At 64.7% G+C, this 56,475-nt stretch carries 53 protein-coding genes and 1 pseudogene (2 of these 54 running past the window's edge); 26 read left to right on the top strand and 28 right to left on the bottom strand.

The window, feature by feature from the left end:
• Positions 1-842, bottom strand: partial view of an aminotransferase family protein gene (locus tag FYC77_RS10460; RefSeq protein WP_149081448.1) — the 5' portion only. The gene continues 499 nt to the left of window position 1, outside the view; the window shows 842 of its 1,341 coding nt (coding positions 1-842); the start codon lies at positions 840-842; the stop codon falls past the left edge of the window.
• Between the two features lie 171 nt (positions 843-1,013).
• On the opposite strand from FYC77_RS10460, the gene FYC77_RS10455 reads away from it, so the two are divergent.
• Positions 1,014-2,492 carry a CoA-acylating methylmalonate-semialdehyde dehydrogenase gene (locus FYC77_RS10455; protein WP_149081447.1) on the top strand — a complete coding sequence of 493 codons (1,479 nt, stop codon included), beginning with the start codon at positions 1,014-1,016 and terminating at the stop codon, positions 2,490-2,492.
• Positions 2,493-2,582: 90 nt separating this feature from the next.
• Here FYC77_RS10455 and FYC77_RS10450 read toward each other — a convergent pair whose 3' ends face one another.
• Both FYC77_RS10450 and FYC77_RS10445 read right to left on the bottom strand, forming a co-directional pair.
• A complete protein-coding gene (locus FYC77_RS10450) occupies positions 2,583-3,104 on the bottom strand; it encodes a hypothetical protein (protein WP_162354508.1) in 522 nt (173 codons plus the stop codon).
• Between the two features lie 287 nt (positions 3,105-3,391).
• Positions 3,392-4,075, bottom strand: coding sequence for a zinc ribbon domain-containing protein (locus FYC77_RS10445; protein ID WP_149081445.1), 684 nt, complete (start codon positions 4,073-4,075; stop codon positions 3,392-3,394).
• 177 nt (positions 4,076-4,252) lie between these two features.
• Between FYC77_RS10445 and FYC77_RS10440 the strand changes: the two genes are divergently transcribed.
• On the top strand, positions 4,253-5,164 hold the full coding sequence (locus FYC77_RS10440; RefSeq protein ID WP_149081466.1) for an HFX_2341 family transcriptional regulator: 912 nt from the start codon (positions 4,253-4,255) through the stop codon (positions 5,162-5,164).
• A 39-nt stretch (positions 5,165-5,203) separates the two neighbouring features.
• On the opposite strand, the gene FYC77_RS10435 is transcribed toward FYC77_RS10440, so the two are convergent.
• From FYC77_RS10435 to FYC77_RS10425, 3 genes are all read right to left on the bottom strand, one after another.
• Complete coding sequence (locus tag FYC77_RS10435) at positions 5,204-5,980, bottom strand: sensor domain-containing protein (protein ID WP_238386892.1); 777 nt, start codon at positions 5,978-5,980, stop codon at positions 5,204-5,206.
• A 143-nt stretch (positions 5,981-6,123) separates the two neighbouring features.
• On the bottom strand, positions 6,124-6,957 hold the full coding sequence (locus FYC77_RS10430) for a DUF4097 family beta strand repeat-containing protein (protein WP_149081444.1): 834 nt from the start codon (positions 6,955-6,957) through the stop codon (positions 6,124-6,126).
• Positions 6,958-7,050: 93 nt separating this feature from the next.
• Positions 7,051-10,299 (bottom strand): MMPL family transporter, encoded by a 3,249-nt coding sequence (locus FYC77_RS10425; protein ID WP_149081443.1) that lies wholly within the window; start codon positions 10,297-10,299, stop codon positions 7,051-7,053.
• Positions 10,300-10,594: 295 nt separating this feature from the next.
• Between FYC77_RS10425 and FYC77_RS10420 the strand changes: the two genes are divergently transcribed.
• Entirely contained in the window at positions 10,595-13,375 is a 2,781-nt protein-coding gene (locus tag FYC77_RS10420; protein ID WP_149081442.1) for a valine--tRNA ligase, read from the top strand.
• A gap of 26 nt (positions 13,376-13,401) precedes the next feature.
• Here the strand turns inward: FYC77_RS10420 and FYC77_RS10415 are convergent, their stop codons facing one another.
• Positions 13,402-13,908, bottom strand: coding sequence for a hypothetical protein (locus FYC77_RS10415; RefSeq protein WP_238386891.1), 507 nt, complete (start codon positions 13,906-13,908; stop codon positions 13,402-13,404).
• A gap of 185 nt (positions 13,909-14,093) precedes the next feature.
• A complete protein-coding gene (locus tag FYC77_RS10410; RefSeq protein WP_149081440.1) occupies positions 14,094-14,798 on the bottom strand; it encodes a DUF1405 domain-containing protein in 705 nt (234 codons plus the stop codon).
• 116 nt (positions 14,799-14,914) lie between these two features.
• On the opposite strand from FYC77_RS10410, the gene pdxS reads away from it, so the two are divergent.
• From pdxS to FYC77_RS10385, 6 genes are all read left to right on the top strand, one after another.
• Complete coding sequence (pdxS, locus tag FYC77_RS10405; protein WP_149081439.1) at positions 14,915-15,823, top strand: pyridoxal 5'-phosphate synthase lyase subunit PdxS; 909 nt, start codon at positions 14,915-14,917, stop codon at positions 15,821-15,823.
• Positions 15,824-16,196: 373 nt separating this feature from the next.
• Positions 16,197-17,117: an ABC transporter ATP-binding protein gene (locus FYC77_RS10400; protein ID WP_149081438.1), complete on the top strand. Its 921-nt coding sequence runs from the start codon at positions 16,197-16,199 to the stop codon at positions 17,115-17,117.
• The gene (locus tag FYC77_RS10395; RefSeq protein WP_149081437.1) at positions 17,114-17,896 is read left to right on the top strand and encodes an ABC transporter permease subunit; all 783 of its coding nucleotides are present in this window, start codon (positions 17,114-17,116) and stop codon (positions 17,894-17,896) included. The genes FYC77_RS10400 and FYC77_RS10395 overlap by 4 nt, the downstream gene beginning before the upstream one ends.
• Entirely contained in the window at positions 17,896-18,036 is a 141-nt protein-coding gene (locus tag FYC77_RS20145; protein ID WP_162354507.1) for a hypothetical protein, read from the top strand. Before FYC77_RS10395 ends, FYC77_RS20145 begins: the two co-directional genes overlap by 1 nt.
• Positions 18,033-18,815: an ABC transporter permease gene (locus FYC77_RS10390; RefSeq protein ID WP_149081436.1), complete on the top strand. Its 783-nt coding sequence runs from the start codon at positions 18,033-18,035 to the stop codon at positions 18,813-18,815. The genes FYC77_RS20145 and FYC77_RS10390 overlap by 4 nt, the downstream gene beginning before the upstream one ends.
• A gap of 99 nt (positions 18,816-18,914) precedes the next feature.
• A complete protein-coding gene (locus FYC77_RS10385; protein ID WP_149081435.1) occupies positions 18,915-19,979 on the top strand; it encodes a hypothetical protein in 1,065 nt (354 codons plus the stop codon).
• A gap of 120 nt (positions 19,980-20,099) precedes the next feature.
• Here the strand turns inward: FYC77_RS10385 and FYC77_RS10380 are convergent, their stop codons facing one another.
• From FYC77_RS10380 to FYC77_RS10360, 5 genes are all read right to left on the bottom strand, one after another.
• Positions 20,100-20,426, bottom strand: coding sequence for a hypothetical protein (locus tag FYC77_RS10380; protein ID WP_149081434.1), 327 nt, complete (start codon positions 20,424-20,426; stop codon positions 20,100-20,102).
• A gap of 6 nt (positions 20,427-20,432) precedes the next feature.
• Positions 20,433-21,314 carry a homoserine kinase gene (locus FYC77_RS10375; protein WP_149081433.1) on the bottom strand — a complete coding sequence of 294 codons (882 nt, stop codon included), beginning with the start codon at positions 21,312-21,314 and terminating at the stop codon, positions 20,433-20,435.
• A 100-nt stretch (positions 21,315-21,414) separates the two neighbouring features.
• Positions 21,415-24,954, bottom strand: a complete 3,540-nt coding sequence (locus tag FYC77_RS10370; RefSeq protein ID WP_149081432.1) for a methyl-accepting chemotaxis protein — start codon at positions 24,952-24,954, stop codon at positions 21,415-21,417.
• A gap of 201 nt (positions 24,955-25,155) precedes the next feature.
• Entirely contained in the window at positions 25,156-26,421 is a 1,266-nt protein-coding gene (locus FYC77_RS10365; RefSeq protein ID WP_149081431.1) for an MFS transporter, read from the bottom strand.
• 150 nt (positions 26,422-26,571) lie between these two features.
• Complete coding sequence (locus tag FYC77_RS10360) at positions 26,572-27,171, bottom strand: DUF6149 family protein (protein WP_149081430.1); 600 nt, start codon at positions 27,169-27,171, stop codon at positions 26,572-26,574.
• A gap of 255 nt (positions 27,172-27,426) precedes the next feature.
• On the opposite strand from FYC77_RS10360, the gene FYC77_RS10355 reads away from it, so the two are divergent.
• Positions 27,427-28,671: an NAD(P)/FAD-dependent oxidoreductase gene (locus FYC77_RS10355; protein ID WP_149081429.1), complete on the top strand. Its 1,245-nt coding sequence runs from the start codon at positions 27,427-27,429 to the stop codon at positions 28,669-28,671.
• Positions 28,672-28,883: 212 nt separating this feature from the next.
• A complete protein-coding gene (gene nrfD, locus FYC77_RS10350; protein WP_149081428.1) occupies positions 28,884-30,209 on the top strand; it encodes an NrfD/PsrC family molybdoenzyme membrane anchor subunit in 1,326 nt (441 codons plus the stop codon).
• A 31-nt stretch (positions 30,210-30,240) separates the two neighbouring features.
• Here nrfD and FYC77_RS20955 read toward each other — a convergent pair whose 3' ends face one another.
• Positions 30,241-30,588, bottom strand: a complete 348-nt coding sequence (locus FYC77_RS20955; protein WP_338016493.1) for a HisA/HisF-related TIM barrel protein — start codon at positions 30,586-30,588, stop codon at positions 30,241-30,243.
• A gap of 62 nt (positions 30,589-30,650) precedes the next feature.
• Between FYC77_RS20955 and FYC77_RS20950 the strand changes: the two genes are divergently transcribed.
• The gene (locus FYC77_RS20950; protein ID WP_338016492.1) at positions 30,651-30,911 is read left to right on the top strand and encodes a hypothetical protein; all 261 of its coding nucleotides are present in this window, start codon (positions 30,651-30,653) and stop codon (positions 30,909-30,911) included.
• An 18-nt stretch (positions 30,912-30,929) separates the two neighbouring features.
• Here the strand turns inward: FYC77_RS20950 and FYC77_RS20425 are convergent, their stop codons facing one another.
• Entirely contained in the window at positions 30,930-31,079 is a 150-nt protein-coding gene (locus tag FYC77_RS20425; RefSeq protein ID WP_202911807.1) for a DUF7557 family protein, read from the bottom strand.
• A 461-nt stretch (positions 31,080-31,540) separates the two neighbouring features.
• On the opposite strand from FYC77_RS20425, the gene FYC77_RS10340 reads away from it, so the two are divergent.
• Complete coding sequence (locus tag FYC77_RS10340) at positions 31,541-31,852, top strand: HalOD1 output domain-containing protein (RefSeq protein ID WP_238386890.1); 312 nt, start codon at positions 31,541-31,543, stop codon at positions 31,850-31,852.
• Here the strand turns inward: FYC77_RS10340 and FYC77_RS10335 are convergent.
• A complete protein-coding gene (locus tag FYC77_RS10335; RefSeq protein WP_149081427.1) occupies positions 31,849-35,574 on the bottom strand; it encodes an Eco57I restriction-modification methylase domain-containing protein in 3,726 nt (1,241 codons plus the stop codon). The genes FYC77_RS10340 and FYC77_RS10335 overlap by 4 nt on opposite strands.
• 247 nt (positions 35,575-35,821) lie before the next feature.
• On the opposite strand from FYC77_RS10335, the gene FYC77_RS10330 reads away from it, so the two are divergent.
• On the top strand, positions 35,822-36,280 hold the full coding sequence (locus FYC77_RS10330; RefSeq protein WP_149081426.1) for a hypothetical protein: 459 nt from the start codon (positions 35,822-35,824) through the stop codon (positions 36,278-36,280).
• Positions 36,281-36,290: 10 nt separating this feature from the next.
• On the opposite strand, the gene FYC77_RS10325 is transcribed toward FYC77_RS10330, so the two are convergent.
• Together FYC77_RS10325 and FYC77_RS20420 are read right to left on the bottom strand one after the other, a co-directional pair.
• Positions 36,291-37,535 (bottom strand): hypothetical protein, encoded by a 1,245-nt coding sequence (locus FYC77_RS10325; protein ID WP_149081425.1) that lies wholly within the window; start codon positions 37,533-37,535, stop codon positions 36,291-36,293.
• Between the two features lie 168 nt (positions 37,536-37,703).
• Positions 37,704-37,874 (bottom strand): HVO_0758 family zinc finger protein, encoded by a 171-nt coding sequence (locus tag FYC77_RS20420; protein ID WP_160048031.1) that lies wholly within the window; start codon positions 37,872-37,874, stop codon positions 37,704-37,706.
• Positions 37,875-38,031: 157 nt separating this feature from the next.
• On the opposite strand from FYC77_RS20420, the gene FYC77_RS10320 reads away from it, so the two are divergent.
• A complete protein-coding gene (locus FYC77_RS10320) occupies positions 38,032-38,418 on the top strand; it encodes a DCC1-like thiol-disulfide oxidoreductase family protein (protein WP_149081424.1) in 387 nt (128 codons plus the stop codon).
• Positions 38,419-38,442: 24 nt separating this feature from the next.
• Here the strand turns inward: FYC77_RS10320 and FYC77_RS10315 are convergent, their stop codons facing one another.
• From FYC77_RS10315 to FYC77_RS10305, 3 genes are all read right to left on the bottom strand, one after another.
• Positions 38,443-39,141 (bottom strand): hypothetical protein, encoded by a 699-nt coding sequence (locus FYC77_RS10315; protein ID WP_149081423.1) that lies wholly within the window; start codon positions 39,139-39,141, stop codon positions 38,443-38,445.
• Between the two features lie 167 nt (positions 39,142-39,308).
• Positions 39,309-39,617 (bottom strand): Hsp20/alpha crystallin family protein, encoded by a 309-nt coding sequence (locus tag FYC77_RS10310; protein ID WP_149081422.1) that lies wholly within the window; start codon positions 39,615-39,617, stop codon positions 39,309-39,311.
• Between the two features lie 127 nt (positions 39,618-39,744).
• Positions 39,745-41,280, bottom strand: coding sequence for a sulfatase (locus FYC77_RS10305; RefSeq protein ID WP_149081421.1), 1,536 nt, complete (start codon positions 41,278-41,280; stop codon positions 39,745-39,747).
• Between the two features lie 229 nt (positions 41,281-41,509).
• Here FYC77_RS10305 and truA point away from each other — a divergent pair, with 229 nt between their 5' ends.
• The 7 genes from truA to FYC77_RS10270 all read left to right on the top strand — a co-directional run bounded on the left by truA (position 41,510) and on the right by FYC77_RS10270 (position 48,850).
• The gene (gene truA / locus FYC77_RS10300; protein WP_149081420.1) at positions 41,510-42,373 is read left to right on the top strand and encodes a tRNA pseudouridine(38-40) synthase TruA; all 864 of its coding nucleotides are present in this window, start codon (positions 41,510-41,512) and stop codon (positions 42,371-42,373) included.
• Positions 42,374-42,475: 102 nt separating this feature from the next.
• Positions 42,476-42,721 (top strand): hypothetical protein, encoded by a 246-nt coding sequence (locus FYC77_RS10295; RefSeq protein WP_149081419.1) that lies wholly within the window; start codon positions 42,476-42,478, stop codon positions 42,719-42,721.
• Positions 42,722-42,833: 112 nt separating this feature from the next.
• Positions 42,834-43,961 carry an NADH dehydrogenase subunit gene (locus FYC77_RS10290; protein ID WP_149081418.1) on the top strand — a complete coding sequence of 376 codons (1,128 nt, stop codon included), beginning with the start codon at positions 42,834-42,836 and terminating at the stop codon, positions 43,959-43,961.
• A 238-nt stretch (positions 43,962-44,199) separates the two neighbouring features.
• A complete protein-coding gene (gene pepF / locus FYC77_RS10285) occupies positions 44,200-45,993 on the top strand; it encodes an oligoendopeptidase F (RefSeq protein WP_149081417.1) in 1,794 nt (597 codons plus the stop codon).
• A gap of 104 nt (positions 45,994-46,097) precedes the next feature.
• On the top strand, positions 46,098-47,327 hold the full coding sequence (gene pan2 / locus FYC77_RS10280) for a proteasome-activating nucleotidase Pan2 (protein WP_149081416.1): 1,230 nt from the start codon (positions 46,098-46,100) through the stop codon (positions 47,325-47,327).
• 509 nt (positions 47,328-47,836) lie between these two features.
• On the top strand, positions 47,837-48,340 hold the full coding sequence (locus FYC77_RS10275) for a pyruvoyl-dependent arginine decarboxylase (RefSeq protein WP_149081463.1): 504 nt from the start codon (positions 47,837-47,839) through the stop codon (positions 48,338-48,340).
• Positions 48,341-48,457: 117 nt separating this feature from the next.
• The gene (locus FYC77_RS10270; protein ID WP_149081415.1) at positions 48,458-48,850 is read left to right on the top strand and encodes a DUF5811 family protein; all 393 of its coding nucleotides are present in this window, start codon (positions 48,458-48,460) and stop codon (positions 48,848-48,850) included.
• 308 nt (positions 48,851-49,158) lie between these two features.
• On the opposite strand, the gene FYC77_RS10265 is transcribed toward FYC77_RS10270, so the two are convergent.
• From FYC77_RS10265 to FYC77_RS10255, 3 genes are all read right to left on the bottom strand, one after another.
• On the bottom strand, positions 49,159-49,563 hold the full coding sequence (locus FYC77_RS10265; RefSeq protein WP_149081414.1) for a DUF6276 family protein: 405 nt from the start codon (positions 49,561-49,563) through the stop codon (positions 49,159-49,161).
• Positions 49,564-49,612: 49 nt separating this feature from the next.
• The gene (locus FYC77_RS10260; RefSeq protein ID WP_149081413.1) at positions 49,613-50,329 is read right to left on the bottom strand and encodes a V-type ATP synthase subunit D; all 717 of its coding nucleotides are present in this window, start codon (positions 50,327-50,329) and stop codon (positions 49,613-49,615) included.
• A gap of 149 nt (positions 50,330-50,478) precedes the next feature.
• Positions 50,479-50,691 (bottom strand): zinc ribbon domain-containing protein, encoded by a 213-nt coding sequence (locus FYC77_RS10255; RefSeq protein WP_149081412.1) that lies wholly within the window; start codon positions 50,689-50,691, stop codon positions 50,479-50,481.
• A gap of 28 nt (positions 50,692-50,719) precedes the next feature.
• On the opposite strand from FYC77_RS10255, the gene FYC77_RS10250 reads away from it, so the two are divergent.
• Positions 50,720-51,043, top strand: coding sequence for a hypothetical protein (locus FYC77_RS10250; RefSeq protein WP_149081411.1), 324 nt, complete (start codon positions 50,720-50,722; stop codon positions 51,041-51,043).
• 120 nt (positions 51,044-51,163) lie between these two features.
• On the opposite strand, the gene FYC77_RS10245 is transcribed toward FYC77_RS10250, so the two are convergent.
• From FYC77_RS10245 to FYC77_RS10235, 3 genes and pseudogenes are all read right to left on the bottom strand, one after another.
• Entirely contained in the window at positions 51,164-52,846 is a 1,683-nt protein-coding gene (locus FYC77_RS10245) for a long-chain-fatty-acid--CoA ligase (protein WP_149081410.1), read from the bottom strand.
• 198 nt (positions 52,847-53,044) lie between these two features.
• Positions 53,045-53,758 (bottom strand): annotated as a pseudogene (locus FYC77_RS10240) (citrate/2-methylcitrate synthase); the annotation flags it as partial.
• 207 nt (positions 53,759-53,965) lie between these two features.
• A complete protein-coding gene (locus tag FYC77_RS10235) occupies positions 53,966-54,337 on the bottom strand; it encodes a DUF5518 domain-containing protein (RefSeq protein ID WP_149081408.1) in 372 nt (123 codons plus the stop codon).
• A gap of 60 nt (positions 54,338-54,397) precedes the next feature.
• Here FYC77_RS10235 and FYC77_RS20140 point away from each other — a divergent pair, with 60 nt between their 5' ends.
• The 3 genes from FYC77_RS20140 to FYC77_RS10225 all read left to right on the top strand — a co-directional run bounded on the left by FYC77_RS20140 (position 54,398) and on the right by FYC77_RS10225 (position 56,014).
• Positions 54,398-54,568, top strand: a complete 171-nt coding sequence (locus tag FYC77_RS20140; protein WP_162354506.1) for a hypothetical protein — start codon at positions 54,398-54,400, stop codon at positions 54,566-54,568.
• A gap of 130 nt (positions 54,569-54,698) precedes the next feature.
• Positions 54,699-55,694 (top strand): NOG1 family protein, encoded by a 996-nt coding sequence (locus FYC77_RS10230; RefSeq protein ID WP_149081407.1) that lies wholly within the window; start codon positions 54,699-54,701, stop codon positions 55,692-55,694.
• Positions 55,695-55,696: 2 nt separating this feature from the next.
• Positions 55,697-56,014 (top strand): hypothetical protein, encoded by a 318-nt coding sequence (locus FYC77_RS10225; protein ID WP_149081406.1) that lies wholly within the window; start codon positions 55,697-55,699, stop codon positions 56,012-56,014.
• 31 nt (positions 56,015-56,045) lie between these two features.
• Here FYC77_RS10225 and FYC77_RS10220 read toward each other — a convergent pair whose 3' ends face one another.
• Positions 56,046-56,475, bottom strand: partial view of a TIGR00341 family protein gene (locus tag FYC77_RS10220; protein WP_149081405.1) — the 3' portion only. The gene runs 872 nt beyond the window's last position; only the last 430 of its 1,302 coding nucleotides appear in the window; its start codon lies off the right edge, out of view; its stop codon occupies positions 56,046-56,048.

Here is a 56,475-nt window from a genome sequence, read left to right as displayed (position 1 = left end):
TGGTACGCCCCGGTCAGTCCCTTCGCCATCGTCATGATGTCGGGTTCGACGTCGAAGACGTCACAGCCGAACCACTCGCCGGTTCGGCCGAATCCCGCCATCACCTCGTCACAGATGAGCAACGCGCCGTGGTCGTGTGCGACCTCCTTCAGCCGCGGGAGGTACTCTTCGGGCGGGACGAGGATCCCGTTCGAGCCGACGATCGGTTCGACCAGGATCGCCGCGACCGTATCCCCCTCGAGTTCGAGCATCTCGTCGATGTACTCGACGCTCTCCATCGGATCGAGCGTCGAGCCGTAGGCGTACGGATCCGGTGCCTTGATCGTCCCCGGAATCCCCGGCTCGGACTCGAGACGACGGGGGTCGCCGGTCACGCTGATCGAGCCGTAGGTCGCGCCGTGATAGGAGCGGTAGCGGGAGATGATCTTCTGTTTGCCCGTGTAGAATCGTGCGATCTTGATCGCTGCTTCGACCGCTTCCGTCCCGCTGGTCGAGAGGAACGTCTTCGAGAGCTCTCCGGGCGTAATCTCGGCGAGTTTCTCGCCCAGCTTCGCGCGGTTTTCCGTGGTGTACCCCGGTGAGACGTACGCGGCGTCTCGCATCTGCTCGTCGACCGCGTCGGCGATCCGATCGGCGCTGTGGCCGAGGTTCGAGCACATGAGCTGGCTCGAGAAGTCGATGTACTCGTCGCCGTCCGCGGTGGTAAACCGGACGCCGTCAGCGTCGACGACCTGCGTGGGACTGACCTCCTTCTGGTACGACCAGGTCCCGAATACGTGCTCTTTGTCGGTTCGTTCGATATCGTTCAATCCGTCACCCTCCGCGGATTCCCGTTCTGACATCCTTGCGTAACACCTCTCGCCCCTCATTGATTAATCTTTGGCCCTGTCTAAGTATAGTAGTACAAAATATCTCTACTTTGGGTGTCTTTGGGACGATATTCTGTATATGCATGATTGAGAGGAAAGTATTGAAAGGTTTTATTGCCAACGGGAGTAACGTTCGACTGTTCGATGACACTCGAGACAGCGCCTCCGTGGGACGACGTACAGAACTACATCGACGGCGACTGGCACGCTCCGTCGGGAACCGATGGACAGGACATCGTCGATCCGGCGACTGGAGAGACGATCTCGTACGTCGGATTCAGCTCGACAGACGACGTCGACGCCGCCGTGAGCGCGGGACAGGCCGCGTTCGAGGAGTGGAGTGAGACGCCGGTCGAGGAACGCATCCAGCCGCTGTTCGAACTCAAACAGCTCCTCGAGGACCACCAGGAGGAGCTCGCGGAGGTTCTCGTCCGGGAACACGGGAAGACACTCGCCGAGGCGAACGGCGAGCTCCGACGCGGTATCGAGAACGTCGAGGTCGCCTGTGGCATTCCCTCGATGATGCAAGCTGGCCACCTCCCGAACGCGGCACCCGATATCGACGAGACGGCGATTCGCAAGCCGCTGGGCGTCTTTACGGCGATCACGCCGTTTAACTTCCCGGGCATGATTCCGCTCTGGTTTCTCCCCTACGCGGTCGCGACCGGGAACGCGTTCATCCTCAAGCCGAGCGAACAGGATCCGGTCGTCGCACAGCGACTGTTCGAGCTGATCGACGAGGCGGGATTCCCCGACGGCGTCGTCCAGCTCGTCAACGGCGGCGTCGACACCGTGAACGGACTCCTCGACCACGAGGGGATCCAGGGGGCATCGTTCGTCGGCTCGACGCCCGTCGCGGAGACGGTGTACGAACGCGCCGCGGCGAACGGAAAGCGCGTCCAGGCCCAGGGCGGGGCGAAAAATCACATCATCGTCACCGAGAGCGCGAATCTCGAGTTCGCCGCGGCGAAGACGGTGTCGTCGGCCTGTGCCTGTGGGGGCGAGCGGTGTCTCGCCAACGACGTCATCGTCGTCGAGGAGGGCGTCTACGACGAGTTCACCGACCTCGTCCTCGAGGAGGCGGCGGCCCAGACCGTCGGCTACGGTCTCGACGACGCCACCGATATCGGCGCGCTGATCACGCCGGAACACGAATCCCGCGTCCGCGATCTGATCGCGAGCGGCGTCGAGGAGGGTGCGGAGTTGCTCCTCGACGGCCGCGACGTGGAGGTCGACGGCTACGAGGACGGGAACTTCCTCGCACCGACCGTCTTCGGCGACGTCGAGCCCGAAATGACGATCGTGCGCGAGGAGATTTTCGGCCCCGTGCTCGGACTGATGGCGGTCGATGACGTCGACGAGGCGATCGACGTCATGAACCGAAGCGAGTTCGGAAACGCCGCGAGTCTGTTCACCGGAGACGGTGCAGACGCCCGGAAAGTGCGCCACGAGGCGGACGTCGGAAACCTCGGCGTCAACGCGGGTACTGCAGCACCGATGGCGTTTTTCCACTTCGGCGGTCGAAAGGACTCGTTCTTCGGGGACCTCCACGCACAAGGCGAGGACATGATCCACTTCTATACGGACAAAACGATCTACATCGAGCGCTGGCCGGATAGCTGATCGCTGACCCACCGCTCGCTTTCCGATCGAACGACCAGTCGACTCGAGACAGACTGCCGTCAGTCGTCAGCAGTCGGTCGTTCGCCCTCGTTATGAGTCCGTATTATCGGGTATCAACGGCTCGACCTCCTCGAGAACGTCGTCGTATTCTTCGGTTACCGATTCGACGGTCTCTTCCTCCTCGGCGTCGAGTTCTTCCGGCTCTCCACTTGCTTCGACAACAGCCGTGGCTGCTGTTCGTCCCTCTCGTGCAGTCGCGAAGAGTTCTTCGAGTATAGCAACGACTTCTTTCCCGTTATACTGGTCCAGTTCGTCCTCTGGGACGATGGTTTCGTCCTCGATGTCGTCGTAGTGGTGGCGAACATCAGACTCACAGTTTTCGAGTGTCTCCAACGTTTCGTCGGCCGCTCGATCGAATCGAGATGAATCAAACGTCTCGGGGGACTCAAGCCAGTCTTCCAGCGCAGTGCCGACCGACTCGACGCGAATTGCGGTCTCTTCGGTGCAGTTCCTCACAGTCTCCCAGTCACCACTGTTGTCAAAATACATACACCCTGAGAGTACGATACCGGCAGAACAACTCATACCGCCGAGGAACGAACGCCGATCCATCACCCATATTTGATATACAAAAGGCAAAAACGTTGCTACGTGTGAAAGAGAGGCTGAACTCATCCGTTGGACGTTCCACGGTGTGTTCGCAAGTCGACGTCTGATAGGGAGTATCGTAGGAGTTCATAGTTTCCCGCTGAAGAACAGAGAACAGCGCCGAAGGCCCGGTTTCGAGACCTCCAGTAGCTACGATACTCCCTCTGAAACGGATTGCTGTCCCGGTCTCCCGGCAGACCTGCCCACGGCCGCAGGTGTACCGGCACCGACTGACAGTACACTGGTCCGTCTCAGACCGTGATCTCGCCCTGATTGACCTTCTTCGCGGTCTGGTGGGCGTCGTAGATCGTGTAGATTCCCACCAGCGGGAACGTGATCAGACCGATGAGCAGGATGATGAGCATCGCGTTGAAAAACTGAACCAGACAGAAGGCGATCCCCTTGCCCATCTGCCCGTTGTACATCTGCCCTGCGCCGGCAGCGATCGGGAAGATTAGCCCGATACCCGAAAGTAGTGCGGCGATCGTCGGATCCTTCTCCTGACTGCTCGCCGACCCGCCGTGGTCGACGCCGCAATGAGGGCAGATCCGTGCTTCCTTCTTGATAATCTCTCCACAACTCGGACAGTACTGTTCGTCCGGCCGGGGCCGCGACTCGTCGTCTGCCCCAACTGCGGCGTTCGCTCGAGGTTCGGATTCCACGCCTCTCGCGGAGTCTGTGCCGGCGGGTTCGGATTCGTCGCGGTCGTTCTCGTCGGACTGGGGCGGCCACCCCACGTCCGCGTTTTCGCTCGAGTTCGCGTCGTCGTCCGAATCGAAGTCGTCGCCCGAGTCGACATCAGCTCTCGAATCGGTGCTGTCGCTCGAGTCCGTGTGGTCGAATCCAGACGGTTCGCTACCGCCTTCCGCCGCCGATACGTCCTCGAGGTCGTCGTTTCCTACCGTACTCCACTGGTCGTCTTCGTCGTCTGGCATTCTTGGTCGAGACTACCCGGCGACACGATCATGAAGGTTCGCCACAACTGATATATGCCGTCGATTCGCCCGGTCCACACCGGTACCTGGGCAGGAGCCGACGACGGAACCGCGGTCGACGAGCTGGCGGAGAGACGACTCGAGGGAATATATTACCCCGCCGACGAACTAGCACGTATGCAAACCCACATCGTCCCGGTCGGCTTCGACTACGACCGGCTGATCGCCCCGCTCGTCCGCGATCAGATCGACGTCGACAGCGTCATTCTCTTGGAAGGGGCGGTCGGGAGCGAGGCCAACGTCGAGTACTCCAGACACCTCTCGAAAAAACTCGAGACGGACTTTCGAAACCTGCTTGGCGCGGAGACCGATCGATTCGTCCTGGAGGACGTCTACGACTACGACGAGGCGTTCGAACAGGCCTACGAACTCATCACGGCCGAACTCGATCGCGAGAACGAGGTGTGGGTCAACGTGGCGGCGATGCCCCGAACGGTGAGTTTCGCCTTCGCGAACGCCGCCCACTCGCTGATGGTCGAACGCGAGGAAGACCGCGAACACATACACACCTACTACACCGCCCCGGAGAAGTACTTAGAGACCGAACTCGCCGAGGAGCTTCGCGATCAGATCGCGCTCCTCGAGGACCTCGACCACGAGGATGACACAGCAGCGATCACGGCGGATCGGATCGCGAACCGTCTGGAGAGCGCTCGAGACTTGCTCTCGGAGTTCGACGAGCGCGGGACGACGATCGGAGCGAAGGAGATCGACGGCCGCCACATCGTCGAGTTACCGGTCGCTTCCTTCTCGAACGTCAAACCGTTCGAGGAGCTCATCCTCTACAAACTCGGCGAGGACGGCGAGTTCGCCTCGGTCTCGGAACTGGCGGAGTCGCTCGCGCGCGAACTCAACGAGGAGTACACCGACAGCTTCCGCTCGAAGGTCATCTACAACGTCGATCGGCTGGGGCCGGGCGGCAAGGGGTACATCGAACGCGAAGAACACGGGAAGTCGTACCGAACGCGGCTCTCGCGGATCGGCGAACTCTGGGTACGAGCCCACTCGGACAGCGGACTCGGGGAGTAGCTACGGGCGATCGACTTCACGTCGTTCTGTCCAACAGTATCAGGTGCCACGTCGTGTGAGTGCGGCGAGCGGGTCGAACGCACCCTCGAGAGTGAGACGGGCGAACCACCCCCAGACGCGGGTGAGCGCGTCGAGCACGTAGAACGTGCCCAATACGACGACGACTCCGAGCGCCGCGGCGAGGAGTGCCTCCGGCAGCGTCGAAATCTCCCAGTAGCCGACCGTAAACACCGCCTCGACGCCGACGAGCAGGTAGTTCCAGCCGAGATACAGCGTCTGGCTGATCTCTGGGGCGCGATCGGAGACGACGCCGACGTACAGCCCCGGTCGGTCGTAGTAAAGCGGAAGCATCAGCATGCTCGCGCCGGTCGAGAATCCGGTGAGCGCGACCGAAAACGAGACGGTCCCGAGGACGAACTTCGCGGGGACGTAGAGCAGCGCCGACCAGTTCTTCGGGTTGGTACACAGCGAGACGAGTCGGTCGCGAGTACGCTCGTTGGCTTCCCGGCTTCGAGGCTCGATCTCCAGGTCGAGCATCGTCACGGTCAGCCAGCGTTCGAAGCCAGCGACGGCGAGCGTGAACGCGAGCGTCGCGACGAGAATCGGTATCCCCACGAGGAGGATCGAGAGTCCGAGGCCGACCGAGACGCCGACCGTGACGAACACGACGTACGCAAGCCCGAGCGGAAACGCGAGCAACAGGTACGCGAGGTTCAGGTACGTCTGTCGTTCGAGCGGAACCGCGACGAACCGCCTGAGACCGGAACCGACTCGCTCGAGGGGTCCGTCCGTTCCCGTGGCCGCAGTCTCCGACATCTCGATGGTGACTGCCCGGCGTGGGCCGATAAACGTTCGCCTCGAGCGCCGCGGGGAGTCCGTCCCCGTGTCCCGCTCGTTCGAACGATTCGTTCGACTGGTCTCCGAGTCACGCGAACCGAGACGTCGCCATGGCGTCGCCCTCATTCGAGCGCCGTGAGGGTGATCCGTCCGGTGCTCGTCTCGAACCGAAGCAGCGGACCGCCGTCGCCGAGCGTTCCAGTGACGTAGTCGTCTCCCTCGACCGCGTCGGTCAACGCGAGCTCGTCGACGTCGATCCGTCCCGTACTCGTGTTGACCCGTAGTTCGGCGTCGACGGACGGATCGATCGCGGCCTCGATCCGCCCGGTGCTGGTCGAGACCGTCGTATCGCCGTCGATCGCCGGCACGTCGGTTTCGACGCGACCGGTGCTCGTCGAGATACCGTCGATTCCATCGACGTCGCGGACCTCGACGCGGCCGGTACTGGTCTGTACACCGACGAAGCCGTCGACGTTCTCTACGTCGACGCGGCCCGTGCTCGTGTCGACCGTCAGGTCCCCCGCCACGTCCTGGACGTCGACCCGACCGACGCTCGTGTCGATCGTCTCGAGGACGACGGCGCGGGGAATCTCGGCCTCGAGGTTCATCGACGGCTGACTCTGGAACCACCCTTCGCTTCCGTCCCACTCGGAACGGATCTCGAGTCGGTCGTCGGCGCGTTCGGTCCGGAGGGTCAGATCCTCGAGGTCGGTGGTGATCGAGCTAGACTGTTTCTCCGCCTCGAGGTGGACGTCGTCGCGGTCGGTGCCGACGACCGAGACCGTTCCGACGTCGCCGTGGATGGCGAGGCGATCCGCGTCTGCGACGGTGATCGTCTCCTCGTCCTCGACGCGCTGTCCAACGAGTGGCGTCATACTGGCACAGCCGGCGAGCGCCGCGAGACCGGTCGTCGCGATGCCGCCGAGGAGGGCTCGTCTGGTTTGTTCTGCGGTCATATGCGACACGACGGCTCCACGAACCGTTAATACGGGTGGGCGACTGTCGACCGGCCATCCGACCACCAGGATTTATATAGGACGATCTCACCGTCAGGCTGACCGCCACCCGAGGAATCGTTCGCGAAGCACCAGCAGACACGGTAAGACGGTGAGACAGGCGACGAACGCGAAGACGATACTCACGCCGGTCACGAGCCCGAACCGCTGGAGCGGCGGAGCGAGTGCCAGTGCGAGGACGCCAAAGCCCGTCGCGGTCGTAGCTGCACTTCCAAGCAGGGCACCACCCGTCCCGGTAACCGTCGCCTCGAGGGCGTCTTCGACGGCTTCGCGTCGCTCACGGCTCCGTTCGTCTCCCGGTTTCCGCTCCGAGGAGTCGGCTCCGTCGACCGCTCGCCGTTCCCGTTCGACGACGAACCGTTCGCCGAGGTGGATGCTGTAGTCGACGCCGAGGCCGATCGCCAGACTCGTGATGACGGCCGTCTCGCTGTTGAACGGCACGTCGAGCAGGGCCATCGTTCCCAGCAGCCACGCCAGTGCGATGACGACGGGCGCGAGCGTCACGAGTCCGAGCGAGAGCGCGCGATGGCGCACCCAGTAGAGGATCGTGAGAAACGCGCCGATGACGACGAGCGTCACCGCGAGCGCCTGCACCAGCGTCTCGAGCAAGGCGTCCTGGACGACGGCGGTGGTCACGGGACCGCCCGTCGCGACGGCCGTTATCGGCGCGTCACTGCCGGCGACCGTCGTGTCGTCGCTCCCGGACGCAGTATCGTCCCCGTCGCTCGCTCCTGTCTCGGCTTCGATTCCGTCCGCGAGTGCCCCGACGTCGTCGGCGACCGCCTGTGCCGACTCGTCGCCGCGGACGCTGATGATCAGTCGGGCCGACTCGTACTCTCCGTCGTCGGTCCGCTCGAGTACTGTCGCCGCTTCCTCAGAGTCGGCCTCGTAGAGCAGGTCGTACAGTCCTGCGAGATCGTCGTCGGGAACCCCACCGTCGGTCGTGTCCCGTTCGTCGAGTCCGTCTGCGACCGTCTGGTTCTCCTCGGCGACGGCCTCGAGGACGGTGAGCGGACCCTCGACTGCCGCCGTCCCGTCGCTTCGGGCGTCGATGGTGGCGTCGTCTCCCGTCTCGACGTCCTCGCGTGCGTCCTCGATCGCAGCGAGCGTCGACGGGTCGGTCACGTCGCCACGTATCAGTATCTCCGCCTGTGAGTCGGGATCCTGGAAGTTGTCGGCGAGGTACTCGGCGTCGTCCGCGATCGTGTAGGTGTCCGGCGCGAGCGGGCCGGGCAGCGACTTCGCCCAGTCGGGTGCGTCCTGGGGGAGGAAATCGGCCTCGTTGAACTCGGTGTCGATCCCGGTCGCGCCGTACGCGCCGCCGACGGCGAGCAGGAGGGCGACGACGACGACCGCAAGCGGTGCCCGACGGGCGAAGACGACGCCGCTCGAGAGCGCTCGATTGATCGGTCCCGGCGTCACCCCGAAGGCCGGCTTCGCGCGGTTGCGGTCGAATCGATGCTCGAGCAGGCGGTCGACTTCCACTTTGAGCGCCGGGACGAAGACGCCGAACGCGACGAACGTCGCGAAGATGCCCCCCGCCGCGAGGATCGCGAAGTCACGAATCGCCGGCAACGGACTGACCACGTTCGAGAGGAAGCCGACGCCCGTCGAGAACGTGGCCACCGCGAGCGCGAGGACGACCCCGCCGAGCCCGAGTACCATACCGGTACGGACACCGCGAGCAACCCCCTCAGTTCCCGCCGGCGACCGGCCGTCACCCGCCGTGGCGAACCTGGACTCCCGGCCACCGATCTCGAGCGTCCCCGCCCTCGCCTCGCGGTAGCGCATTATGACGTGGAGAGCGTAGTCGACCGAGAGCCCGATCAGCAGGAACGGGACGGCGATCAGCAACTGGCTGGTCGGAATCTGGAGCCATCCCAACAATCCGGCGAGCCAGGCCATCACGACACCGATGCCGGTCAGGCCGACCAGTACATCGACGACGTCCCGATACGTGATCGCGAGGATGGCCAGGACGGCCACGAGCGCGACCGGCGTGATGATCGCGAAGCTGTCGCCGACGGCGTTCGACGTCGCCGCGTCGGTGATCGCCTGGCCGAAGACGAAGCCGTCGTCGAACCGCTCGTCGAACAGCGACTGAACCTCGAGTTGGGCCTCGACGGCGGTTTCGGAGAGGCCGTCGTCAGCGGTTTCGGACGGGTCGTCGTCCCCAGCCTCGGCGTCGCCGGTGGTCGTTTCGTCCCCGGACGCCTCGCTCTCCTGGAAGAAGAACGTAATCCGGGCCTCCGCGTCAGTTTCGCCCGGTTCGTACCCTTGTGGAACGAAGACGGTCGGATCCTGGCCGCCGGCGGCGTCCGAATCGGGGTCGAGTACGTCCGCGAGGAGTTCCTCGACTGCCTCGTCCGATCGGCCCTCGAGAGCGGCGATCTGCTCGTCGAGTGTCGGACCGTCGTCCGCTTCGAACTCGTCGCGTTCCGCCTCGAGCGCTTCGCGTTCGTCTTCCAGCGCTTCGAACTCGTCCTCGAGGAGGCCGACGGTCGCGGCGGCGTAGATCCCGTCGATACCCTCTTGTGCCTCCTGGTACTCGGCGGTCTCCTCCGGTTCGTCGGTCGCCCGTTCGATCCCGAACTGCGCGGACTCGAGCCCTCGAACCTCACTCGCGAGGGTTTCGTACGCCGCGGCCTCCTCCTCGTCGAGTTCCGCCGCCGCGGTCGCGTTCTCGACGGCGGTCTCGAACTCCGCCTCGAGTTCGGCGGCGGTTTCCCGGTAGGCCGGGTCGCTCTCGTTGGTCGTCGCGTTCAGTCGCTCGTAGGCGCGCTGGATCTCTCGGCTGTCGTCGAGTCCCGCTTCGAGGGCGTCGGTTCGGGACTCGAGTTCCGCTTGCCGCTCGCCGAGTTCCTCGCCGCGTTCCTCGAACTCGTCGATGCGGTCTTCGGTGTGTGCCGCAGTGGCGACGACGTTTTCGACGCCGACGAATCCGTCGTCGGCGAGCGTCTCGTTTACCGACTCGTTTTCCTGGGCCGCCGCCTGGAGCGACAGTCCCTCGAGCAGCGACTCTCGAGTGAGAACGTCGCCGCCGTCCTCGCGAACGACGAGTTGGGTGACGAGCCGGTCGTCGGTCTCGTAGTTCTCATCGATATACTCGAGGGCCGCCTGCTCCTCGGAGTCGGTTTCGAACTCGCCGATTCCGGCGTCTTCGGTCTCGTTGACGACCGCGCCAGCACCGATCAGCGCCGTAAGAACGAGTACGACGGCGACGACGATGGCGCTCCGATCAACCACCGCGGTTGCGTACCGATCGGCGAGATCAGGACCCATCGATGATGGTACGTCGACGTCCGCGTCGGATCGGGTTCGGTCCGTTCATCCAGATGTGGTCCAACATGCCGACGGATAACGCTTCCCCCAAACCGGCTGATTCCACCGGTCCGGGATTGTGATCACGGCGTGACTCGGAGTCGACGAACGCGAAACACCTAACAGGGTTCCCGGAGTACCATCAAATATGAACGTCGCCGTCACGAACGATGGCGGAGCGGTCTCCGAACCGCAGACCGCCGTTTTCGTAGGGGCCTCGTAGCCCCACACTCCCCACCCTGTTTCGACGGATGTATTGTCGGCGACCAGCATTCATCGACCAACGACCAGTATCAGCCATGATCGATCTATCACGCAGACGCCAACATCCGTGGCATCGACCACGCCCCACGCGGGCGGTGAGAGCATGAGTATGGATTCCCAGGAGCGCTCGAGCGACGAGGAACCGTCACTCGAGGGCGCGTACGACCCCGAGGCGGTCGAATCCCGCTGGCAGGATCGGTGGGTCGACGAGGAGATCTACGCCTACGAAAGCGACCCCGAGCGGGATCCGAACACGACCTACGCGATCGACACCCCGCCGCCGACGGTCTCGGGGAGCCTACACATGGGCCACCTCTACGGCCACACACTCCAGGACTTCTCCGCGCGGTTCCAGCGAATGCACGATGGCGACGTTCTCTTTCCGTTCGGCTACGACGACAACGGGATCGCAAGCGAGCGTCTGACCGAGACGGAACTCGACATCGAACACCAAGAGTACGAACGCCGCGAGTTCCAGCAGCTCTGTCGGGAGGTCTGTACGGAGTACGAGGCCGAGTTCACGGAGAAGATGCAGGGGCTCGGGACGTCGATCGACTGGTCGAACACGTACAAGACGATCGAACCCCGCGTCCAGCGCATCTCCCAGCTGTCGTTTCTCGACCTCTACGAGAAGGGGCGCGAATATCGGAAAAAAGCACCCGCGATCTGGTGTCCGGAGTGCGAGACGGCGATTTCGCAAGTCGAGACCGAAGACGACGAGCGCCACTCCCACTTCAACGACATCGCGTTCGACGTCGTGTCCGACGGCACCGACCGCGACGAGTTCGTCATCTCCACGACACGGCCCGAACTGATTCCCGCCTGCGTCTCCGTCTTCGTCCACCCCGACGACGAGGCAAACCAGGATCTCGTCGGCGAGACGGCGAGGATTCCGATCTTCGGCCACGAGGTGCCGATCATCGAAGACGAGCGCGTCGACATGGAGAAAGGAAGCGGGATCGTGATGTGTTGTACCTTCGGCGACCAAAACGACATCGAGTGGTACCAGGCTCACGACCTCCCGCTCCGTGTGGCCATCGACGAGACCGCGACGATGACCGACCTCGCCGGCGACTACGAGGGACTCTCGACCGAGGAGGCCCGCGAGGCCATCGTCGAGGATTTAGACGAAGAGGGCTATCTGCGAGACCGGTGGGATATCACCCACGCGGTCGGCGTCCACGAGCGCTGTGACACCCCCGTCGAGTACCGCGTCTCCAAGCAGTGGTACGTCGAAATTCTGGACCACAAAGAGGAGTACCTCGAGGCCGGCCGGGAGATGGACTGGTTCCCCGAGAAGATGTTCACGCGCTATCGCCACTGGATCGAGGGCCTCGAGTGGGACTGGCTCATCTCCCGCCAGCGCGATTCGGGGATTCCGTTCCCGGTCTGGTACTGCGAGGAGTGCGATCACCCGATTATGGCCGACAAGGAGGACCTGCCAGTCGATCCACTCTCGGACGAGCCGCCGGTCGACGCCTGCCCCGAGTGTGGCCACGACGAGTTCGAACCCGAGGAGGACGTCTTCGACACCTGGGCAACCTCCTCGCTGACTCCCCTCATCAATGCCGGCTGGGACTGGGACGCCGACGCCGAGGAGTTCACGATGGAGAACCCGGAGCTCTATCCGTTCGACCTGCGCCCACAGGGTCACGACATCATCTCCTTCTGGCTGTTCCACACCATCGTCAAGTGTTACGAACACACCGGCGAGGTGCCCTTCGACGCGACGCTGATCAACGGCCACGTCTTAGACGAGAACCGCGAGAAGATGTCCAAGTCCCGTGGCAACGTCGTCGCGCCCGACGAGGTGCTCGCGGAGTACCCCGTCGACGCCGTCCGCTTCTGGGCGGCGAGTGCGGCGGTCGGCGACGACTTTCCCTACCAGGAGAAAGACCTCCGCGCCGGCGAGAAACTCCTGCGCAAACTCTGGAACGCCTCGAAACTCGTCGACACGCTCGCACCTGCCGATCCCGACGAGCCCGACGAACTCGAGCCGATCGATCGTTGGCTGCTCGCCGAACTCGACGACGCCGTTTCCGAACTCACCGCCCAGTTCGATGCCTACGAGTTCGCCAAAGCTCGCGACCGCCTGCGGACGTTCTTCTGGAACACCTTCTGTGACGACTACTTAGAGATCGCCAAAGGCCGCGAGGACAACCCCTCGACGCAGTACGCGCTGCGGACGGCCCACCGAACCTTCCTCGAGTTGTGGGCTCCCTTCCTGCCCCACGTCACGGAGGAGATCTGGCAGGCCGTCTACGCTGGGGAGGACGCGGACCTCGACGAAGCGAGTATCCACACTCGAGCGTGGCCTGCGCCGCAAGGGTACGAGGCCGACCTCGAGGCCGGCGAGACGGCGATGGAGGTCATCTCGGCGCTTCGGCGGTACAAAAGCGAGAACCAGCTCCCGCTGAACGCCGACCTCGAGTCGGTTGCGGTCTACGGCCCGATCGAGGGCTTCGAGGACGCGATCGAGAACGTGATGAACGTTCAGAAGCTGACGGTCCTCGTGGACGAACCCGAGGTAACGACCGAGGTCGCCGCGATCGACCTCGACTACTCGACGCTCGGACCGAAGTTCGGGTCCAAGGTCGGCGAGATCGATTCGGGTATCGAGAGCGGCGAGTACGAAATCGACGACGATGCGGGTGTGTTGCGGGTCGCTGGCGAGGAACTCGAGGACGAGCTGTTCGAGGTGGAACTCGAGCGCACCTACTCGGGCGACGGCGAGATGATCGAAACCGAGTCGGCGGTCATCGTCCTCGAGTAACGCCGTCGATTTTCGTTTTGGGAGTTTTAGCCGTTGGTATCCGTATCGGTGTCCCGTCCGTCGGTATCCGTGTCGCCGTCGTCGGTATCCGAATCAGAGTCGCCGTCGGCAGTGTCGGTCTCGGAATCCGTGTCGCCGTCGTCGGTATCGGTATCCGAATCCGCGTCGCCGTCGGCAGTGTCGGTGTCGGAATCCGCGGCGACGGATTCGTTCCTTCCATCGGCGTTCGGTACCGGTTTCGAATCGACGTCAGCGGGGGCTGGACCGGAGGTCGTCCGCCTGCTCGAGCCATCGCTCGCATCCGTTTCGGTGACCGTCGGCTCCGGCCGACTCGAGTCCGTCCTGAGGTCGACGCCGAGCACGTAGAGGACGACCGGCGGGCAGACGTAGGAGGCGATCGCGACGACGGCAAAGAGCGGATCGACGAAGACGAGCAATCCGAATATCGCGAGCGCCGCCGCGGACGCGGTGTGGACCGCGGTTCCCGTGTACGCCCGGTAGTACGACCAGAGTCCGCGGAGCCACCGTGTCACCGATCTCCGGCGTCGACCTTCGATCACCGCGAGTGCCATACGCGCTATTCGGGTTCGACGACCAAGATCCCCCGTTGCGGTGTTGACCAGTCGACATCTCTTCACGCGGACGCTCGATCACCGTTCGATGCGGTCGCGTGGCTGTCCAGACGAAACCGTGTGAGTATCCCGACGAAACTACGTGGCTATCCCGACGCGTGGACTCGAGTCGCTTCGCACTTTTTCACCCGGATCGAGAGCGCGAGAAAGAGCGCGAGAATGGTGAACGTGACCTCACCGGCCGCGATGACGCCGAGGGCGTCCGCACCCAGAAACATCGGGGTATCGCGGGGGACCGGAATCGTGGTGTGGTGGGTTCCGTGTGGCCCCTCGAGGACGGGGACGAAGTAGTCGACGATCAGGTTGCTCGTGTACCAGATCACCGCGACGGCGACGCCGCCGACCGAAAAGTCGGTGATCCGGTGGAGAACGAGCGCCTGGACGACCATTCCGAGGTGGCTCCAGAACAGAAACTGGTACATAAGCGGATGGAGATAGCCGTACGAATCGGCGAAGGCGAGCAACGTATACGGCGTCCAGAGGCCGAGGATGACGTTACCGAAGAAGGCGAGTGCGGTGAGCCACGGCAGGTCGTAGCCGAGTTTCCAGGCGGCAATGGCAAGTGCGATCAACAGCGTCGCCATCGGGCTGTCCGGAACCCACGGCCACATCAGCGCCGGTGTCCCGGCGAACTGACCGGCGTAGTACCAGAACCCAAAGACCGTCCCCGCGAGATTGATCGCGACGACGAGCCAGGCGAATCGGAGCCCGATATCCTCGATCGGTTTCGGTACGGGGGCGAGGTATCGGGGAAGCGCATCTCGGTCGGGCACCTCGCTCGTCGCGAACATCGTTCGTCCGTCGTGTGGACCGACAGTTGCAAAACACTAGCGGTCGGCCGTCACCGACGCGGTCGTCCCTGGCCGGAACGGACACGCGTAAGTGCGGTGGGTTCGAACCCTGGTGTATGTCAGCAGAGACCGACCTCGAGGAACTGCGACGCGGAACGGACCTCGTCAAGCGAGGGTTCGCACAGATGCAGAAAGGCGGCGTCATCATGGACGTCGTCGACCCAGAACAGGCCCGGATCGCCGAGGAGGCCGGCGCGGTCGCCGTCATGGCCCTGGAAGCGGTGCCGGCGGACATCCGGAAACGCGGGGGAGTTGCCCGGATGGCCGATCCCGCGGACGTCGAAGAGATCGTCGACTCCGTCTCGATCCCGGTGATGGGCAAGTCCCGAATCGGTCACACGAAAGAAGCCCAGATCCTCGAGGCCGTCGGCGTCGACATGATCGACGAGTCCGAAGTCCTCACGCCCGCGGACGACGCCTACCACATCGACAAGCGCGACTTTACCGCGCCCTTCGTCTGTGGCGCGCGCAACCTCGGTGAAGCCCTGCGCCGGATCGAAGAAGGTGCGGCGATGATCCGAACCAAAGGCGAGGCCGGCACCGGCGACGTCAACCAGGCCGTCCACCACCAGCGAACGATCAAAGGCGAGATTCGCCGACTCGAGGGAATGAGCTTCGAGGAGCGCGAGGCTTACGCCCGCGAGATCGAAGCGCCCGCCGAGTTGGTCCACGAGACCCCCGAGATGGGCCGCCTGCCGGTCGTGAACTTCGCCGCCGGCGGCATCGCGACGCCCGCGGACGCGGCGCTCATGATGCACCACGAGTGCGACGGCATCTTCGTCGGCAGCGGTATCTTCGGCGCGGAGAACCCGCCAGTGATGGGCGAAGCGATCGTCGAAGCCGTCAACAACTGGGACGACCCCGAGGCGCTCGCCGAGATCTCGAAGAACCTCGGCAAAGGGATGAAAGGCGACGCCAACGTCGACCTGTCCGAAGAGGAGAAGATGCAGGGACGGGGCGTCTAGCGGCGAGAGGCGTCGGTTCCATTTTCCAAAGTCGCGATCACGGATGCGCCGTCGGTAGTGCGAACAGTCGACCCCTCGAGTTGGTGGGAGTCAGTCACGTCGGCCCGATGGAGGCACCGGCCCGTCTCATAAGCGACGTTCGGGAGTTCGTCCAGAAGCGAGAGGTGACGGCCTGATACGGTCTGCTGCCGGTCTCTTCCGGCACAACCGCGACCGACGGCGGTTGCGACGGAAATGAGCTACAGTACAGTTGACGCGTGTGACGGGGTGTTGGACATAACTGATTCTTAGGGGGTTTCCTCTGGACTCGTGGTTGTCCTCACACACGTCAAATCGCCGTTCGTTTCAAGTATTCTGGCGTCGTGTGTCTCCTATGTCCGCCATTCGGATCGACGACCTCACCAAACGGTACGGCGAGGTCCTCGCCAACGACGGCATCTCTTTCGACGTCGATTCTGGCGAGATATTTGGCTACCTCGGCCCGAACGGGGCTGGCAAGACGACGACTATCAGGCTGTTACTCGGGCTCATCAAGCCGACGTCGGGGACTGCGACCATCCTCGGGACGGACATTCGCGACCGACGAGCGCTCACCGAACGGAAAGCCGACGTCGGATACTTGCCGGATTCGATCGGCGTCGAGGAGCGACTCACCGGCCGACAGGTTCTCGATTACTTCGCACGGATGCGGGGCGACGAACGACGAGACGAATTACTGGAGCTGTTTCACCCACCGCTCGAGAAACCGGTCGAGACGTACTCTCACGGCAACATACGGATGCTCGGCATCGTTCAGGCGTTCATGCACGATCCGGAGATCGCGATCTTAGACGAGCCGACGTCCGGGCTCGATCCGCTCAAACAGGATCGACTCCATCAGTTCCTCGAGCGGGAACGTGACGCCGGGAAGACGATCTTTTTCTCCTCACACGTGCTGAGCGAAGTGCAGCGAGTCTGTGACCGCGTCGGTATCATTCGCGAGGGCGAACTGGTCGCCCTCGAGGATATCGATGCGCTCCTCGAGCGAAGCGGCAAGCGGGTGTGGGTCCACCTGGCGGAACCGGTCGACGAAGCGCGCTTCGCGACGGACGAGATGATCGATCTCGAGATCGTCGACAGCGCGGTGCAGTTTACCTACACTGGCGAGTACAACGCGCTCATCGACCACCTCGGCGAGTTCGACATCGCGAACGTCGAGATCACCGATCCGCAACTCGACGAGATCTTCAAACACTACTACGGAGAGGGTACGCCGATGGAGAGAACGGACGGCGAACCGGCGAGGGGCGGATGACGGCGATTCTGCGTCTCGAGTCCAGAAAGCTGGTCCGCAGTTCGCTCGTACTGACCGGCCTGCTGGGCCTGTTGCTGGCGTTCGTCCTCGCCGTCTTTCCGGGGTTTGCGGACGAGGCCGAACTCATCGAGGAGGCATTTCCGCCGGTCTTGCTCGGCTTGTTGGGGATCGAAGAGATTCACACGATCGAGGGGTTCGTCGGCGGATACGTGTTCTCTCTGATCTGGCTGCTGTTCGCCGGAATTTACTTCGCGTACGCCAGCGCCGGGATGATCGTCGAGGACGTTCGCACCCGCCGGATGGACCTCACCCTCTCGAATCCGGTCTCGCGGGAGTCCGTCCTCCTCCAGAAAGTCGCCGCACTGTGGGTTCCGCTGGTCGCGTTGCACGTCGGCCTGTTTGCGGTCCTGTTCGTCGGCATCGTGGTCATCGGTGAGACGCTCGATCCCGTCACTCTCGCGGTGGCACACCTGTTTATTGTCCCCTATCTGCTGGTCTGTGCCGGGATCGGCATCGTCCTCTCGGTCGTCCTCGGACGCGTCGAGAGCGCACAGGCGACCGCACTGGGACTCGTGTTCGTCTGCTGGCTGGTCGACGGTCTTTCCGAGATGAACTCGGAGTTCGAGTGGGTCGGTGCGATCACGCCGAGTCGGTACGTCGACCCGGGTGCGATCCTCGTCCACGAGGAGTACGCGTTCGCGGACGCAGGAATTCTTCTGATCGCGTTTCTCGTCTTGCTCGGCGTCGCGACCGCTCTCTTCGTCCGGAGGGATATCTGATGAGGACAACGGATCGAACCGCAACCGCCGCCGTGTTCGACGTCCCCACCAGTCGGCGCGAGCACATCCACGAGCGCCGACGGAACGCCGACGCGAGCATCCGGTCGACGATCGACCGTCTCTCGGAGGTGTCGACGTGACGGCGATCCTCCGGATCGAGTCGCGAAAGCGGGTCCGCGGGTCAGTCGTCCTCGTCGGCGTCTTCGTCCTCCTCTCTGCGCTTTACTTTGCGATGTTCCCGAGTCTCTCCGAAGAGATGGAAGCGCTCGAGGAGGCGTTTCCGGCCTTCTTTTTCGACCTGTTCGGAATCGAGGCGCTGCACACGATCGAGGGGTTCATCGCGGCCGAAATCTACTCGTTTTTCTGGGTGATCCTCGTCGGCATCTACTTCGCGTACGCCGGTGCGGGACTGATCGCAGCCGACGTCGCCGACCGGACGATGGACCTCACCCTCTCGAATCCGGTCTCGCGGGAATCCGTCATTCTCCAGAAAGTCGCCGCGCTGTGGGTCCCGCTGGTCGCGTTGAACGTCGGAGTGGCGACCGTCGTCTACGTCGGCGCACTCGTCATCGGCGAGTCGTTCGACCCCGTCGCACTCGCGATGGTCCATCTGCTCTCGATACCCTACCTGCTGGTCTGTGCGGGGATCGGTCTCGTCCTCTCGGTCGTCGCCGACCGGCCGAAGACCGCACGGTCGACGGCGATAACGCTCGTGTTCGTCTGCTGGCTGGTCGATGCCGTCTCCGGGCTCGATCCCGACGTCGAGTGGATCGGCGCGGTGACGCCGAGTCGATACTTCGACGAGACGGCGATCCTCGTCCGCGAGGAGTACGCGTTCGCGGACGCAGGAATTCTCCTGGTCGCCTTTCTCGTCTTGCTCGGCGTCGCCCTGGTTCTCTTTACGCGCCGGGACATCTGACAACGAGCGGTGAGTTCATTCGAGGTGCGTGACGGTCTCTGTGGCACGAACGAATACCGGCCCCTGTCCTATATCGAGCGCGATCGCGTAGTATCGACCATGACCCCGAGTCGACGACGGACGCTCGAGCTGATCGGTGCGGCGACAGCGGTCACAGTCGGTATCGCGGGCAGTCCCACGGTCACCGCACAGGAGACCGACGACCGTCCGGCGTACACCCGGTGGCTCACGATCGAAGACGACGGCCTCGAGTTCGTCGCGATCGACTGGACGGCCCTCGAGGACGAGACACAGCGAGAACTCGAACAAGCGGAGCCGAGCGAGGAGGTTCCGGACGAGTTCCAGGACGATCCGATGGTCGAACCCGTCTCTACCGGACTGCTCGCGGCGTATTTCGCCGTCGGGCTCGGTCTCTCGCAGTACCGACTCGGCAGGCTCGTCGACGACGACGCCTTCGAGACGGCCGTCGAGGAACTGCTGGTGGTAAACGACGCCGTGATCGTGGCCGGGGACGTCGACACCGCGGAGATCGACGACCGGCTCACCGAGGAGCCGGCGGCGGAGTTTCTCAGACGGATGGAACGAACGGCCGAGGTCGGCGAGTACGACGTCTACACGCCGGTAGAGGAGGACGCCGACGCGGTGATCGCCGTCAGCGCCGAGGCGATCATCTTCGTCGACGGCGCGGAACTCGAGGACGACGCGGACCCGACGACGCGGATCGAAACCATCGTCGCAGCCTCGGTGGGCGACGCGGATCGGGCGACCGAGCTCTCGGACGAGGTCGCGTGGCTCGTCGAAACCGCGGGCGAAGGCGACGTCACCGTCGGACAGTACGGCGACCGACTCACTCCCGACGAGAACGGGGGAATCACCGACGTCACGTTCGAGGGGTTCGAGGACGCCGACGGCGTCGTCTGCTCGTTTACCGTCGACGACGCGGAGACGGCGACCGGTGAGTTCGCAGCGATCGTCGACGACCCCGACGTCGATGACCTCGAGCAACGACTGGGCGCGTCGGCGGACGAGCGATCGGTCGACGTCGACGGAAACCGCGTTACTGCGACGGGAACGTGGCGGGACGTAAACGGGACGACGGTTGGTCGCGTCCATCGAGGCCTCACCCGGACCGACACCGAGGCGTCGGCCCCGTTCGACCCGTGACGCCTCGACCGTCCCGTCCGTGACGGGGTCGGGGCGCTCGCGTCCGGCCCGGCGCGAGCCTCGAGTTTGCAGCCCTAACGATGGCGGCGCAGAACGCCCGGAGAGACGGAATTGTCGCCGTTACGATCCGACGACGACGACAATCAGAAAGGCGAGATACGCCACCAGCGCTCCCGAAATCGCCGACAACACGCTCGACGGTGCGACCGTCGTGCCGACTCCCACGATCACGAGCGCGACGACGACGGCAGCGAACTGGACCGGACGCCGCTCCCAGTACTTTCGAACGGTCTCGGGATCGCGAGCGGCGACGAGTTCGAAACCGAGCGTCGCGGCTGCTCCGAGCAAGAACGCAGGCAGCGACGGGGTGGCCCCGACGAGGACGAACGCGACGAGTGCAGCGGTCAACACCACCACGGCCAACGCGCCGTCGGTTCGGACGCCCATCGTCGCTCAGTCGGTGTAGAGCCGAGCGCCGGGCCCGACCGTGGTCTGGTAGGCCCGGCTCTCGATACCGGCCGCGTCGAAGGCGTCGAGCATCGCCGCCGCGATCGCTCGACGATCGGCGTGGTGACAGACCGCGAGCACGCCGGGCCCAGCGCCGCTTACGGTGACGCCGGTCGCACCCGCCTCGAGGGCGGCGTCGCGAACCTGTGCGTAACCGTCGATGAGTGCGGTTCGTTCGGGAGTGACGATTTCGTCGGCCATTCCCTTCCCGACGAGTTCGGGATCGTTCCGTGCCATCCCGACCGCGAGCGTGGCGGCGTTGCCGACGGTGTCGACGACGTTGTCCATCCGGGCGTGCTCGGGGACGACCGCGCGTGCGTCCCGCGTCGAGACCGTGATTTCGGGGAGACAGGCCACGAGAGGGATCGACGTGTCGACCTGGGTGACGCCGCCGTCGGTCACGACCGTAAAGCCACCGAGCAACGACGGCGCGACGTTGTCGGCGTGGGCTTCGCCGGAGACGAGCGCCTCGCCCTCGGCGGCGATCGGAACGAGTTCCTCGCGCGTGAGACCACGGCCGTAGAGTTCGTTCAACGCGACGGCGGCGGCGGCGGCGCTGGCGGCCGACGAGCCGAGCCCGGAGGAGGGGCGAACGCCCTTGTCGATTCGAATGCGTGCCGGCGCGTCGAGCGCCTCGGCGACTGCACCCACTGTATTCTTCTTCGGGTCTTCGGGAATGTACTGGCTGCCGGCCCCGGTGATCGAGATCGTCGTTTCCGGCGCGCGCTCGACTCGAACCACGTCGGCGGGCGCTCCGAGCGCGACGCCGAAGACGTCGAAGCCGCTCCCGAGGTTCGCACTCGTCGCTGGAGCCCGCACGGTAAGCATGCAGATTTCTTGCCACAGTGCAGGCAAAAAGGTAGCGAACGACGACGGGAGTACGGGCCGTCTCCATCGTTCGACAGATCCGTCGGCTCCGCGTTCGGCGCTACTCTTCCGTCGTCTCGCCGAACGTGAACACGTCGTCGGTGTTCTCGACCGCCGAGGCGTCCTCGTCGGTTTCGGACTCGTCGCCCTCTCGCTCGGCGTCGTCCCGTTCGGCTTCGGCCGACTCCTCGAGATCGTCACCGCTCTCACCGGTCTCCGACGGATCGACCTGGTCTATCTCGTCGCCGTCAGTGAACGGGTTCCACTCCTCCGGTTCGGTGGTCATCGAGTCCGCGGAGTCGTCGCCGCCGGATTCGTCGTCCGGCAGGGATCCCTCGGTCGTCTCGGATTCGACCCCGGTGTCCGCGAGTGGGTCGGTGCTCTCCGGCGAGTCGTCCAACACATCACGGCTTTCGTCCCACTCCGTCGAATCGTCGTCTCCGCCGTGCGCTTCGGTTTCACCGGCAACGGCGTCGTCTTCTTCGACCTCGAGATTCGAGGCAGGCTCCGAGACGGGGTCGTCGACGGTCGACGAGTCGCCGCTCCAGTCGGAATCGACGAGATCGCCTTCCTGCAGCGGATCCTCGACCGACGGCCCGCTGCTCGAGGTACGGGGTTCCTCGTCCGCGAACCCGTCGTCGTCCGCTTCCACGAGCGGGTCCGACGTGACGGGATCGTCGCTACCGGCCGCAAGCGGGTCGCTCACGTCGGTGGTTGCCTCCGAGTCAGTCGAGTCAGTCGTCTCAGCGTTTCCGTCGACCGATTCCGCGGTTTCGGCTGGTTCGGCGTCCGCGAAGCCATCCCCGAGCGGATCCTCCTCGACCGTGAGATCGACGGTGTCGTCCGCGATCGGTTCGTTCATCTCGAGGGGGGCGGCGTCCGTTTCGCGTTCGCCGGAGGGGGATTCGGCCTCGTCAGAAGCTGGTTCGGCCTCGTCAGGTGGCGACTCGTTCGCCAGCGGATCGGGCCGGTCGCCGTCGGCGGCATCGTCGGCCGCGAACGTAATGCCGTCCGCCAGATCGGTCGGTGCCTCGTCGTCACTCGCTGTGTCCGTCTCCTCGGCGGTCGCCGGCGCGGCCGCGAGCGGATCGCCGTCGCCCTCCGTCGGAGACGGCTCACCGTCCGCAGGCTCGTCGTCCGCGTGATCCGTTCCTGGAGCCACGTCGTCGAGTGCCTGCTCGGTCTCCCCTTCGGCGCCCTCGCTTGCGACTACCTGGTCGTCCTCGCCTGTAATTTCGTCCGTATCAGCGTCCTCGAGCGCGGACTCCGCGTCGAACGCGAGATCCTCGAGCGTCGCCTCGGGGTCGACCGCGAGGTCGTCCTCGTCGACGTCGGTGGCGAACCGATCGAGGGCAGCCGACAGTTCGGAGGACTGCTCGGCCAGTCGCGAGGCCGACTTCGTCACCTCCGTCAGCGCGCTGGTCTGCTCTTGGGCCGCAGCGGCGGCAGTTTCCGAACGCGTGCTCGTCTGCTGGGAGATCGTCGCCACCTCGTCGACCATGGCCACGACCTCCTGGGTCGACGCGGCCTGTTCTTCGGTCGCGGCGGAGATCTCCTGGACCCCGCTGTTCGTCTCCTGGGCCAGGTCGGCGATCTCCTCGAGCGCTTCGACGGCCGCCTGGACCTGCTCGCTTGCGTCCTCGATGTGCGAACTGGTTCCCTCGACTTCGGCCGCCGAGACCTCCGTCCGCTCGCGGATCGCCTCGAGTCGGGCCTCGGCTTCGTTCGCCGCGGCGGCGACGTCCTCGGAGAGCTCTTTGACCTCCTGGGCGACGACGGAGAACCCTTCCTCGTCGTCGCCACTCGCAGAGCGTGAGGCCTCGATATTTGCGTTCAGCGCCAGCATGTTGGTCTGGCGTGCGATGTCGGAAATGGTCGCGATCAGTTCGTCGATCTGTTGGACCTCCTCCTCGAGGCGCTGGATCTCGGTGACGGCACCCTCGGACTCGCCTTCGATCTCGTTCATCGCTTCGATCGCCGCTCGTGCAGCCGTCCGGCCGCTCTGGCCGGTTTCGACCGTCTGCTCTGCGATGTCGGCGACCTCGTTCGAGGAGGCGGCGATCTCTTCGGTCGTCGTCGAGAGTAGGTCCATCTCGCCGTCGACGGCCTGCAGCGACTCGTTTTGCTGGTCTGCCCCCTCCGAGATCTCCTGGACCGACTGGGTGACCTGTTCGGACGCCGAGCGAACCTCCTCGCTCGAGGCGGTGACCTGCTCGGAGGCGAGCGCGACGGACGAGGCGAACCGGTTCAGCTCCGCGACGGTGCGCTCGATCTCCTCTAACATCCCGTTGAAGTCGGTCGCGATGGCGTCCATCGCCTCGTTCTCGCCGTCGGCGTCGATTCGGGCGGTCAGATCTCCCTCGGCGGCCGCGGCCATCACCTCGCTGTACTCGTCGGCGTTTCGCTCGAGGCGGTCGTTGATCTCTTCGACTCGTTCTCGCTCGCGTTCGGCGTCCTGGCGGGCAGTTTCGGCTTCCTGAATCTGATCGCTCAACGTGTCGCGCATCGAGGCGAGACCGTCAGCGAGCGTTCCGACGCTGTCGATCCGTTTGGTCCCGAACTCGACCTGAAGGTTGCCCTGTTCCATCTCGTTTACCTTCCGGGTGAGTCGGTCGATCGACGACGTGGTGTTTCGTCCGAGGACGACGCCGACCAGTCCGACGAAGACGACGAGGCCGCCAGCGGCGGCCGCGAGTCCCTGCTCGTCGACCAGCGAGAGGTAGCCAAAGGCCGCGCTTCGCGGTTCGTGTGTGAGGACGACCCAGTCGGTGCCCTCGACCGGTGCGCCGCTGACGACGTAGTCTTCGGTTCCGAACCCGTAGGCGTCCAGGACGGTCGCGCTCCCGCCGGCGACCTGTCGCGTCGTCGCACCGTCTGCGCGGACCCAGTCGGCGGCGCTGCCGTCGTACTCGGCACCGAGGGTCTCACCCCCAGCGTAGCCCGCGCTGTCGAGGACGATCTCGTCGTTCCCGTCGACGACGACGGTCACGGCGGACCCGCTTCCGGCGAGTTGCGTGCCGACGGACTCGAGATCGACGGTGTAAACGATCGCACGCTCGTCGTGTTCTGGCGTCTGGAGGACGTAGCTGACGACCGCGTTTTCGGTCTCGAGGTCGTCGCCGACGTACGGGCTCGAGATCCACGGCTCGTCGGCGGTGGTCTGGCTCGTCGCCTCCTCGTCGACCCCGTCGAGGTCGGCGAGCGACCGATCCACGAGCGCGCCGTCGGTGCTCGCGACGACGGTCCCGTTCGCCGAATCGACGTAGCTGATCGCGACCGCTTGCTCTCCAAGACGCTGGTCCCACTCGATGAACTGTCGTTCGACCGCGTCGGGGTCGTCACTCGCGACGGCGTCCGACGTGGCGAGCATCGCCGCCGTTCGTTCGTTCCGGTCGTGCCACTGTTGTACTCCCTGTGCGTCCTGTTCGGTGAGAGAGAGCTGGTCCGCCTCGACGCGGTCTTCTACCTCGTCGGTGACGACGACGGTCGCGGCGAACCCGATGAGCCCGACCATCAGCCCGAGACACAGGAGCACGATCGTAAACTTGACCGTGTATCTGCGTCGGATGGCCGCCGGTACGAGCCGTCGGAGGAAACTCATTGATATCGAACGGGTGATGGCGTCACCACATAAATGGTAATCCACGGTTATCGAAGCTGATAATCAACTGGCCGAAAAGACAACTATTTGATTGTTGTCGGTGGGATCCGCTTCTCTCCGCAGTGTCGTTCCTCCTCGAATGTAGACAGGTCTGTCGACCGGTCGAGCGAGACGCCCGGTAACGGGTGGTATCGTCGCCGATCACTCGTTCAACCCGGTTGCTGTATCGGGGCTCGCCTCGAGAAACCGGTCCAACCCGGCCGCAAGCGCGGCGGAAAGTACCGCGCCCGCGGCGGCGAAGCCAGCGATCAGGACGAAGAAGGCGGCGGTCGAGAACCCCTCGAGGACGAAGCCGGCGACGGCGATACTGGCCGCGCCGAGGCCGAACTCGCCGAGGTAGGTGTAGCCGTAGGAGAGTCCGCGCGTATCCGGCGGGGTGTAGACGGCGACGGCGTTCTGGTAGAACGGTTGAATCGCGAAGAGAAAGAAGCCGAAGACGGCACAGAGGGCGACGATCGCACCGAGACCCATGGTGGTGACGGGGACGAACGCCACCGCGAGGACGGCGAGCGCGACGAAGAGGCCGGCCAGCCCACGATCGGGCGAGACGCGGTCGGTCAACTTCCCGCCGACGTACTGTCCCGCCATCCCGACGACGAGCAACCCGACGTAGATGTAATCGGCCGGGGAGATCCCCTCGAGGCCCTCGGGCACGGCGAGGGTCTCCATCGCCGGCACCCCGTGGAGAATCTCGGGGAGATAGGTCAGCATCCCTCGGTAGTAGAGGCCTTCGAACGTGACGATGACGAAGACGATCGCGAACGTGCTCGCGAACAGTGCCCGTGAGTTCCCCAGCAGGTCGGACAGCGACAACGCCTCCGTTGGACCGGCGTCGACGTCGTCTTCGACTGCCGCGGTCGGATCGAACTGGGCCGTCAGCCCGTATACCACTGCGAGCAGTCCGGGGACGGCGAGCAGCGCCGCGACGAGTTGCCACTCGAGGACGATCAACAGCGTCGCCGCGACGAACGGGCCGAGCGCGATGCCGACGTTACCGGCGATGCCGTGCCAGGCGAAGACCGTCCCTCGATCGTCGACTCCCGTGCTGATGAGCGAGAGTCCGGCCGGATGGTAGACGCTCGCGGCGATCCCCCACAGAAGCAGGCCGGCGGCGATCGCGTAGATCGACGTCGCGACCGAGAGGGCGAGAAACGAGAGGCTCATCCCGGCGAGACAGAGGACGATCAGCCGCTTGGTCCCGTAGCGGTCCGCGAGGATGCCGCCGGGGAGTGCGCCCAGGCCGAACGGTGCGTAGCCGAGCGCGACGACGAGTCCCAGCAACGCGATGGTGACGTCGAACTCGGCGAGCCAGACGACCAGAAAGATCGGAATCGACGTCTCGAACCAGTGAACGAGGGCGTGACCCGCCATCGTGAACCCGGCGATCGACCGATCGTTTTCGTCCATTCGTTACGTGTTCCCGGCACGCAGCGCACTTAGCCGCTTGGAAGTCTCCCCCCAGATGTGAAACGGTAGATACGAACGGTGTCGATTCGAACGATGCCCGACCCGTCTGCGTTCGCTCGTCTGCGGGGCTCGATTCGTCGTCTCGACGAACTACTCGCTGGTTGGATCGTCGTCGACTCCAACCGCCTGCGAAACGTCGACCTCGTCGGCGTCGATGTCGTCTCGATCGCCGACGACTAGCTCGCCCTCCTCGGTTTCGACGTAGACGTCGTCCGCGAACCCGCCCTCCGCGTGGGGGTGGTCCGGATCCTCGAGTCGCTCGGGCGTGGACGGTGCCTCCGGTAGCCCCTCGGGTGGCGCAAACTGGCCGAGTGGGTCGTCGATCGTGACGTCCCAGCGCTCGAAGAAGTCGCCGTAGCGGTCGTAATGGGACTCGAGTTCGTCCGTCGGAAACTCCATCATCTCGGTCCAGCCGTGGTTGTAGAAGTCGAAGTTCGCCTGGATGTGTGTGATCTCGCGGGCTTGGGCCTCCGAGTAACCATCCTGAAGCGCCCGGAGGTAGCTATCGACCGTCGCCTCGAAGAGTCCGTCGAGGTGGGCCTCGCGTTCGTCGGCGTGGGCCGGATCGGCCTTGCCGAGGAATACTCGCGTGTGCAGGCGGACGAGACCCGACGTCGCGACCGAGCGGACGACCGGCGTCTCGAGAGCCTTGCGTGAGGCGAAGTGGCGCGCGTTCTGGTGGAGTTTCATGACTCGGCGTAGGGCGGCTAGCGTAAAGAGCGGTTCGGACGCCGGTGTGACCAGCCACGATACGCAGTCGACTTCTCTCGGAGCCGAGAGCGGTGACAATTATAACGATAACAACGCCTGCGATATGACGCATCGAACTATATGATTGGGTGAACGTATTCGGTTCGGGCGGACAATCGTCCGATCAGTTCCCCAGGGGAGGCAAAATAGACGAGATAGCAACCCACTTTAACCCGCATTACGAACGGTCCAAATATGACCCAGTACGTCATCATCGGTGACGGGATCTCGGGCAGTTCGGCTGCCGAGACCCTCCGGGAGGAAGACCCGGATTCGGAGATTACCGTCATCACCGATGAGGGGGAGCCACTGTACAACCGGATTCTCATCAAAGAACACGCGAAAGGGAAACTCCCCGAAGCGCCGATCTCGATTCACGAGGAGGAGTGGTACGACGAGCGCGACATCGATCTCTCGCTCAACACGCACGTAACGTCGGTCGACACCGACGAGAAGATCGTTCGCATCCACCAGGGTGAGGACATCCCCTACGACAAACTGCTGGTCGCGACGGGCGGGACGCCGACCCAGCTTCCGGTCGAGAACAGTGACGCCGACGGAATCCACCACTTCTGGACGTTCCAGGACGCACGGCGAATCCGCGAGAGCGCCGAAGCCGGCGAGGAAGCCGTCGTCGTCGGTGCCGGTCTCCTCGGAATCGACTTCGCGGCGGTCTGTGGCGCACAGGGCGTCTCCGGAAAGTACCTCATGCGTGGCGATCGCTGGTGGCGCTACGCGCTCTCGGCCGACGGCGCGGAGATCATGCACGACGGAATGCGCGACGTCGGCGTCGAACCGGTGTTCGACAGCGGCGTCGGCCAGTTCGAAACCGACGACGACGGTCACGTGACCGCCGCGATCGATCCGAACGGCGACCGGTACGAATGCGACTGGGCCGGCGTCGCGATCGGATTGACGTTCAACACCGAGTTCCTCCGCGGCGCGGGCCTCGAGGAGGACAACGGGATCGTCGTCGACGAGTACATGCAGACGAACGTCGAGGACGTCTACGCGGCCGGCGACATCACGCGATTCTACGACGTCTTGCTCGACCAGCAGGCACAGAACGGCTCGTGGGGGTCGGCAAAAGAGCAGGGTCGCGTCGCGGCGGTCAACATGGCTGCCGACGACGAGGACGAAGTCTTCGAGTGGGTCTCCTCGTACTCGATTACCCACTTCGACTTCCCGTTTCTCTCCTTCGGTCACCCGACGCTCGGCGACGAACACGCCGAACGCCGCTACAGCGACACCGAGTGGCGGCGTGTCGCGTTCAAAGACGGCAAGATCGTCGGCGGCGTCCTGATCGGCGATCTCTCCCCACAGAGCAACTTCAAACAGCTGATGCGCGAACAGCGTGTCGTCGCCGACCAAGCCGACGTTCTCATGAAGAAATCCGTCGACCTCGACGAGTTAGCGCCCGCCCAGAGCCAAGAACAGTAACGCGGCGAGCGAACTGAACCGCCGAACCCGTTTGCGAACGAGTCTCCGCCCGTGTGGGTGTTTCCCGCCGGATGGACTGCCGGGAGCGTAGCGATCGTGTGATTGTCACAGCTGTACGGCCAGTCTCTACGGTGACTCGAGGAAACGGGCCTGCGATTGCAACGTCCGGTTCGAAAGTCGTGGCCGGAATACGTCTTCGGGATTCGGTCACAATGAGTACGAAATCGCCGAGTGAGGCCGACATCCTCAGGCCGATGCAACAGACGTCGACGAAGTACTACGCGTTGGCAGCCGTCGCGGGGCTCGCGTTCGCGCTGTTTCTGCTGGGCTGGCTCTACCAGCTGTACGAAGGGATGGTCGTTACGGCGCTGTCCGACTGGGGGACCGGCGGTGGCGTCACGTGGGGTGTCTACATCGGCGCGTTCATCTGGTGGGTCGGCATCGCCCACGGCGGAATCATCCTCTCGGCGGCCGTCCGCCTGCTCGGCATGGATCGGTACATGCCGGTCGCCAGACTCGCCGAACTGTTGACGATCGCCGGACTCTCGGCGGCCGGCTTCTACATCGTCGTTCACCTGGGGCGGCCCGATCGGATGGTCACGAGCATCGTCGGACACTACCACATCACCATTCACGGCTCGCCGCTCGTGTGGGACGTGACGGTCATTACGGCCTACTTCGTGTTGACCGCAACGTATCTCATGTTGACGCTGCGCTACGACGTCAGTCGGCTGCGAGACGACCTCCCGGATCACTTCGGACCGATCTACTCGCTGTTGACGGTCGGCTACTCCGAACGGGAAGACGAGGTCGTCCAGCGGATGGTCTGGTGGCTCGCGCTGGCGATCATCATCATGGCGCCGCTGTTGCTCCACGGCGGGGTGATTCCGTGGCTGTTCGCGTTGCTTCCGACCTATCCCCGCTGGTTCGGCGGTGTGCAGGGCCCCCAGTTCCTGACGATCGCGCTGACGTCGGCGATCAGCGGCGTCATCCTCCTCTCGTACGGCTTTCGCCGGGCGTACGACTGGGATCACATCATCACCGACGACATCTTCCGGGGACTGACGCTGTGGCTCGGCTTCTTCAGCCTCCTCTTTCTCTGGCTCCAGTTACAGCAGGTCACCGCCGGCACGTTCTTCCCGCCGGTCGATATGGACTACGCCTGGGCTGCAACCCTCGAGCATCCGATCTACATCGTCTCGATGGCGCTGGTCGCGATCGTCCTCGCGTACATCTTCGCCCAGACCATCCGACCCTCGCTGTTCGCGAAACGCCGCGCCGTCGTCGCTGGTGTCGCCATCCTCACGGCGACGCTACTCGAGAAGATCCTGTTCGTCGTCGAGGGGCTGATGTACCCCACCTTCGATATCTACGGCGCGACACCCGGCGTCTACTTTCCGAGTCTGATCGAGATCGCCTCGGTGATCGGCACGATCGGAATGGTGGTGTTGTTCTTCTTGCTCGTCGCCAAAGTCGTCCCCGTCGTCGAACTTCACGCGATCGAACACCTTCGGGAACACCCCGACGAGGATCACTGAGGCGGGTTACTGTAACGATTTACCGACGTACTCACTCGAGAGATTGCGGAATCGCCGCCGCGATCGACCGGAGCCACGCCTCGCGGTCGTCGGCCTCGAGGGCGGCCGACGCTGCGCCGGTCGCGTCGACGCCGAGATCGAACGCGCGCTCGACGTCGGCAGCCGTCCGAATGCCACCCCCGACGAACACGGCGGTTTCGGGTCGCTCGCGGGAGACGAGGTCGACGATCGCGTCGATCCGTGCGGGCTCGCTTCGGATCGTCGCGTCGTCCGCCGCGACGTCGGCCGGCCGTTCGAACAGCAGACAGTCCGGCTCGAGTGTGAGTGCAGCCCGCGCCGTCCGGCGATCGGTCGCGCAGACGATCGACTCGAGTCCCAACTCCGAACACCGCTCGACGGTGCGTGCGACGGCCGTAAACGGCGTCGGATTCTCCGGGTGGATTGACGAAGATTCCGTCCGCGCCCGCGGCGGCGACCGCCTCGCAGGTGACCGCACCCGTCTCGCTGGTCGCGGCCGGGGTCGCCGACTGCGCGACGACTGGAAGCGAAGTCCGGTCGGTGATCAGCCGAATGTCGGAGTGGTGTGGCGAGACGACGAACCGGCGGCCGGTGTCCGCGCTCACGCGGTCGATCGTCTCCGCGAACGCGAGGCCGTCCCGTCCGACCGTCGCCGCTGTCGATTTGAAGTTGATCAAGAAGTGAGGATACTCGAGGCCCATCTCACTCCGAGTATCCTTCCTGGAGGAACGCCCCCTCGGTCTCGTAGATCGAGACGAGTTCCTCGATGAACTCCTCGTGTGTCTCGTCTTCCTCCAGGTGATCGTCGAGTCGTTCCTTGAGGTCGTCGCTGATCTCTAACGTGTAGCTCATGGGTGTGCTGGGGCGACGCCCATCGGACGTAGGCGGGCCAGTCATAAAATCGTATAGCCAGGAGTCGACTGCGGTGTGGATTCACCCAGACGTCGCCACTGGCGAAGCACGACGTTTTCGGTCGCTTTCGGCACACGGTCGGCGTCCGAGACGACGGACTCGGCGGTATCGTCTCGGTCGTAGCGAGGCGGTTCGGTCGGGTCGGAATCTGGCTGGCAGTCTGGTTCCACCGCATACACCCCAATCAGACGCCGTCAGCCACTCGGTTCGATCGTCTCACTCTCTGGCGGGACGCTCCGTACCGAAACGTGTTTACGTGAAGACACCGATCAAACGACAACAGAACCGCTGGTGGCACCCCAATTCCGTAATTCGGGCTCCCGGAACGTTAATTTTCCCGGACGGCTCGTCGATGGAATATTGGGGTATATTCTTTACTGGCGGACCCGACATCACCATTCATGAACCAGAACCGACCCTCGACGACAGTGAGTCCCTCCGACGACATCCGACCGAGCATGGCTATCGTCGACCTGATCGCCCGGACAGACGGCGTGGACCCGATCGAACTCGAGCCGCTGTACGAGGTGATCGACCCCGACGGCCTCGATGCAGTCTGTGGATCGACCACGGAGTCACTCGAGATCGAATTCGTCTACGGCGGTCGAACGGTTCTGCTCGAACGGAGCGGCGATGGGATCGAGATTACGCTCGTCGACACCGTTCGTCGAACCGACGCATCCGGGACGGTAGACACCGAGTCCTCGATCTAGCTGGACGGATCGGAGTCGGCTCCACACTCTCGCAGAACGCGTTCTCGTTCGCTTGCTGGGACGTCGTAGAGCGAGCAGACGCGCTCGTGAATCCGACGGTCGATCGACGCGATACGTTCGTCCAGTTTCTTCGCCCGCTCGCGACGCTCGACGACCCGTGAGAGATCGGCGGCGACCTGATCGAGACGGGGGAGCGTAAGTGCGTTCAACCGATCGAGGGGCGTGATCGTTCGCGTCGCGGCCGCCCTGAAGCCGGCGAACCCGTCGCCCACCTCGACGGCGTGCGGGACGAACGTCTCGAGTGCCAGCGCGAGGTCGTCGTCGACACCGACGAACCTGATCGTCGGCACTGGGTCGGTCGTCGCGTACCCCCACCGGTCCGTGTCGGTGCCGTCGTCCGCTGGCTTGTACCGAAGTCGAACCGATAGCGTAACCACGTCGCCGTCCCGGCAGAGGCGTCGATCACGTTTCGTCTCGATCGAGTCGATCCGGAGTCCGGATCGCTCCGTAGTCGTCTCGGTGAGCATCGTCCCCTCGACGCCCGGTTCGACCCGATACGCCGGAACTGCGTCCAGTTGGGTGCCGTCGTCGTACTCCCCGAGCGCCGCGTCGAGATCCACCGAGATCGCGTTCCGTTCGGCCGTGGCTGCGAGCCGAGCGTCGACGGCGGAGACGAGGTCCGGATCGGGTCCATCGCCCATCGCGAGCGGGAGCGACTCGAACGTCGACTGGTTGATCTGTGGGAACACCGACCGGTAGGCCGTGTGTCTGTACCGGAGATAGTAGTTCAACAGCGGCGAGTTGAGCAGGCCGAGGACGTGTTTGTACGCGTCGACCGGATCGACCGTCTCTGAGATGGATTCGGGCCGGAGGTGAACGGTGTACGCCGATTTGATCGTCGCCAACCCGTCCGGATCGTACGTTCCGACCAGCGAGTCGCTCGTCTGCCTGAAGACGAGTTTCGGACTTCGGTACTGGTCGGCTCGCTTCTCGAGGTCGTCGGGGTCGACGTACCGGAGTTCGGCCTCGTCGAGTCCGTACCGAACGATCGCGCTTCCAGGGGCGATCGGCTGCGTCGCCGGCGTCGGCTCGTTCTCGAGACGCGCCGCTCGCTTGCTCACCTCCTCCCCACGTGCGATCTCGGCGAGCGTCGAGAGCGACGGCCACGCCTCGATTCGATCGAGGATCGTTCGCGTCGTCTCGTCGAGGTAGATCAGGAACCGGGCGGCGGATTCGCTCGCGAACGTCTCGAGTGGGATCTCCTCGGTCGCGACTCCCTCGAGCGCCGTGCCGTCGACGACGGCCGTCCCCCGTTCCCCGAGTTCGTCGCTCTCCGTCGCGTCCCCGCAGGCGACGGTCCCCGAGTCGGGCCCACAGACGAGGATCGCCGCACCCGACTCGACGCCCTCGAAGACGGTCCCGACCCGGACGATTCGCGACGGCGGTGCCCGATCGATGAGGAGCCGCCGGATCGGCTCGTTTTGCTCGCGGGTCAGGATCGAATCGGGAACGACGAACCCGACGCGGCCGTCACGAGCCAGCCGAACCGCACGCTCGAGGAAGGCGACGTAGAGATCGAACTGGCCCTCCGTGGCCGCAAACGACCGCGAGAGATACGACCGGAGCGTGGAGTCGATCGTCGCGCTGATGTCCGCACGTCCCGCCGTCGCGACCCAGGGCGGGTTCCCGACGACGGCATCGAATCCGGGCTCCGCTCGACCGGAGTCGCTCGCCTCGAGGAACCGCTCCGGAAACGCGAGCGGCCAGTGGACGTACCGGTCGACGGCGGCGCGTCGCTGTGCGGCCTCGAACCAGGCAGTCCCGACGAGAGACTCGTACTCGTCCTCGGTCGTCGCCGCCGACACGAGGTGGTCGACCGCATCGGGTGGCACGTCGTCGGACTCTCCTTCGGGATCGGCGTCGAAGCGCTGTGCCGTCGCCACGTTCGCGATCCGCTCGAGACGGTCGAGGGACTCGCTGTGCTCGAGCAAGAGGTCGCTCGCGGGTTCGCCGTGCTCGAACGGATCGTCGGTCAGCGCCGATGCCAGGTCGGCGAGCTGTTTCCGGTCCATCCCCACGAGCGCGTTACCGGCGAGCAGGTGGGACTCGAGGGCGTCGCGAACCGCGGGCGTCCCGCCGGCTCGCTCCCACAGCGCGGCCCGCGCCAGGCCGACCGCGACGGGATCGAGGTCGACGCCGTAGAGACACCCCGCGGTGACTCGACGCCGGGCCCACGCGACGCCACGTTCGGGATCGACCGCCTCGAGCCCGTGTCGTGCGGCGTGGCGTTCCCGACTGTAGACGATTTCGCGGACGAGGAAATCGGCCGCGCTCGTCAGAAACCGACCCGTTCCTGTGGCCGGATCGAGGATCGCCCGCTCGAGGAGAGCGTCGACGAACGCGTCCGAACACGCCGGATCGTCCCGCTCGAGTCCCTCGCGAACGTCCTCGACGAGCGGACCGAGGGTGGACTCGACGACGTACTCGACGACTCGATCCGGGGTGTAGTACGATCCGCTCGCCTTTCGCTCGCCCGAGTCGGCCGTCAGGTAGACGTCGCCGGGGCGGAGCCCCTCTCGCCCTTCGACGTCTTCACGAACGGGCGCGTACTCCCCGTCCGCGGCCGGCCGCTCGCTCTCGGCGATCGCGAGTTCGTACTCGAGCGTCGACTCGTAGAGACGACCCAGGTGGCTGCTCTCGAGGCGATGGAGGGGGACGTCGGTCTCGAGCGGCGTCGACGCCGAACTGCTCGAGTGTGTGCCACTGGCCGCTACCGAGGCGAACGACGGTATCGGCGGCTGGTCGGAGTCACCACCGATCGTAGCCGTCCGGTCGACGTATCGCTCGAGTAGATCCCGAAAGACGTCCCGAACCGCGCGGTCGTACCTCTCTTCGAGTTCCACCCCGTTGGCGTCGATGGCGGGACCGACTTTTGCACGATCGCCGTCAGTAGACCGCTCGCTCGCGAGGTCGACGACCGCACGGCAGACGTCCGTACGGAGCGTCCGGACACGTTCGCGGGCGAGTTCCTCGCTCTCGGTCGAGGCGGCGTCGAGCGGACACGCGCCGTCTGCGCCCTCGCGGAACGCGTCGCCGCCGAACAGGCGGACGAACTGCTCGAGTGCGACGCGGTCGTCCGCCTCGAGGGCCGCCTCGAGGTCGACCTCGCAGTAGTCGTCGACTCGTCCATCTGCGGCGTAGAGTCGCCACCGTCTGCCGTCCGTGAGCACTCCCCAGCGGGCGGAGGTCTCCGTTATGAAGGCACGCATTCGGTGACTCGGGTGTTCGAACGGGCGCTCGTAGCCACCGTCTCCGTCAGCGCCGAACGCGAGCGAGTCGAACGGCCGTCCCCACCGCCGCACGTCCGCGACGGCGACCGCGTGCTCGAGCGGGTCCGTCGCGTCGACGGACGAAACCCCGTCGCCGATGGCGTACGCCGGTCGTCGTCGTGGCCGGTCGGCCGGGGGATCGCGGTCGTCGCGGACGAACGGAACATCGAGGGCGCGGAGAATCGGCCGAACGATCGCCTCCTCGAGGTCGGCGACGTCGTACGTCGGTGCGTCCGATCGCTCGCGTTTCCAGACGTCGGCGATCTCGGCGACGATCGCCCGGCGTTCGTCTTCGGGGTCGTCGGGGCGGTCAACCGGCTTCGAGTACGCCGCCTCGAGATACCCATCCGAGAACAGACCGTCGTTCGTGAGGGCGTCGGAACCACGACGCATAGTCAGACGCGCAGGGCGTTCGTCGCTCGCTGGTTTCGTTCGCTTCGACCGTAAATCGTCGACACGGTAGGGGGTATTCGACTGAGCCGTATAGTCTTTCGTTCCAACCGGTTCGGCCCGACGAATCGTCCGTCAGCCTCCGGGTCGATAACTGCACCCAGTGGATCGAACGCACGCGCTGAAGAGAAACCGACGCGCGATCATAGGATGATTTATATATTCTCGGTGAAACTTGGCTGGAAAACGGATGACCGAACGCGCTCACGCGACGGCCGACGACACCGCGAGTGGATCGAACACGGGGATGGGAGTCTCGAGCCGACACGGCGCGCGACTCAGAATTTCGGCGCTGTTCGGATTCGCGTTCGGGCTTGGCATCGGCGTCTACCAGATGTTCACCCTCGACCCGATGATATCGACCGCACACGACGGCGTTCCCCACTGGATGCGGGTGACACACATCCACGTTCTCGGTCTCTCGCTCGTCGTGTTTCTCTACTCGCTCGTCCTCGACGACGTCTTCTCGAGGCGGCGGGGGCTGATCGTCGGGCTGACGGTGTTCGGACAGTGGGGCGTTCCGCTCACGCTGTATCCGCTCATGGTCCACGAACTCGTGATCCTCGCGCCGGTCCAACTGCTCGCCGGAATCGTGACGGTGCTCGTCGCGCTCGCGTTCGCCGTCGGCTACACCCGTACTGTCCTGTGACCGGTCGTCCTCAGAGTGGCTCTCGAAGCGCCCACACGTCCTCGGTCGGCTCGAGGCGGTGTGGCTCGCTCCCCCGCTCGGTGAGGATCCCGGTGTGGTACAGCATCGCCTTCAGCTGGAACACCGTCGGCGAGTGGTAGACGGAGCCGTCCTCGAGCGCTGACCGTCGAAGCGCTCCATCGTCGGTTAGCACGCGCCGGCGGACGGCCTCGTCGCCGCGGACGAACAGTTCGACGGCGAACGTCGGGTGGAGTTCGTGCATGTGCGTGAGAAACTCGACCAGCGTCGGCTCGGGCTGCCAGTCGTCGTGCATCGTCTGGAGTTCGGTCACGAGTAGCTCCGTCGGCGGATACTCGAAGACGACGCGACGAGCAAGCTGCCCCCAGCCGGGTGCCAGATCGACGAACCGTTTGCTCGAGCGGTACCACTCCTGGAACTCCTCGAGTGCGGCCTCGACGGAGCCGTGGCGGGCTCGCGCGTACCGGACGACCTCGTGGCCGAGCGACGTCAGTTCCACCCTCGGGCCGTCCTCGACCAGCCCGAGAAACGCCGCGCCGCGTCTGGCGTCGTCGACCGCGCCGACGACGTCGTACGCCGAGAGGAGCGCGCCGGTGTCGCCGTCGGCGTAGTGAGCCAGCGGGTAGCCGAGGTAGTTTTTGGGGTGGTTGAGCCCGAAGGAGGCGTCCGCGACGCCCTGTGCCCCGGCCTGGAACCGAAGCGCCGTCGCCTCGCTCGTCGAGCGGTTGCCGACGATCCGCGGCGTCTCGAGCACTTCGACCCCCCCGTCGGCGTCGACGCCGAGGACGCCGACGTTCAGGTCGCGTGCGAGCGTCCGGTCGGTCCCCGAGATAGCGCCTGCCGGCGCGGCGACGTAGGCGGCGTTGGCCTCGTGGAGCCGATCGTGAGCCTGGACGATGCCGAGGCGGGTGTCGACGCCGCCGCTCGCGTACCCTTTCGCCTCGACGGCGATCAACGGCGGCTCGTCGCCGAGCCGAGAGACGGCGAGGAGATCCGACTCGAGCGAGCGCACGCCCACGAGGTCGGGGTAGCCGCCCCCGATCCGGACGTGGTTGAACGGTGCGAGTCGATCCCGAACCGCCGGATCCACCGGCTGGCCGGGGAGCCACTCCTCTCGAGCGAACTGCGTGTCGGCGACGACGTACGACGGCGAATCCGATCCGCCGTCGGGAAACAGCCGTCGCTTGGTGTGTGCGAGCACCCGCGGTTCCGAGAGCGAGTCGGTCGCAGTGCCCATGGGGCCTCATTGGACACCGACGTCAAGACTGTTCCGGCGTTCGCCGCCGGGCGAGCGGTCGAAACCCGACGGCGTGGTCGATACACACGCTCGGGACGCGAGCGGACAGCAACCCGTCCGAAAGAACCAGGGACGTTTCCCACGCGTTCAGGCTGTCGACGCCGTCGGTCAGCGGACCTCTTTCCATTTCTTCCCGGTCTCGGGACAGATGCGGATCGTCTCGATCGAGTCCGGATCGTTCTTGGTTTTCAGCTGTTTGCCGCTCTCTACGCAGACGAGCCTGTCGTAGGTGTCCTTCTCCAGTTCGCCCTCTCGGAGTCCTTCTCTGACGGACTTCACACTCGAGTTATAGGTTACCGAACGACAAAAAACATTTCCCGAAACTGTCCAGGCTGGATCGAACTCCGTCTCGAGCGTACGAGCGTATCGCCACGGTGTTCCACCGGGTGCGGTCGGTCGGGGCCACACGTTTGTGTCTCGGTCTCCTTTTCCGAGTATGGGCCAACCGACGCTCGTCTTCGACGACGACTGCGGCTTTTGCACCTGGTGGGCCGAGTACGTCGATGGCCGGACGGACGTCCGAATCGTCGGCTTTTCCGATCTAACTCCAGAACTGCGCGAGCGGTTGCCCGAGGAGTACGAGGCCTGTTCGCACGTCGTCACCGAGACCGACGTCCACTCCTGTGGGGCGTCGATCGAACGGGCTCTCGCCGATTCGGGGCTCGTCGATCCGCTCGACGAAGTCGTCGGGTTCGCGCGGAACTTCGAAGAGTACGAACGCCTGCGCGAGCGCGGCTACCGGTGGGCCGCCAACAACCGCGACCTGTTGGGACGCGTGGTTTCGACGACGCCCCCGGTCAGGCGCGAATCGGGCGATTCCTGATGCAGACTGCCGTCGGAGTCCGTCTCAGGTCGACGGGTTGAGAGTCTCGCGGAGTTCGACCAGCGGCGCCTCCTCGAGTGCGACGACGCGAAAGTTTCCGTCCCATCTGCCGGTTCGTATCGCATCAGAGAGGGTCTGCCCGAGGCCGTACGTCCCGAGAACCTCGCCGTCGACGTAGACGACGAGTTCCTGTTCTTCGGGTTCCTGAAACGCGTCGACGGCTACGAGCCCGCCGGTGAACCTGCTCACGCCGTCGTCGGTGAACTGGAGTGGGAGATAGTAGTTGCCCCGCTGTTCGTCACGACCGACGGCCCCGACATCTGCGACCTCCCCGTGGGTGACGAGCACGACCTCGTCGTCCGTCGGTCCGTCACCTTCAGACTCGACGTCGTCCGCCGATCGGTCGTCACGTTCGGTATCGCCGCTTTCCGGGTCGTCGCTCTCGACGTTCTCGTCTCGTCGGAGGGCGGTGACGAGCGGTTCGTCGGGTGTCTCGGGCGACGGCTCCGATTCGTCCGGGTGTTCCGTCGCGTCGTCACCGCGATCGTCAGCCGTCGCCTGGTCGGTGTCCACTCCGCCATCGTCGGGCGTAGGGTTCTCGTCGTCGGCCGTCGCCGCATTCCTACCGCCGCTCGGTGGATCGATCGTCTCGTCGCCGAGACAGCCCGCCGTCGCGGCGATGGCGACGCTACAGCCAGCGAGTACATGTCTGCGTGGGACCATACACGGCCGTTCGTGTCGCCTAACTTAAATCCACGAGAGCCATCTCTGGGCCAGAAATCGCTGCCCGGTGGCCGCGTCCGCTCGAGAACGGCACCGGACCGCCGAGAAAAAGCGTTCTGCAGGCGAACGCACGCCTCGAGCGTCGTCGGCGCTATGGAGCGGTGTCGTCACCGTCCGCCTCCGACCGCCCGCGAGAACTGTAGCGGTGCAGTCTCGAGCGTGACGGTGAGGACGCCGTTGTTGAAGACGGCCTCGCGGTCGTCGGTGAACCGTCGGTGGGACGGTGAGGGGATCGTTCGATCGTAGACGTCGCCGGCGCGCTCGAGGTGGATTCGCACGCGGTTCGAGTCGGCAGCGACCGAGACGTCGGCGTCGCCGTCGACCGCGTCCACGGCGATCCGGAGCCGTTCGGTCGACCGGTCGTAGACGACTCGCGTCCGGAAGGGATCCGTCTCGACGGGGGGAGCGAAGGGCACGAATCGACGTTTCGAACGACCGCGGAAACCGTTCGTCCTGTACACGTTCACGGTTGATGACGTGGGTCCGCTCGCAGAGGGCGTGTGCGGAGTCCGCTCGAGGACAGGGCGACTCCCCTCGAGCGTATCAGAGGTAGCCGAGGTCCGCCAGTCGCTCTTTGGTCCCCTCGCGCATCGAGACCGACCCGTCCGCGGTCGCCGACTCGAGCGAGCCGAACCGGTCCTCGAGGCGCTCTCGGAGCGTACGTGCCCGCTCGGGTTCGTCGCCCGAGACGTCGGTTTGCTCGAACGGATCGGTCGGGACGTGGTGGAGCCGTTCGAAGCCGTCGTCGCCGCAGACGTACTTGTACTCGTCCGTCCGGATCGCCCGAAGCCGGCGGTCGAACGCCCGCACCCGGTCGGGGATCTCGCCGAACCTGGCCTCGAGTCGCTCGATCGACGGCTGGGGAGCGACGTACTCGGCGAAGACGGCATCGCGGGGCTCGTCGTCCGAACCGGGAAGAAACGACCGCGAGGACCACTGCCTTCGAAGCGCCGGATCGTCGATCCCGACGGACTCGAGGACGGTCGCGGGGAGGTCGAGCAACTGCACGAGATCGCTCCGCCGCCCGCCGCCGGCGAACGGTCCGCCACAGACGACCAGCGGGACGTGGATCAGCGTGTCGTAGAGATTGTACTGGTGGCCGAAGAAGCCGTGTTCGCCGATGTGCTCGCCGTGGTCGCCACAGACGACGAACAGGGTGTTCTCCCACTCACCAGCGGCCTCGAGAGCGCGCCGGAGTTGGGCGAGCTGGTCGTCGACGTATGCCAGTTCGGCCCGGTAGAGTCCGCGGAGCATCGCGAACTCGCGATCCGTGATCTGGTAGTCCCCGCAGTCGTAGGCCCGCGGGTCCTGACGGATCGCTGTCGCCTCCTCGTAGCTCGCCTCCTCGGGGAGGTACCGTTCGGCGTACTCGCGGGGCGGATCGTACTCGACGTGTGGCTCGATGAAGTTACAGAACAGGAAAAACGGCCGGTCGTCCTTCCGGCCTGCGAGCCAGTTTTCGATCCAGGTCGTCGACCGGTCTGCACCGTCGTCGCCCGCAGGCTGGAGAACTTCGCTGTAGAGGATGTTCGCCGCGTTGACGAGGGGGTTCCCGTCGAAGAGTCGATTGCGCGTCGCCTCGAGTTTTTCACGCGTGTCTTCGCCGCGGACGACTGCGCCCATGTCGGCGTCGGACTGGATGTACTGCCACCCCTTCCGGAGGTCGTCGAAGCCGCGGTCGAAGCCGAACTCCTCGGTGATCCAGGTGTTGTTCGAGACGCCGATCGTCTGAAAGCCGCCGCCGGCGAACGCCTCGGGGAGCGTCCGCAGGTCGTCGTCGAGGTACGTGTTCCCGCCGTGAGCGCCGTGCTCGGACGGAAACATCCCCGTAAACATCGAAGCGTGGGACGGCATCGTCCACGGAGCCGTCGCGAAGGCCCGCTCGAAGGTCGTTCCCTCCGCGGCGAGTCGGTCCATCGTCGGGGTAGTCGGACGGTCGGTGCCGGAACGCGTTCGCTCTCGAGTGTCGGGATCGCCGGTGACGTCGACGCTTCGTGCCCGTGCGGTATCGAGAACGACGAGAACGACGTTCCGGACGGTTTCGTGTGACTCGGAATCACGTCCGCTGGATTCGTCCATGGGTAGGGAACTTCCGCTTCACATCCGGAAGGTCGTCGGCCCGGAAGGTGCAGGGAGTTCACAGGGGATGAGAGATGGATGCCTCGACCATCTCGAGCGGAAAATGTTCGAGGGACCGGGCTGGCGAGTGGCTGCGTGGAGAGCCACCCCAGGATGGAGAACGACCGCCGGTAGCCGAACGCGGACGCGGTCGACGGCCCTAACTCGACCGCCGCCGTCGGTGGAACCGATGCGCGCGTTCCGGATCGCCTACGACGGCACCGACTACTACGGATACCAGCGCCAGCCGGACGTTCCGACCGTCGAGGACGCGATCTTCGACGCGCTCCGGACGCTCTCGGTCCTCGAGACGGGCGACCGAAAGCCCGCAGGATACGCCGCGGCCGGGCGCACCGACGCCGGCGTCTCCGCGCTCGCACAGACGATCGCCCTCGAGGCACCGACCTGGCTCACCCCGCGGGCGTTGAACGCCGAACTCCCGGCCGACGTCCGGGCGTGGGCGGTCGCGGACGCCCCCGACGGATTCCACGCGACCCACCACGCGACCCGTCGGGAGTATACCTACCACCTGTACGCGCCGGCCGCCGACTCGAGATCGGACCGGAACGACGCGGAACCGGACGAACTCGCCCGCGAGCGAGCGGTCGATGACGACCGATTCGTGGCCGCCTGCGAGGGGCTCTCCGGCACCCACGATTTCCACAACCTCACCCCCGACGACCGCAACACCGAACGGTCGCCGACGCTCGAGGCGAGCCGTGACGGCGACTACATCGTCCTCACCGTCGTCGCCGATGGCTTCGCCCGCGAACTGGTTCGACGACTGGTCTCGCTCGCACGGGCGGTCGGAACGGGTGAGGCGTCTCTCGAGAAACTCTCCCGGGCGCTCGCGTCCGAGCCGTTGCCCGGCCACGAGGGCATCGCCCCCGCGCCGCCGGAACCGCTCGTGTTGACCGACGTCGCGTATCCGGACCTCTCCTTCGAGATCGATCGACAGGCGGCCAAGAGCGCTCGAGGCGTCTTCGCATCGCGGTCGATCGAACGGCGAACCGGCGCTCGAGTCGCCCGCCACGTCGCCGACGGCGTTCGGTGATCGACGGTCGGCCGGGAACGCTTCGGGGTAACAGTTCACACACGGCACACTCGAGCACCTCGTGTACGAGCGTTTTTTACCACCCGGAACACACCTCGGCGCATGGAACTGTCGCCGGAAGAGTACGGTGCCTACTGGCGTGCCTCGATTCGCATCGCAGGTGGGTTCCTCGTCGTCTACCTGAGCTACCGGTTCGTTCTCACGCACTTGCTCTCACACCCGGACGTCGCACCGGTGTTGATGGGCATCTTCCTCTTCGCCGTGATCGTTTTCGCCGGGACGTTTCTCGCGATGCTCGGGGTAGCCCGCGTCGTCCGGACCGCGGTCGATGCGGAGGGACGCGGCTGACTCGAGTCCCCGATCGTCAGCTTGTGAAGGGTAACGAACGACGTTCGTTATAAAAAACCCTCATTCGTGGGGCAGAACGCGGAGGAACGGTCGGTACCGACGTCCATATGTTATGTACGAACAGGCAGTGCGACCCGACGACGCGTCCCGGTGGCCGGAGGACCTCGCCGACGGAGTCGAGCGGATCCGCGACGCCGGCGTTGCGGGTGCCGGCGGCGCCGGGTTCCCTTCCTACGCGAAGTGGGAACGGGCGGACTCGACGGAGTATCTCCTCGTCAACCACCAGGAGAGTGAGCCGAACTACGTCGTCGACAAGTGGCTGGGGAAGACCCGCGCGAGCGCGTTCGCCGAGCTGTTCGACCGCCTACTCGAGGACGTCTTCGACGTGATCGTCGTGAGCGCAAAGCGAACCGACCGCGAGGGCTACCTGCGCGCTCTCGAGGCCGAGACCGGTGGAACGGTCCGCACGCCGGACGAGCTGCCACTCGAGGTCGAGACCGAATCCGGCGTCGTCTTCGCGTACACTGATCCGACCTACCAGTACGGGATGGAGAGCGTCCTGTTGAACGTCGTCGCCGACACGGTGATCGGGAGCGACCTGCCCGCCGATCACGGCTGGCTCGTCCAGAACACCGAGACGATGTCCAACATCTCGCGGGCGTTCCGAGAGCAACGGCCGGTGACGTCCACGTACGTCCACGTCGATGGAGACGTCCCCCGCCACCGATTTCTCGAGGTCCCGATCGGGACCCCGGCGAGTACGGTACTCGAGGCGGCGGGCGCTCCGATCGAGTCGCTGCCGTCGGACGCCGTCGTCGCGTCGGGCGGGCCCGGCTGGTGTTTCGAACTCGAGTGCGGGCCTCGGGAGTTCGGGATCACGAAAGCGACGAACGGACTGCTCGTTCTCGAGGAGTCGACGGTCGAGGCCAACACGCTCGGCGACGGCCGGATCGACGTCCTCGAGTCACGTGACTGGACCGAACGGGCGCTGGAGACAGAACCGACGGCGACGCTCGAGCCCGACCGTGTTCGGATCCCCCTCGTGACGAATCCGGCGTTCGAGGGAACTGTCGACCCGGCCCGGCCGATCGTCGCCCCCGGCGACCGGGTCGATCGCGGTGACGTCGTCGCCGGTCCCCGATCGGACGGGATCAGCATTCCCCAGCACGCCTCGATCGACGGGACGGTGACCGCGGTGACCGACTCGAACGTCGAGATCACCGCTGACGACCGTCGCTGACCGACTCGAGCGTCGAAATCGCCGCCAGTGACCGCGGTGACCGATCACGCCGCGCTGACCGGTGGTGCCAGCCGACCGCCCTGGTCGCGACAGCCACTCCCGCTGACACGTCGGCTCTACCTCCTCCGTTGTGCGATCGTCGTATCTGGCGGTATTCCTCGAGTCGGAACGCCGCAGGCACGTTCACGATTCGCAGGGGTTCGACACCCTTTACCACCTTCGCTCCGAATCGGCGGCCATGAGTTCAGTCCCCGAACGCTCCGAGGTCGACGAGGAGTACACCTGGGATCTCGAGAGTATCTACGCGACTGACGACGACTGGGAAGCCGCCTACGAGAGCGTCGCCGAGCGGATCGACGACCTCGAGAGCTACGAGGGCCGGGTCGTCGAGGATGCGGAGACCCTCCACTCGGTGCTCGACCTTCGCGACGAGATCATGCGTGAGGTATCGACCGTTTCGGCGTACGCCCGGATGCGCCGGGACGAGGACACGACCAACCAGCAGTACCAGGCGCTGACTGCCCGCGCCCAGTCACTCGCGGCCGACGCCTCCGCTGCGGCATCCTTTATCGACCCCGAAATTCAGGGGCTGACTCGCGAGGAGTTCGACGAGATGGTCGAGGAGAAACCGGACCTCGAGACGTACGACCACTACGTAGACGACGTCCTCCGGATGAAACCCCACACCCGCTCGGCCGAAATCGAGGAGTTACTGGCCGACCTCGGGGAGGTCACCGGCGCGACGGGCGAAGTGTACAACATGCTGTCGAACGCCGACATGTCGTTCCCGTCGGTCGAAGACGCCGACGGCGAGCTCGTCGAGATCACCCAGAGCAACTTCACGAACCTGCTGAAACGACCCGACAGGGACCTGCGCCGGCGCGTCTACGAGTCGTACTTCGACGAGTGGGAATCGATGCGAAACACGGTCGCCGCAGCCTACAAGAACAGCGTCAAGGCTGACGTCAAGACCGCCCGAGCGCGAAACTACGATACGGCACGCGAGGCCGCCCTCGACGGGCCAAACGTCCCGGTCGAGGTCTACGATACGCTCGTCGACACCGTCCACGACAACCTCGAGAACCTCCACCGCCACGCCGAACTCAAACGCGAGGCGCTCGAGGTCGACGATCTCCGAATGTGGGACCTCTACATGCCGCTGACCGGCGACGAGGGCCCCGACCTCGAGTACGACCAGGCGACCGAGTACGTCGTCGACTCGCTGGAACCGCTCGGCGAGGAGTACCAGACCCGGGTCGCGGAGGGACTCGAGTCACGCTGGGTCGACGTCTACGAGAACGATGGCAAGCAGTCGGGGGCCTACTCCGGCGGGACGTACGACACGCAGCCCTTTATCCTGATGAACTACCAGGACGACGTCTCCTCGATGTACACCCTCGCCCACGAACTCGGCCACTCGATGCACTCCGAGCTGACGAAAGAAGAACAGCCATACGTCTACTCGGGGTACGAGATCTTCGTCGCCGAGGTCGCGAGCACGGTCAACGAGGCGCTGTTGACGAACCACCTCCTCGAGACCGTCGACGATCCCGAACTCAAGAAACACGTCCTCAACGAGTTTCTCGAGCGAGTGCGATCGACGCTCTACCGCCAGACGCTGTTCGCCGAGTTCGAACACCGCACCCACGAACTCGAGGAGGCCGGCGAACCGCTCACCGCCGATAGACTGGACGAACTCTACCGCGGTCTCAAAGCGGAGTACTACGAACCGGCCGTCGTCGACGACCGCATCGCCCGCGAGTGGATGCGCATCCCCCATTTCTACCGGGCCTTTTACGTCTACCAGTACTCGACGGGAATCTCCGCCGCGCTCGCCGTCGTCGACCACATCCTCGAGGAGGGAGAGTCGGCGGCCGCCGACTATCGAACCTTCCTCCGGCAAGGATCCCGGGAGTACCCCCTCGAACTCCTGCGGACCGCCGGCGTCGACATGAGTTCCTCGGAGCCGATCGATCGGGCGCTCTCGACCTACGGCGACCGACTCGAGGAGTTAGCCGAATTACTCGAGTAATCGCCGACCTCGCGGGAACGTTCTGGAGATCTGATTCGAGTCGCGAAAACCGACCGCGACCCAAAGGCACATTTATGACCGAGGACTTATCGGCGCACGTCAGGATGTCTCGAAGCCCGTCTCTCCCCGACCGACCCCATCGCGATATCGACCCCGATCTCCCCGACGACGAGCGACTCGAGGCGCTTCGTAATCACTTCGTGGACCTCGTCGAGGTCAACGACCAGCTCTCGGAGCAACTCGCCGAGGCCGAACAGCGCCGCGAACAGCTCCGAGGAGAGGTCGACCGCGTCGAGCGCGAGAACGAGGCGCTCAAGAGTTCCTCGCTGTACATCGCGACCGTCGAGGACGTCCTCGACGACGAAGTCGTCGTGAAACAGCACGGAAACAACCAGGAAGTGCTCACAGAACTCTCGCCCCGTCTCGCCGACCGTATCACCGCCGGTGACCGGGTCGCCGTCAACGACTCCTTTGCGATCCAGACGATCCTCGAGGCCGAAACCGACGCGCGCGCCCAGTCGATGGAGATCACCGAGAAACCCGCCGTCGGCTACGAGGATATCGGCGGCATCGACGAGCAGGTCCGCGAGGTCCGCGAAGCCGTCGAACAGCCACTCGCCCAGCCGGAGATCTTCGAGGAGGTCGGCATCGACCCGCCCAGCGGCGTCTTGCTGTACGGGCCGCCGGGAACCGGGAAGACGATGCTCGCGAAGGCCGTCGCGAACAAGACCGACGCGACGTTCATCAAGATGGCCGGCTCCGAACTCGTCCGTAAGTTCATCGGCGAGGGCTCTCGGCTCGTCCGCGACCTCTTCGAGATGGCTCGCGAGCGCGAACCCGCCATCATCTTCATCGACGAGATCGACGCCATCGCCACCACGCGAACGGAATCGAAGACGTCGGGCGACGCCGAGGTCCAGCGGACGATGATGCAACTGTTAAGCGAGATGGACGGCTTCGAGGCCCGCGGCGAGATCCGCATTATCGCCGCGACCAACCGCTTCGATATGCTCGATCGCGCAATTTTGCGCCCGGGCCGATTCGACCGGCTCATCGAGGTACCCGAACCGGACCGCGACGGCCGCGAGCAGATCCTCGAGATCCACACGCGCGGGATGAACGTCGGCGACGACATCGACTTCGCGACGCTGGCCGACGACACCGAGGGCTACTCCGGAGCCGACATCGAGAGTCTGGCGACCGAAGCCGGCATGTTCGCCATCCGCAACGATCGCGACGAGGTCCGCCACGAGGACTTCCTCGAGGCCTTAGAGAAGATCGAAAACGACGACTCGAGCGACGTCGTCTCCTCCGCCGGCTACTTCTATCAGTAGGACGTCTCGAGACGGTCCCGGTCGGGATCGTTCCGTCACGCATTCGATCGTCTATCGCCGGAGAGCCCGTGGGTCGGTCCGAACGGGCACCAGTCACCAGTCAGGAATATATGTTGGTGTAGTGGCGGTTGTCGGTGATGGAAAACGATCATGCCGATCCGGATCGCGAAGGCGGGCTTTACCACCTCGAGATTTCGGCCTCCGACCTCGAGGCCGCGGTCGACTTCTGGGGATGGCTGTCGACGGAACTCGGCTACCGGCCGAAGAACTCGTTCGACGGCGGACGTTCCTGGACCAACGGGGCTACGGACGTCGTGGTCGTCCAGTCCGACCATCCGAACCGGCCGTTCGTCCGCCGGCCCCGGGGATGGACCACGTCGCGTTCCACGCGTCCTCGCGCCGGCAGATCGATCGGATCACGGACGAAACACGTCACCACGACTGACGTTCTCTCGAAGCGTCGATTTCCGAACCGCAACGCCTTACGCCGTGGATCCCCGAGCGCGTCTATGAGTTCGATCCGAGTCGTCTGGGGGGCCGCCTCGGGGCCGACGGAGATGTCGTCGTACGACGCCGCGCTCGCGGACGCGGGCGTCGAGAACTACAACCTCGTCTCCGTCTCCTCGGTGATTCCCGCGGACGTCGACGTCGAAGCCGTCGGAACTGCGCCGACCCTCGGTCCCGCTGGCGAGCGTCTGACCGTCGTCGAGTCTCGAGCGATCGCCTGCGGTGACGACGCCTCGAGTCAGGTGAGCGCGTCGCTGGCCTGGGCGCGATCCGTCGGCGACGGGCCGGGACTGTTCTACGAGTTCGCCGGCGAAACCGATCCAGAAACCGCCGAGAACCGTGTTCGGGAAGGGCTCGCTGCGGGTCAAGAGCTTCGCGAGTGGGAGTTCGACGAGCCGTCGGTCGTCTGTGAGAGCACCCCCGTCGAGTCGGACGGGTACACGACGGCGGTCGTTCTCGCGGTGTACGGCGAAAGCGACCCGATCGTTCGTCCGAACGCCGGCTAACACCGATACCGAGAGGGTCTCGAGCTACCGATCACCGACCGCAGTGACAACGACTGTCATTCTCCGAAAGCGAACGCTTTTGACCGACCAACACATTGGTGGTGGTACACACTTCTCATGAACGGAAATACGCCGTACGCAGGGCTGCCAGGAGAGACGCAGGCCGGAAGGCGAGCAGCGGCGGACGTTCCGACCCTCACGAGTACACAGAAACGACTGCTTCACCGCGACGTCTCGCGGATCGCGGCCCGAACCCGCGAGTTTCTTCCCGACGAGTACATCGTCGACGCCGACGTCTCGAGCGGCGTTGGGGGGCCCCAGGTCAGGGTCGCGGTCAGGCCACCGGTCGGCCACGCCGTCAGTGCCGGCTTCACCCCTGACCTCGAGAACGCGACCGAGGAGATCATCACGTCCGACGAGCGAAGCGAGGTCGCCCGCGGGCTGGCTGCAAGCGCCGCTCTCCAGGTGAAACAGGCAGTCAGCGACAACGTGACGCCGACCGGGAAATAAACTCTCGTACAAACTGCTGTCCGTCATTTTCGGGGTGACCACGAGCCGTCCTGCGGTCGCTCCGGTACATCGGTACAACAGTCCCATCAGAAGCAGGTGACGAGTTCGCCTGACTCGATCGGATCCGCCGGTTTCTGATGTCGATCCGTTGTGACGCGGACAGCACCCGTTTCGTCGATCGCGTAGACGGCCGCACTCGAGAGGTGTCCGAGTCTCCGATGATCGCCACTCGCCCGGCCCGCTGTCGGTCAGCTCCGGTGTGACTCCGACCGGTCTCGCCCACCGGTAGATCGGTACAGCAGACCGTTTCAGTACAGTAGCTGTTCGATCTGGTGTGTTCGCCGCTCGAGGTCGAACGCCGGTTCGATCGACGGATCGCGCCCGAGTCGATCCATCACAAGCAACGGGTCGGTTCCCGCGCGTTCGACCTCGCGAAGCAGCGACTCGATCGCCGATCGATTGGTCGCGAGTGACTGACAGAGCCCGAGCGCCAACGCGAGCGGGATCGCTCGCTCGGGATGGGCGGGAAACGAGTCGCTGATTCGCGAGAAGTCGACCTGGTCGTCCGATCGGCCCGCACTCGAGTCGACCGGCTCGAGCGTGAGACACCGCGTACAAAATTCGACGCCGGACGCCGCTTCGGGTGTGTACTCGCGACACTCGGCCGGGACGGCAAACGAAATCGTCGGCGCTTCGCACTCGAGACAGGCCATACGAGAGCAGTCGTCGCCCGCGTCCGAAACGGTATCGGTGGAGAGGCGTTCAGTTTCCGGGAACGCCGCCAGCGGTCGCCTGCTCCATCTCGGGTTCGTCGGCGGCCGCATCGGCCTCGGCTTCACGCTCTTCGCGCTCTTCTTGTTCTTTCTTCTCCTTGATCTTCTTCAGGCGGAACGTCTCCTCGCGTTCCTGTTCTTCGAGTTTCTGCTCGATGTACTCCTGGTTCTCGTAGAGTTCGGGAAGCAGTTTGAACTCGAGGGCGTTGACGCGTCGTTTGGTGGTCTCGATCTCGCGGAGCATCTTCTTCATCGCGGTCTCGACTTCCGCGGCGAGGATAATGCTCTCGAGCAGGTCTTCGTAGGCCTCGGCGGCCTCGTCGATGCGGGCGGAGGTTCCCATGATCCCGTAGCCGCGCTCGTCTAAGCTCTTCGAGACGCGCGAGGACTCGATTTGGGGGACGACGACGCCCATGATGTTTTTCGACTCGGTGGTGATCTCCGGGTGCTCCTGTAACGCGGCGGCTGCTCCGCGAACGGCGACGTCCCCTTCCATTGCGCGGGCCATGTTGATCTTCTTCTGGGCCTCCTCGTAGTCGTCGGAGAGCTCCCCGCGGACGTCCTGGGCCTTGTCCAGGATGTCCATGAACTCCATGATCAGCCCGTCCCGTTTCTTCTCTAAGGTCCCGTGGCCCCGCTCGGAGAGGTCGATACGATCCTCGATCTCCATCAGGTTCTTGCGGGTTGGTTTGACGTCCTCGGCCATCTTGTGGGACGGTTGCGCTCCCAGCCGGATAACTGTTTACAGTTTCAGTTGCCGGGTTTCGGCCCGCTCACCGTCGCCCGATTCGGGTCGAGTCTCACTCGAGGCGCCGCCTCGAGGCGAACTCCGGAAGCGCGGAGTCAGCGACGGATTCAGCCCAGAAACAGATCGACCATATCGTTCGTTTGCCCGCCCTTGTACAGCTCAGCGTAGCCACAGTTCGTACAGGAAACGACCCGAAACCGACGGTTCTGGATGTCGAAGAACTTCGAGAGTCCGGTTCCCGTCGTCGAAATGTCGTCGACTTCGGTTTCGGTGTGACCACATTTCGGACAGCCGTGATCGTCTCGGTCGTGATCGTTCATACGCGGTAGTGTCAGACGAGTATGGTAAGTGTCTTCCGATGGGCGGTCGAACGCGAACGCGATGACCGGCGGTGGAATCGTCCTGATGGTCCTCGTCTTCGGGCTGGGAGCACCGCTCGTGCTGTATCTGCTGATCGACGCCGAAACGTGGGACCCGACGGTCGTCGACCGCGAGACGGCCGAGCACGAGGCGAAAGCACGGGGCGGACTCTCGCCGAACGGTTCGAAGATCCGTTCGGCGGCAACGACTGCTGGAGACGAGTCCGACCGCTCGAGTTCGTCCGAGAACGCCGATGACGACCGCCTCGAGTACGGCTCCTGGGGGCTCGAGCCGGATCGAGACGAGCGGTGAGGTCGACTCGAACGCACGCCGTTTCGGTTCCAATAACAGTAGCGACCCCGACTCGACGGACGGAACGTCGACGAGTAGCACTCTCACGCGCGAAAAGGCCAGCAGAAACCGACGACGGACCTACCCTTCTCCGACCATCTGATCTTCGTCTTCCCACTCCTCCTGGCGGAGTTCGTACTTCTGGATCTTTCCGGTCGCCGTCGTCGGTAACTCCTCGACGAACTCGACTTGTTTGACCGCCTTGTAGCTCGCGAGTTCGTCGCGCGTGAACGCGACGAGTTCGTCGCTCGTCACCCCCGGATCGTCGGGGTCGCCGCTGGCTGGCACGACGAACGCCTTCGGTGTCTCACCCCACTCGTCGCTGGGCGAGGGGATGACCGCGACTTCCGAGACCGCGGGATGGTCGAAGAGGGTGTCCTCGAGTTCGATGCTCGAGACGTTCTCGCCGCCAGTGATGATGATGTCTTTCTTCCGGTCCTGGATGGCGACCATTCCGTTCTCGTCGACCGTCGCCAGATCACCGGTGTGGTAGTAGCCTTCGATGCGGTCGGTAAACGACTCCTCGGTCGCGTCGGGCTTGTTCCAGTACTTTTCCATCACCTGGTTGCCCCGGACGACGACCTCACCGACAGTCTCGTCGTCCCGCGGGACGTCCTCGCCGTCCTCGTTGACGACCCTGACGTCGGTCCCGAGATAGGCGAGCCCCTGTCGCTTCTTGATCGCGAAGCGACCCTCGCTCTCGTCGTCGAAGTGACGGCGTGCGTCCGACGTGGTGATCAGCGGTCCCGTCTCCGTCGCCCCGTAGACGTGTTTCAGATACCAGCCGAACTCGTCTTCGACCGTTCGGACGGTCGCCTCCGGTGGCGCACTCCCCGCAGTCGCGATCCGTACGTCGTTGTCGCCGGTCGTCTCGGGGTCGTGTGCCTCGTAGTGGTCGATCAGCATGTTCAACACGGTCGGCGCACCACAGAGGTAGGAGACGTCCTCGGATCGAATCGCCTCGAAGACGTCCCCAGAGTCGACGCCACGCGTACAGACGTGTTTCGCGCCCATCCCCGTGATGGCGTATATGTGGCCCCAGCCGTTGACGTGGAACATGGGAAGCGTCCAGAGGTAGACGTCGTCGTCCGCGATCTCCTGGTGGATCGTCACCTGGTAGGCGTGGAGCGTCTCGGCGCGGTGGGTACGACAGACGCCCTTCGGATCGCCCGTGGTCCCCGAGGTGTAGTTGATCGTGATGATTTCGTCCTCGGCCATCTCCGGCCGTTCGTACGCCGTCCCGGCCTCCTCAAGCATCACGTCGAACGACTCCCACGCGTCGGCGACGTCCCCACTCGAGCCCGACGGTTCGCCGTCGTCGCTGGATTCCGCTCTCTCGGCGTCGAGTTCCTCGAGTGCGTCGAGATCGTTCGTCACGAACGTCTCCGTCGGCACCGACTCGCGGATCGGTTCGATCTTCTCGACGTACTCGTGGTCGACGTAGATCGCGTCGACGCCCGCGTCCGAGAGGATGTACTCGAAGTCAGACGGCGTGAGCCGGTAGTTCAACGGCGTGTGGACCGCGCCGATCTGCATCGTTCCGTACGCCGCCTCGAGGTGGTAGTGCGTGTTCGGGTCGAGTACCGCTACCCGGTCACCCTTCTCGACCCCGCGGGCCTGCAACGCGGCCGAGAATCGGTCGACGCGCTCGCCGAGCTCCTCGTAGGTGAATCGTTCCCCCGTCGTCGCGACCACCGCCTCGTCGTCACCGTAGTGGGTTCGCGCCCGGTCGAGAAACGCCGTCACGAGCAGTGGTTTGTGCATACACACCAGACGCCAACGCCGCCGGACAAATCCGTTGCGGTGAGCCCGACGTACGAACCGTCCGACTGCGCTTACCTGTCCGGATACAGATTTTCGAGGCGACAACCCACGACGGCCGTTTCGAGGCGACAACCTACGACAGGAGTCGTCAGTCGAGACGTGAACCCGTTCGGCGTCGATGTCGATCGGTATCGGCGGTCACTCGAGGACGTCCTCGAGCAGCCGATCCTCGGTCAGAACGGCATCGACGACCGTCCGACCGGCGTCGGTCAGTTCGTACCCCTCCTCCCAGTTGGCGACGAAAGACTCTCGAAGCTGTCTGAGGTGGTAGTTGAACTGGCCTTTGTCCTTCGCCGACACCGACGCACGGAGCGTCGAGTACGCGATCGGTTCGTCGCGTTCCGCAAGCGCCAGGAGGATCTGCAGGCGATTGGGTTCCGAAAGCACCGACAGCGTCTCCGAAACGGGCTCGAGCGACGACCGGGCGGGCGTTCGAACGATGTCGTCGCCCGCGACGAACCGTTCGCCGAGCGGCGTCCAGTTTCGCTCCGTCGCGCCGACGTAGCGCGCGGTCGGCCGGACGAGCCCGTTGTTCGCGAGTTGCTCGAGGCAGTGAGCACACCAGCCGCCGACCCGCGAGGCGGCGAACGTCGCGGTAAACAGCGCCGGCGGAACGCCGACACCGTGGAGCAAGGCGGCGGCGTAGAACTCGACCGTCGCCCGGACGTCCCGCGTCGGCAACCGTTCGGAGAGGACCGCCTCCGCGATCGTCTCGAACACCCGGATACTCTCGAGGAGGTCGTCCTCCCCTGCCCGCTCGTAGAACCGTTCCGCCGCGGCCGCGAGGACGGCCGCCCGCGGATCGCGAACCCGGTAGATTCGGTGGCCAAACCCCTCGAGTCGCTCGCCGGCCTCGCCGTCGACGTCACAGAGTTCCGTCTCGGCGACGGTAATCGACTCGAGTTCCGGATCGAACACCGATGGCGCCACGATGGATCGACGGTCGGCTTCGGCGCTCGTAAGCGTACCGAAGAAAACGCCGGACGGCCGTCGACGCTGGATCGGCGCTGGGTCGGTGCTGGGTTGGCGCTGGGTTGGCGCTGGGTCGGTACTGATGAGTTACGACTCGAGGAGGCCACCGAGCGCGCCGGCGAGTGCGCTCTCTATGGCCATGACGAACGAGATGAGGATGGCGACAGCCAGGATGCCGATCCCGGCGAGACCCGAGATCAATCCGCCGACGGGGCCGCCCGCCCAGCCGACGACGCCGACGACGAGCGCCACGAGCACCCCGGCGACGATTCCGCCGAACGCCCCCGCGAGCAGCCCGTGCCAGAAGCCACGTCCGATCCCGCCGCCGGCGAGATAGCCGGCGACGAAGCCGCCGATGAGTCCCGCCGCGAGTTGGCCGACGCCCGGCAGCGTGAGTCCGATGATTCCGAGGACGGTGATGACGAGAAAGCCGATGATGACGGCACGCCAGTCGGTCATAGCTGTCCTAGGTGGACGACAAAGATAACGTCACGGTCCTCGGTCCAAGTACCGGAGGTAGTGATCGGAATCGAGTCGTCACCGAACGTCACCGACTCGTTGTCGGCGATCCGTGGCAACCGACTCGAGTTCGATTCGTCCCCGACGTTCACGTGGGAGATCCCCGAGTACCACGACCGGCGCAAGCAGTCCTACTACATCCTCCAGGAGGCGTTCGGAGACGTTTCCTGAGCCGGGTGCGAGGAATAGAGGACGAGTCGCTTCGATTGGAGTGTTATTATCCCCCATGTCAATCGAGACCGTAGCGAGGCTGCGCCGCGTAACGAACGACCTTTTACCGTCGCGCGTCCTACGACGGAGTATGATTTTCGAAGATCTTCCGACGACGCCCACGGCGGAAGAGTTGATCGATAAGTCGTTTTCGCGGGCAGCACGGGCCGGGAACGCCAAAGGTGGCCTCGAGGCCCAGCAGTCGATGCTCCAGACGGCGGCGAACATCATCTCGGACAACTTAGAGAACGTGGTGACGGCCTGGCCGGACTTCGCGTACGAAGACGACGTCCACCCGTTTTACTACGAACTCGCGGACGCAATCGTCGACGTGGACGAACTGCGCCAGAGTCTCTCGGAAGTAATGTGGGCCAGTCGAAAGTCCCGCGAGATCCACGAGGAGTACCAGTCGAAGCTTCGGAAGACCGACGTCGACACCGCTCGAAAGCACCGCAAACAGGCGTTCGCACGGCTTGCCGACATCGTCGAACAGGTCGACGACGAGCTGTTGTATATCAACAAATCCCGCAACGATCTTCGGGACCTCCCGGAGATCAACCCCGACGAGCCGACGATCGTCGTCGCGGGCTACCCGAACGTCGGAAAGTCCTCGCTCGTCAACGACGTCACTAACGCTCGCGGTGAGACCGCTTCCTACCCGTTTACGACGAAAGGTATTGGTGTCGGCCACTTCGAGCGAGATCACATCCGCTACCAGATCGTCGACACCCCCGGCCTCCTCGACCGCCCGCCGGCCGAACGAAACGAGATCGAATCCCAGGCAGTCAGCGCGATCGAACACCTCGCCGACTGTATGCTCGTCGTCCTCGATCCGAGCGCCGAGTGTGGCTACCCACTCGAGTCACAACTCGAGCTTCGGGACGCGATCGCGGCCCGATTCGATACCGTCCCCGTCCTCACGGTGGCGAACAAGGCCGACCGCACGGAGGTCTGGACCGGCGACGCGGTCGCGGAGATGGACGCCGACTATCGAATGAGCGTCGAAACCGGTGAGAACGTCGATACAGTGCTCGAGGCGGCGGTCGACGCGATCGACTACGAGCCGACACTCCCCTTCGAGGGGTGACGATGAAGAGTCCGGGACTCCTCTGGATGCTCCAGACCGCCGCCGGACTCTCGATGGCGGGGCCGATGTTCATCGTCGGATTCGAGTTCGTCCGGACGGGGCGAATCGCACCCGGTGTCGGGATGTTCGCCGTCGGGCTCGTCGCACTCTATCTCCCGACGTACCTCGTCAACCGCATCGGCGGGCCACGAGCCTGGATTCGTCGCCGACTCGGACACACCGACGCCGGCTCGAGCGAGCCCGAATCCGAGCGTCGACAGTCCGATGACGGAAGCGATCCGACGCTCTCGAGCCCGCTTGACCGGCTTCGCAAACGATGAACGGTCCGCGGCCCGAGTGAGCGGCGGGCGGTTACGCCGTTTCTCGCTCGACGAGGCCGATGTATCTGATCTCGACATCGACGGAGCTCTCGGCGTGTTGGTTGATCCGCTCGTGTAACGCATCGGCCAACTCCGGCGGCGGCTCCTCCGGCGCACCACCGATCGTCAGGATCACCCGCTCCGGGCTCTGGAACGGATAATCCTGGTCCATGATCACCTCGAACTCGAGCAGCTGGTACTGGGCGAACGCTTCGTCATCGAGGAGGAGTTCAGCTTCACTACGGGCGTTCTCCTCGAACGACGCGACGGCAAACGAGGAGTACGTGATCGCGCCGAGAAAGACGGTGAAGACGAGAACGATCACGCCCAGGCCGACGACCCGGCGGCGGACTCGCTCTTCGGTCGGACCCAGCGAGAACAGGTTCTCCGGTCGGTAGCCGGCGTACCACAGTGTGAGCAGG

The organism is Natrialba swarupiae, from assembly GCF_008245225.1.
In the GTDB taxonomy this organism is placed as follows: domain Archaea; phylum Halobacteriota; class Halobacteria; order Halobacteriales; family Natrialbaceae; genus Natrarchaeobius; species Natrarchaeobius swarupiae.
The sequence above is the reverse complement of the archived record's forward strand: the minus strand, read 5'-3'. Positions and strand labels throughout refer to the sequence as shown.

Bases quoted from the DNA above. Each gene is read 5' to 3' on its own strand.
- FYC77_RS10295 (WP_149081419.1), top strand. From the start codon at position 42,476: ATGGAACTGTCGCCGGAAGAGTACGGTGCCTACTGGCGTGCCTCGATT.
- nrfD (WP_149081428.1), top strand. From the start codon at position 28,884: ATGAGTACGAAATCGCCGAGTGAGGCCGACATCCTCAGGCCGATGCAA.
- FYC77_RS10455 (WP_149081447.1), top strand. From the start codon at position 1,014: ATGACACTCGAGACAGCGCCTCCGTGGGACGACGTACAGAACTACATC.
- FYC77_RS10265 (WP_149081414.1), bottom strand. From the start codon at position 49,563: ATGGCCTGTCTCGAGTGCGAAGCGCCGACGATTTCGTTTGCCGTCCCG.
- FYC77_RS10435 (WP_238386892.1), bottom strand. From the start codon at position 5,980: ATGTCGGAGACTGCGGCCACGGGAACGGACGGACCCCTCGAGCGAGTC.
- FYC77_RS10450 (WP_162354508.1), bottom strand. From the start codon at position 3,104: ATGGATCGGCGTTCGTTCCTCGGCGGTATGAGTTGTTCTGCCGGTATC.
- FYC77_RS10370 (WP_149081432.1), bottom strand. From the start codon at position 24,954: ATGAGTTTCCTCCGACGGCTCGTACCGGCGGCCATCCGACGCAGATAC.
- FYC77_RS10410 (WP_149081440.1), bottom strand. From the start codon at position 14,798: ATGTTCGCGACGAGCGAGGTGCCCGACCGAGATGCGCTTCCCCGATAC.
- FYC77_RS10245 (WP_149081410.1), bottom strand. From the start codon at position 52,846: ATGCACAAACCACTGCTCGTGACGGCGTTTCTCGACCGGGCGCGAACC.
- FYC77_RS10330 (WP_149081426.1), top strand. From the start codon at position 35,822: ATGACCGAACGCGCTCACGCGACGGCCGACGACACCGCGAGTGGATCG.
- FYC77_RS10320 (WP_149081424.1), top strand. From the start codon at position 38,032: ATGGGCCAACCGACGCTCGTCTTCGACGACGACTGCGGCTTTTGCACC.
- pepF (WP_149081417.1), top strand. From the start codon at position 44,200: ATGAGTTCAGTCCCCGAACGCTCCGAGGTCGACGAGGAGTACACCTGG.
- FYC77_RS10445 (WP_149081445.1), bottom strand. From the start codon at position 4,075: ATGCCAGACGACGAAGACGACCAGTGGAGTACGGTAGGAAACGACGAC.
- FYC77_RS10225 (WP_149081406.1), top strand. From the start codon at position 55,697: ATGAAGAGTCCGGGACTCCTCTGGATGCTCCAGACCGCCGCCGGACTC.
- FYC77_RS10290 (WP_149081418.1), top strand. From the start codon at position 42,834: ATGTACGAACAGGCAGTGCGACCCGACGACGCGTCCCGGTGGCCGGAG.
- FYC77_RS20425 (WP_202911807.1), bottom strand. From the start codon at position 31,079: ATGAGCTACACGTTAGAGATCAGCGACGACCTCAAGGAACGACTCGAC.
- FYC77_RS10315 (WP_149081423.1), bottom strand. From the start codon at position 39,141: ATGGTCCCACGCAGACATGTACTCGCTGGCTGTAGCGTCGCCATCGCC.
- FYC77_RS10270 (WP_149081415.1), top strand. From the start codon at position 48,458: ATGAACGGAAATACGCCGTACGCAGGGCTGCCAGGAGAGACGCAGGCC.
- FYC77_RS10425 (WP_149081443.1), bottom strand. From the start codon at position 10,299: ATGGGTCCTGATCTCGCCGATCGGTACGCAACCGCGGTGGTTGATCGG.
- FYC77_RS10395 (WP_149081437.1), top strand. From the start codon at position 17,114: ATGACGGCGATTCTGCGTCTCGAGTCCAGAAAGCTGGTCCGCAGTTCG.
- FYC77_RS10360 (WP_149081430.1), bottom strand. From the start codon at position 27,171: ATGAAACTCCACCAGAACGCGCGCCACTTCGCCTCACGCAAGGCTCTC.
- pan2 (WP_149081416.1), top strand. From the start codon at position 46,098: ATGTCTCGAAGCCCGTCTCTCCCCGACCGACCCCATCGCGATATCGAC.
- FYC77_RS10375 (WP_149081433.1), bottom strand. From the start codon at position 21,314: ATGCTTACCGTGCGGGCTCCAGCGACGAGTGCGAACCTCGGGAGCGGC.
- FYC77_RS10255 (WP_149081412.1), bottom strand. From the start codon at position 50,691: ATGAACGATCACGACCGAGACGATCACGGCTGTCCGAAATGTGGTCAC.
- FYC77_RS10335 (WP_149081427.1), bottom strand. From the start codon at position 35,574: ATGCGTCGTGGTTCCGACGCCCTCACGAACGACGGTCTGTTCTCGGAT.
- FYC77_RS10365 (WP_149081431.1), bottom strand. From the start codon at position 26,421: ATGGACGAAAACGATCGGTCGATCGCCGGGTTCACGATGGCGGGTCAC.
- FYC77_RS10355 (WP_149081429.1), top strand. From the start codon at position 27,427: ATGACCCAGTACGTCATCATCGGTGACGGGATCTCGGGCAGTTCGGCT.
- FYC77_RS10275 (WP_149081463.1), top strand. From the start codon at position 47,837: ATGAGTTCGATCCGAGTCGTCTGGGGGGCCGCCTCGGGGCCGACGGAG.
- FYC77_RS10235 (WP_149081408.1), bottom strand. From the start codon at position 54,337: ATGACCGACTGGCGTGCCGTCATCATCGGCTTTCTCGTCATCACCGTC.
- FYC77_RS10430 (WP_149081444.1), bottom strand. From the start codon at position 6,957: ATGACCGCAGAACAAACCAGACGAGCCCTCCTCGGCGGCATCGCGACG.
- FYC77_RS10305 (WP_149081421.1), bottom strand. From the start codon at position 41,280: ATGGACGAATCCAGCGGACGTGATTCCGAGTCACACGAAACCGTCCGG.
- FYC77_RS10325 (WP_149081425.1), bottom strand. From the start codon at position 37,535: ATGGGCACTGCGACCGACTCGCTCTCGGAACCGCGGGTGCTCGCACAC.
- FYC77_RS10400 (WP_149081438.1), top strand. From the start codon at position 16,197: ATGTCCGCCATTCGGATCGACGACCTCACCAAACGGTACGGCGAGGTC.
- FYC77_RS10260 (WP_149081413.1), bottom strand. From the start codon at position 50,329: ATGGCCGAGGACGTCAAACCAACCCGCAAGAACCTGATGGAGATCGAG.
- FYC77_RS10380 (WP_149081434.1), bottom strand. From the start codon at position 20,426: ATGGGCGTCCGAACCGACGGCGCGTTGGCCGTGGTGGTGTTGACCGCT.
- pdxS (WP_149081439.1), top strand. From the start codon at position 14,915: ATGTCAGCAGAGACCGACCTCGAGGAACTGCGACGCGGAACGGACCTC.
- FYC77_RS10230 (WP_149081407.1), top strand. From the start codon at position 54,699: ATGATTTTCGAAGATCTTCCGACGACGCCCACGGCGGAAGAGTTGATC.
- FYC77_RS10385 (WP_149081435.1), top strand. From the start codon at position 18,915: ATGACCCCGAGTCGACGACGGACGCTCGAGCTGATCGGTGCGGCGACA.
- FYC77_RS10440 (WP_149081466.1), top strand. From the start codon at position 4,253: ATGCAAACCCACATCGTCCCGGTCGGCTTCGACTACGACCGGCTGATC.
- FYC77_RS20145 (WP_162354507.1), top strand. From the start codon at position 17,896: ATGAGGACAACGGATCGAACCGCAACCGCCGCCGTGTTCGACGTCCCC.
- FYC77_RS10340 (WP_238386890.1), top strand. From the start codon at position 31,541: ATGAACCAGAACCGACCCTCGACGACAGTGAGTCCCTCCGACGACATC.
- truA (WP_149081420.1), top strand. From the start codon at position 41,510: ATGCGCGCGTTCCGGATCGCCTACGACGGCACCGACTACTACGGATAC.